Source organism: Planosporangium spinosum, from assembly GCF_049999945.1.
GTDB classification, from domain to species: Bacteria; Actinomycetota; Actinomycetes; order Mycobacteriales; family Micromonosporaceae; genus Planosporangium; species Planosporangium spinosum.
The window spans coordinates 1-40,911 of sequence record NZ_JBLYUB010000044.1 but is presented as its reverse complement, the minus strand read 5'-3'; the positions used below and the strand labels follow the sequence as shown (position 1 = coordinate 40,911).

39 protein-coding genes, 2 pseudogenes and 3 riboswitches are annotated in these 40,911 nt (G+C 69.5%); of the genes and pseudogenes, 21 read left to right on the top strand and 20 right to left on the bottom strand.

The window, feature by feature from the left end; all coding sequences use genetic code 11:
• Positions 1 to 153: 153 nt before the first annotated feature.
• Complete coding sequence (locus ACNTMW_RS32855) at positions 154 to 501, bottom strand: hypothetical protein (RefSeq protein WP_426637951.1); 348 nt, start codon at positions 499 to 501, stop codon at positions 154 to 156.
• Positions 502 to 771: 270 nt separating this feature from the next.
• Between ACNTMW_RS32855 and ACNTMW_RS32850 the strand changes: the two genes are divergently transcribed.
• The 5 genes from ACNTMW_RS32850 to ACNTMW_RS32830 all read left to right on the top strand — a co-directional run bounded on the left by ACNTMW_RS32850 (position 772) and on the right by ACNTMW_RS32830 (position 5,955).
• A complete protein-coding gene (locus ACNTMW_RS32850) occupies positions 772 to 1,857 on the top strand; it encodes a potassium channel family protein (protein ID WP_426637950.1) in 1,086 nt (361 codons plus the stop codon).
• 68 nt (positions 1,858 to 1,925) lie between these two features.
• Positions 1,926 to 2,117 carry a hypothetical protein gene (locus ACNTMW_RS32845; protein ID WP_426637949.1) on the top strand — a complete coding sequence of 64 codons (192 nt, stop codon included), beginning with the start codon at positions 1,926 to 1,928 and terminating at the stop codon, positions 2,115 to 2,117.
• A 127-nt stretch (positions 2,118 to 2,244) separates the two neighbouring features.
• Positions 2,245 to 3,840 carry a benzoylformate decarboxylase gene (gene mdlC / locus ACNTMW_RS32840; RefSeq protein WP_426637948.1) on the top strand — a complete coding sequence of 532 codons (1,596 nt, stop codon included), beginning with the start codon at positions 2,245 to 2,247 and terminating at the stop codon, positions 3,838 to 3,840.
• Between the two features lie 287 nt (positions 3,841 to 4,127).
• On the top strand, positions 4,128 to 5,846 hold the full coding sequence (locus tag ACNTMW_RS32835; protein ID WP_426637947.1) for a right-handed parallel beta-helix repeat-containing protein: 1,719 nt from the start codon (positions 4,128 to 4,130) through the stop codon (positions 5,844 to 5,846).
• Positions 5,833 to 5,955, top strand: coding sequence for a hypothetical protein (locus tag ACNTMW_RS32830; RefSeq protein ID WP_426637946.1), 123 nt, complete (start codon positions 5,833 to 5,835; stop codon positions 5,953 to 5,955). The genes ACNTMW_RS32835 and ACNTMW_RS32830 overlap by 14 nt, the downstream gene beginning before the upstream one ends.
• A gap of 157 nt (positions 5,956 to 6,112) precedes the next feature.
• Here ACNTMW_RS32830 and ACNTMW_RS32825 read toward each other — a convergent pair whose 3' ends face one another.
• The 5 genes from ACNTMW_RS32825 to ACNTMW_RS32805 all read right to left on the bottom strand — a co-directional run bounded on the left by ACNTMW_RS32825 (position 6,113) and on the right by ACNTMW_RS32805 (position 10,603).
• Positions 6,113 to 7,306 carry an NAD(P)/FAD-dependent oxidoreductase gene (locus ACNTMW_RS32825; protein ID WP_426637945.1) on the bottom strand — a complete coding sequence of 398 codons (1,194 nt, stop codon included), beginning with the start codon at positions 7,304 to 7,306 and terminating at the stop codon, positions 6,113 to 6,115.
• Between the two features lie 84 nt (positions 7,307 to 7,390).
• Positions 7,391 to 8,389: an MFS transporter gene (locus tag ACNTMW_RS32820; RefSeq protein WP_426637944.1), complete on the bottom strand. Its 999-nt coding sequence runs from the start codon at positions 8,387 to 8,389 to the stop codon at positions 7,391 to 7,393.
• Positions 8,390 to 8,394: 5 nt separating this feature from the next.
• The gene (locus ACNTMW_RS32815; RefSeq protein ID WP_426637943.1) at positions 8,395 to 8,550 is read right to left on the bottom strand and encodes a hypothetical protein; all 156 of its coding nucleotides are present in this window, start codon (positions 8,548 to 8,550) and stop codon (positions 8,395 to 8,397) included.
• Between the two features lie 237 nt (positions 8,551 to 8,787).
• Positions 8,788 to 9,408 (bottom strand): aminotransferase class IV, encoded by a 621-nt coding sequence (locus ACNTMW_RS32810; protein WP_426637942.1) that lies wholly within the window; start codon positions 9,406 to 9,408, stop codon positions 8,788 to 8,790.
• 181 nt (positions 9,409 to 9,589) lie between these two features.
• Positions 9,590 to 10,603 (bottom strand): LacI family DNA-binding transcriptional regulator, encoded by a 1,014-nt coding sequence (locus tag ACNTMW_RS32805; RefSeq protein WP_426637941.1) that lies wholly within the window; start codon positions 10,601 to 10,603, stop codon positions 9,590 to 9,592.
• 258 nt (positions 10,604 to 10,861) lie between these two features.
• Between ACNTMW_RS32805 and ACNTMW_RS32800 the strand changes: the two genes are divergently transcribed.
• The 4 genes from ACNTMW_RS32800 (at position 10,862) to ACNTMW_RS32785 (ending at position 15,455) form a co-directional block, all read left to right on the top strand.
• Positions 10,862 to 12,133 (top strand): ABC transporter substrate-binding protein, encoded by a 1,272-nt coding sequence (locus ACNTMW_RS32800; protein ID WP_426637940.1) that lies wholly within the window; start codon positions 10,862 to 10,864, stop codon positions 12,131 to 12,133.
• 64 nt (positions 12,134 to 12,197) lie between these two features.
• A complete protein-coding gene (locus tag ACNTMW_RS32795) occupies positions 12,198 to 13,130 on the top strand; it encodes a carbohydrate ABC transporter permease (RefSeq protein ID WP_426637939.1) in 933 nt (310 codons plus the stop codon).
• Between the two features lie 10 nt (positions 13,131 to 13,140).
• Positions 13,141 to 14,037 carry a carbohydrate ABC transporter permease gene (locus ACNTMW_RS32790; protein ID WP_426637938.1) on the top strand — a complete coding sequence of 299 codons (897 nt, stop codon included), beginning with the start codon at positions 13,141 to 13,143 and terminating at the stop codon, positions 14,035 to 14,037.
• Positions 14,034 to 15,455 (top strand): GH1 family beta-glucosidase, encoded by a 1,422-nt coding sequence (locus tag ACNTMW_RS32785; protein WP_426637937.1) that lies wholly within the window; start codon positions 14,034 to 14,036, stop codon positions 15,453 to 15,455. The genes ACNTMW_RS32790 and ACNTMW_RS32785 overlap by 4 nt, the downstream gene beginning before the upstream one ends.
• A gap of 356 nt (positions 15,456 to 15,811) precedes the next feature.
• On the opposite strand, the gene ACNTMW_RS32780 is transcribed toward ACNTMW_RS32785, so the two are convergent.
• Both ACNTMW_RS32780 and ACNTMW_RS32775 read right to left on the bottom strand, forming a co-directional pair.
• A complete protein-coding gene (locus ACNTMW_RS32780; protein ID WP_426637954.1) occupies positions 15,812 to 16,501 on the bottom strand; it encodes an IS6 family transposase in 690 nt (229 codons plus the stop codon).
• Between the two features lie 1,130 nt (positions 16,502 to 17,631).
• Positions 17,632 to 18,468 (bottom strand): integrase core domain-containing protein, encoded by an 837-nt coding sequence (locus ACNTMW_RS32775; RefSeq protein WP_426637936.1) that lies wholly within the window; start codon positions 18,466 to 18,468, stop codon positions 17,632 to 17,634.
• Between ACNTMW_RS32775 and ACNTMW_RS32770 the strand changes: the two genes are divergently transcribed.
• Complete coding sequence (locus tag ACNTMW_RS32770; protein ID WP_426637935.1) at positions 18,462 to 18,758, top strand: hypothetical protein; 297 nt, start codon at positions 18,462 to 18,464, stop codon at positions 18,756 to 18,758. The genes ACNTMW_RS32775 and ACNTMW_RS32770 overlap by 7 nt on opposite strands.
• 354 nt (positions 18,759 to 19,112) lie before the next feature.
• Here ACNTMW_RS32770 and ACNTMW_RS32765 read toward each other — a convergent pair whose 3' ends face one another.
• Together ACNTMW_RS32765 and ACNTMW_RS32760 are read right to left on the bottom strand one after the other, a co-directional pair.
• A complete protein-coding gene (locus tag ACNTMW_RS32765) occupies positions 19,113 to 19,850 on the bottom strand; it encodes a CbtA family protein (protein WP_426637934.1) in 738 nt (245 codons plus the stop codon).
• A gap of 19 nt (positions 19,851 to 19,869) precedes the next feature.
• Positions 19,870 to 20,091: a CbtB domain-containing protein gene (locus tag ACNTMW_RS32760; RefSeq protein WP_426637933.1), complete on the bottom strand. Its 222-nt coding sequence runs from the start codon at positions 20,089 to 20,091 to the stop codon at positions 19,870 to 19,872.
• Positions 20,092 to 20,121: 30 nt separating this feature from the next.
• Positions 20,122 to 20,260: riboswitch (cobalamin riboswitch) on the bottom strand.
• Between the two features lie 363 nt (positions 20,261 to 20,623).
• On the opposite strand from ACNTMW_RS32760, the gene ACNTMW_RS32755 reads away from it, so the two are divergent.
• From ACNTMW_RS32755 to ACNTMW_RS32745, 3 genes are all read left to right on the top strand, one after another.
• On the top strand, positions 20,624 to 20,785 hold the full coding sequence (locus ACNTMW_RS32755; protein WP_426637932.1) for a hypothetical protein: 162 nt from the start codon (positions 20,624 to 20,626) through the stop codon (positions 20,783 to 20,785).
• 9 nt (positions 20,786 to 20,794) lie between these two features.
• Positions 20,795 to 21,922 carry an FxsB family cyclophane-forming radical SAM/SPASM peptide maturase gene (locus ACNTMW_RS32750; protein WP_426637931.1) on the top strand — a complete coding sequence of 376 codons (1,128 nt, stop codon included), beginning with the start codon at positions 20,795 to 20,797 and terminating at the stop codon, positions 21,920 to 21,922.
• Positions 21,923 to 21,978: 56 nt separating this feature from the next.
• A riboswitch (cobalamin riboswitch) is annotated at positions 21,979 to 22,157 on the top strand.
• Positions 22,158 to 22,196: 39 nt separating this feature from the next.
• Positions 22,197 to 22,631 carry a hypothetical protein gene (locus ACNTMW_RS32745; protein WP_426637930.1) on the top strand — a complete coding sequence of 145 codons (435 nt, stop codon included), beginning with the start codon at positions 22,197 to 22,199 and terminating at the stop codon, positions 22,629 to 22,631.
• On the opposite strand, the gene ACNTMW_RS32740 is transcribed toward ACNTMW_RS32745, so the two are convergent.
• The gene (locus tag ACNTMW_RS32740; protein WP_426637929.1) at positions 22,628 to 23,197 is read right to left on the bottom strand and encodes a histidine phosphatase family protein; all 570 of its coding nucleotides are present in this window, start codon (positions 23,195 to 23,197) and stop codon (positions 22,628 to 22,630) included. The genes ACNTMW_RS32745 and ACNTMW_RS32740 overlap by 4 nt on opposite strands.
• A 666-nt stretch (positions 23,198 to 23,863) precedes the next feature.
• Positions 23,864 to 24,076: riboswitch (cobalamin riboswitch) on the top strand.
• Between the two features lie 128 nt (positions 24,077 to 24,204).
• Here ACNTMW_RS32740 and ACNTMW_RS32735 point away from each other — a divergent pair.
• The 5 genes and pseudogenes from ACNTMW_RS32735 to fecE form a co-directional block, all read left to right on the top strand.
• A complete protein-coding gene (locus ACNTMW_RS32735) occupies positions 24,205 to 26,565 on the top strand; it encodes a ribonucleoside-diphosphate reductase subunit alpha (protein ID WP_426637928.1) in 2,361 nt (786 codons plus the stop codon).
• 44 nt (positions 26,566 to 26,609) lie between these two features.
• Entirely contained in the window at positions 26,610 to 27,605 is a 996-nt protein-coding gene (locus ACNTMW_RS32730) for a ribonucleotide-diphosphate reductase subunit beta (RefSeq protein WP_426637953.1), read from the top strand.
• A 25-nt stretch (positions 27,606 to 27,630) separates the two neighbouring features.
• The gene (locus ACNTMW_RS32725; RefSeq protein WP_426637927.1) at positions 27,631 to 27,939 is read left to right on the top strand and encodes a hypothetical protein; all 309 of its coding nucleotides are present in this window, start codon (positions 27,631 to 27,633) and stop codon (positions 27,937 to 27,939) included.
• A gap of 41 nt (positions 27,940 to 27,980) precedes the next feature.
• Positions 27,981 to 28,190, top strand: a pseudogene (locus ACNTMW_RS32720) (transposase); the annotation flags it as partial.
• Positions 28,191 to 28,672: 482 nt separating this feature from the next.
• Positions 28,673 to 28,951, top strand: a pseudogene (fecE, locus tag ACNTMW_RS32715) (Fe(3+) dicitrate ABC transporter ATP-binding protein FecE); the annotation flags it as partial.
• A gap of 87 nt (positions 28,952 to 29,038) precedes the next feature.
• Here fecE and ACNTMW_RS32710 read toward each other — a convergent pair.
• Positions 29,039 to 31,303, bottom strand: coding sequence for a catalase (locus ACNTMW_RS32710; RefSeq protein WP_426637926.1), 2,265 nt, complete (start codon positions 31,301 to 31,303; stop codon positions 29,039 to 29,041).
• Between the two features lie 178 nt (positions 31,304 to 31,481).
• Here ACNTMW_RS32710 and ACNTMW_RS32705 point away from each other — a divergent pair, with 178 nt between their 5' ends.
• Positions 31,482 to 32,054, top strand: coding sequence for a Dps family protein (locus ACNTMW_RS32705; RefSeq protein ID WP_426637925.1), 573 nt, complete (start codon positions 31,482 to 31,484; stop codon positions 32,052 to 32,054).
• A gap of 168 nt (positions 32,055 to 32,222) precedes the next feature.
• Here ACNTMW_RS32705 and ACNTMW_RS32700 read toward each other — a convergent pair whose 3' ends face one another.
• The 4 genes from ACNTMW_RS32700 to ACNTMW_RS32685 all read right to left on the bottom strand — a co-directional run bounded on the left by ACNTMW_RS32700 (position 32,223) and on the right by ACNTMW_RS32685 (position 34,981).
• Positions 32,223 to 32,762, bottom strand: a complete 540-nt coding sequence (locus ACNTMW_RS32700) for a hypothetical protein (protein WP_426637924.1) — start codon at positions 32,760 to 32,762, stop codon at positions 32,223 to 32,225.
• 45 nt (positions 32,763 to 32,807) lie between these two features.
• Positions 32,808 to 32,987 (bottom strand): hypothetical protein, encoded by a 180-nt coding sequence (locus tag ACNTMW_RS32695; RefSeq protein WP_426637923.1) that lies wholly within the window; start codon positions 32,985 to 32,987, stop codon positions 32,808 to 32,810.
• A 299-nt stretch (positions 32,988 to 33,286) separates the two neighbouring features.
• Entirely contained in the window at positions 33,287 to 34,138 is an 852-nt protein-coding gene (locus ACNTMW_RS32690) for a maleylpyruvate isomerase N-terminal domain-containing protein (protein ID WP_426637922.1), read from the bottom strand.
• A gap of 153 nt (positions 34,139 to 34,291) precedes the next feature.
• Positions 34,292 to 34,981: an IS6 family transposase gene (locus ACNTMW_RS32685; protein WP_426637952.1), complete on the bottom strand. Its 690-nt coding sequence runs from the start codon at positions 34,979 to 34,981 to the stop codon at positions 34,292 to 34,294.
• Positions 34,982 to 35,376: 395 nt separating this feature from the next.
• Here ACNTMW_RS32685 and ACNTMW_RS32680 point away from each other — a divergent pair, with 395 nt between their 5' ends.
• The gene (locus ACNTMW_RS32680; protein WP_426637921.1) at positions 35,377 to 36,414 is read left to right on the top strand and encodes an IS110 family RNA-guided transposase; all 1,038 of its coding nucleotides are present in this window, start codon (positions 35,377 to 35,379) and stop codon (positions 36,412 to 36,414) included.
• Between the two features lie 703 nt (positions 36,415 to 37,117).
• Here the strand turns inward: ACNTMW_RS32680 and ACNTMW_RS32675 are convergent.
• From ACNTMW_RS32675 to ACNTMW_RS32660, 4 genes are read right to left on the bottom strand one after another with little or no spacing between them, the layout of a single operon-like run.
• Positions 37,118 to 37,960, bottom strand: a complete 843-nt coding sequence (locus ACNTMW_RS32675) for an MBL fold metallo-hydrolase (RefSeq protein ID WP_426637920.1) — start codon at positions 37,958 to 37,960, stop codon at positions 37,118 to 37,120.
• A 35-nt stretch (positions 37,961 to 37,995) separates the two neighbouring features.
• A complete protein-coding gene (locus ACNTMW_RS32670) occupies positions 37,996 to 38,889 on the bottom strand; it encodes an alpha/beta fold hydrolase (protein WP_426637919.1) in 894 nt (297 codons plus the stop codon).
• Positions 38,890 to 38,937: 48 nt separating this feature from the next.
• A complete protein-coding gene (locus ACNTMW_RS32665) occupies positions 38,938 to 39,558 on the bottom strand; it encodes a heavy-metal-associated domain-containing protein (RefSeq protein WP_426637918.1) in 621 nt (206 codons plus the stop codon).
• A gap of 29 nt (positions 39,559 to 39,587) precedes the next feature.
• Entirely contained in the window at positions 39,588 to 40,325 is a 738-nt protein-coding gene (locus ACNTMW_RS32660; protein WP_426637917.1) for a DJ-1/PfpI family protein, read from the bottom strand.
• Between the two features lie 183 nt (positions 40,326 to 40,508).
• On the opposite strand from ACNTMW_RS32660, the gene ACNTMW_RS32655 reads away from it, so the two are divergent.
• Entirely contained in the window at positions 40,509 to 40,706 is a 198-nt protein-coding gene (locus tag ACNTMW_RS32655; RefSeq protein ID WP_426637916.1) for a heavy-metal-associated domain-containing protein, read from the top strand.
• Positions 40,707 to 40,911: the final 205 nt, after the last annotated feature.

Below are 40,911 nucleotides of genomic sequence, written 5' to 3'. Positions count from 1 at the left end.
GACCGTGCGTTCCTCCTCCACGTCGCTCGGAGGACGCGCGTACAGCAACTTCGGCATGAAAGACCGCCTCCCCACCAGCATCCCACCGGCAGAAGCGATCTACACCTGCAAAGAGGAACCGAGCACTAACCCGCCGCGAAGCCATCCGCTGCGTCAAACGGTATATCGCCCGCGAGATCTACCACCTGATCCAACACCTCGACCTCGTGACCCAGACCCCTGCAACGGCTTGACAAACATAGGGGCATCAGCGCCGTTCCAGCACCGCGGGCCGGCGACAAGGCAGGTTTCAAAATCATCTCGACCGGGATGCGCCAGTGCCAGGCGGCGCGGGAGCGTGGTGAGCAGCCACCGTTGAGCGAGGATCAGCTGGAGAAGCTGTTCATGGCCCTGTCCTTCCCCGGGGGGTTCAAACAGCTGCATCCCGGTTCCGGCGCCGACGACGCCCTCCGCGACGGGCCCGCTCGCCGCCGCGTCGAGGGCCGCGGACACGTCCTCCACGGTGAGGGTGAAGGCGCGGTTGTCGTTGAGGAAGCCGTCATCACGCTCCGTGATGACGGGAAATCAATGCCCCCGGTCATTGCCAGCCGGAAGTAGATCTTCTGACCGCCGGGGTGTAGACAGCACGGGCTGTCCGGTGCGGAAAGCCCCCGCCGGTTCATGACAGGACGAGCGGGTACGACTGCGGCATGCCGATCCGCTCTCCCCGCTCTCGCCGGCCTGACCGACGCGGGGTCAGGGAACGCGGTTACCCCCTGGTGCCTGACCGGCATGGACTGGCTTCTCCGCTCGGTCGGCGCGCTCATCCTGCTCGCGGCCGCCCAGGACATCTTCGTCACCGTGCTGTTTCCGGCCAGTGGCCACGGCCTCATCCGCCGGCCGACCTCCCGCGCCACGTGGCACGTATTCCGGCTGATCGGGAAGATGACGCACGGCCAGCGACGGCGCAACCTGCTCGCCTACGGCGGCCCGGTCCAGGTGGCGGTCACCCTGACGGCCTGGGTCGTCCTGCTGGTGGCCGGCTGGGCACTGATCTACAAACCGGCCCTCGGGACGGACATCCGCTCCACCTCCGGGCCCACCGACACGAGCTGGGCATCCGCGTTCTACTTCAGCGGATACGCGCTGACCACGCTGGGCACCGGGGACATCGCGCCGAAGAGCGGGCTCTACCGGCTTCTCACCGTCACAGAGGCCATGATGGGGTGCGCCACGATCAGCATGGTGATCACGTACTTCCTGACGGTGTACACCAACCTCACCAGCCGCAACGCCTTCGCCGGCTTCCTGCATCACCGCACCCGTGGCACCGGCGACGCCGCCGTTCTGTTCGCCGGGCTCGCGGACGGGCCGGACCTGTTCGAAGCCCGAGGCTTCTTCTCCTCGCTCACGCGCTTCATCCTCGACGTGTACGAGACGCACCGCTTCTTTCCGGTGCTGCGCTACTTCCACTACCGCTACCCCTACTACTCCCTGCCCCGGATCGTGCTGATTGCTCTCGACTCGGCGACGCTGACCCGGACGGCTCTGGACGGGGACCGCTATCGCGCGCTGATCAAATCGATCGGTGCGCAAGGACTGACCGAGGCGGCCCTGCAGCTGGTGTGCATGCTCGTCCCCGACGCGTCCGCGCATCAGCCCTCCAGACAGCTGGCCGACGCCTGGCGCGAGCGGTACCGGCGCGCGGTCGTCCGGCTCCGCGAGGCCGGGCTCCGGGTGAACCCCGATCCCGCCGCCGGCGCGGACGACTACGTCCGGCTGCGCGGCCGGTGGGACGCTCAGGTGCGCGCACTCGCCAGCGCGATGCTCTACGAATGGGACGAGATCGAACCCTCCCTGCCGCGCCCGCCAGCCTGACAGCTGGCGGGCGTTTCGCGCCTGACCGAGCGGGTAGCCGACCCATTGATCGATCAGGGAGCGCCACGATGAACAAGCCCGACGACGAACAGCTCAACCCCCCGCCCCAGATCCGCCGTGCGTATCTTCACCTGAAGAAGGCGGAAGGCGAGCCGTTCGTCGTGCCCGAGGCCGAGGCCCGGCCGGAGCCGGACGCCACCCCGCCCGACTACCACCCGGCCCGCGCGGTGCCCAAGGAGCCCCTGCCACCGCAGGACTGATCATCTCCCGCGCGATGCGGCGGTCACCCGCGAGTGAACCGGCCGGATCCGGAGTGAGGAGCCTCCTTCGGGTCATAGGAACGGGTGAGGCACCACCGGCCTCGTCCGGCGACCCAGGGGGTTCGACATGACCACCGTGCACGACGCGACCTACGACCTGCTCCGCGATCTCGGGATGACCACGGTCTTCGGCAATCCCGGCTCCACCGAGGAGCCGTTTCTCGCCCGGTTCCCGTCCGACTTCACCTACGTGCTGGCGCTGCAGGAGGCCTCGGCGGTCGGGATGGCCGACGGGTACGCGCAGGTGACCGGCGAACCCGCGCACGTGAACCTGCACACCACGCCGGGGGTCGGCAACGGGATGGGCAACCTCGCCACCGCCTGGCACAACCGGACGCCGCTGATCGTGTCGTCGGGCCAGCAGCACCGCGACATGCTGCGACTGGAGCCGCTGCTGACCAACCGGTACGCGCAGCTGCTGCCTATGCCGTACGTGAAGTGGAGCTACGAGCCGGCGCGCGCCCAGGACGTGCCGGCGGCGTTCATGCAGGGGTACGCGCTGGCGCAGGAGCCGCCCGCCGGCCCGGTCTACCTGTCGATCCCGATGGACGACTGGGAGCAGCCGGCCGACGGCGCGCCGCCGGTGCGCCGGGTCAGCACCCGGATCGCGGCCGAACCCGACCGGCTGCGCGAGTTCGCCGGCGCGCTCGCCGGCGCCCGCAACCCCGCGCTGGTGTACGGCGGCGGCGTCGACCGCAGCGGCGGCTGGGACGCGGCGGTGGCCCTGGCGGAGAAGCTGCGTGCGCCGGTATGGGAGGCGCCCTGGGCGCAGCGGGTCGGTTTCCCCGAGGACCACCCGCAGTACCAGGGGGTGCTGCCGCCCGCCATCGGACCCGTGGCGGAGACCCTGCGCGGCCACGACGTGGTGCTGGTGGTCGGCGCCCCGGTGTTCCGCTACTACCCGTACGTGCCCGGTCCGTACCTGCCCGAGGGCACCCGCCTGCTGCACGTCACCGACGACCCGGACGAGGCGTCCCGCGCGCCGGTGGGCGACAGCATCCTCGCCGACGCCGCCCTGGCCTGCGCGGCCCTCGCCGAGCAGGTGCCGGCCACCGACCGGCCGGCCCCGTCGCCGCAGGCACCGCCGGAGCCCGCCCGGCCGGGCACCCCGCTATCGCCGGACACCCTGTTCGCGACCCTGGCCCGCGAGTGGCCCGAAGACGGGATCCTGGTCGAGGAGAGCCCGTCGAACATGAAGACGCTCAAGCAGTACGTGCGCGTCAAGCGGCCGGCGTCGTTCTTCACCGCCTCCAGCGCCGGCCTGGGCTACGCGCTGCCCGCGTCGGTCGGCATCGCCCTCGGCGAGCGGCACACCGGTCGCCGCCGCCCGGTCATCGCGGTGATTGGCGAGGGCTCGTTCCAGTACTCGATCCAGGCGCTGTACACGGCCGCCCAGCACCGCCTGCCGGTCGTCTACGTGGTGCCGGTCAACGAGGAGTACGGCATCCTCAAGGCGTACGCCGCGTTCGAGCACACCCCGGACGTGCCCGGGCTGGACCTGCCCGGCCTGGACGTCCCGACCATCGCGCGGGGGTACGGCTGCCAGGCCCAGCGGGTGGAGTCGGCCGACGCGATCCCGGACGCCCTTCGCGCGGCGACGACCGCCGACGGCCCGACCGTGCTGGCGGTACCGATCACCAAGAAGGTTCCCGCGCTGATCTGAGCCGGACGCCGCTGATGATCAGGGAGAGCCCCGGCCGTGACGGGCGCGGCTCCACTCCCTGATCATGCGGCCCGGTGTTTCCCCCTTCCCGATCAGGGAAGCCGATGACAAAGAGCCACTGACCAGACGAAATGCTTCTCCGACGACGCGCCACCGGTGACGGAACGCACACGTTCCGGTCGCCGCTCGTGGGACCGCGATCCGTTCTCGTCGGAAGCTTCGGCATTCGCGCCGATGTGGAAGGCGCTGCCGCTGGCGACAGTCGGCTGCGCAGACAGGAGAGCCTGATGTGCCCGTCTGAAGGCACCCGCCCAACCGCCCGCACGGAGGGCGCGACCACCGCGACGATCCCCGCCGAGGCCATCGGGGGGAACGCTTTCGTCTACAACGCCCGCGAGCACGGCATGAGAGGTGACGGGAGCACCAACGACCAGCCGGCGCTGCAGCGTCTGGTCGACGAACTCGGTGACGCCTTCCTCCACGACGGTCAGCCCCGCGCCATCTACTGCCCGTCCGGGGTGTACTCGATCCAGGACAAGGGCACCGTATGGCGCAGTGGCGTGTCCCTGCTCGGCGACGGCCCGGCCGCGACCCGGTTCGCCCTGTCCAATCGGGGAGACCGGACCTCGCCGACGCCGCTGGCCTACTTCACCGCGCTGCAGCACGGCGCCAGCCCCGACAACTTCATCGCCGACTGCACCATGGCACACTTCGAGATCGACGGCTCCGGGGTGTGGCTGCCCGCGTACGACTTTCTCGCCAAGGGCCTGGGCATGCAGTACGTGCTGCGGGGCCGGTTCCGTGACCTGTTCATCCACGACACACCGGCCACCGGCTTCGGCTGTGACTTCCTTCAGGACACGTTCCTGGACAACCTGCTGATCGTGCACTGCGGCCGGCTGGAGAACGGCCTGTGGATGGGCGGCGCCGGCATCGGCATCGGCACCGGCGGCTGGGGCGCCACCGAGCGGCTGACCATCACCGCCTGCACCACCGTCCGCAACGGCACCAACGGAATCTTCATGGAGCTGCAGGCCAGGGAATGGACCCCGCCCCGCGGTATCCGCATCATCGGCTGTCACTCCGAAGGCAACCGGTTCGGCATCTCCGACTGGGGCACCGACGGCATGGTCGTCTCCGGCTGCACCATGATGGCCAACCACCAGGCCGGCTACGACGTCTCGTCGCTGGGCACCACCCACATCGCCGGGCGCGGCGGCATCGTGACCGGCTGCGTCATCGAGGACAACGTCTGGGACGGAATCGCGATCGGCAACACCCCGGGCCCGTACACCATCGAAGGTAACCGCATCAGCCGTAACGGCCGCTACGGGTACTGGCAGCACAACCTGGCCGGCGGCGCCGAGGTGCCCGCCGCAGATATGATCATCGACACCAACGAGTTCTGGGACAACGCCCTCGACGGCATCCTCGCCGACTCCGCCCTGTCCGACCCGGCCATCGACGGCAACCGTATCCGGAACAACGGCCGACGCTGCGAACCCGGCTCGTCCGGCCGCGGGGACACCGTCTCCTACACCGAACGGTCGCTGACCGACACCGCCGCCCACTGGATACCCGACGGGCACCGCGGCAAATGGATCATCGCCGACGGGCAACAGGTCATCGTCATGGGAAACACTCCCACCAAACTCGACCTGGCGCCACGCCGTCCCGGCGCGCTCACCGCCTGGCCGGACCGCACTCCGCCGCCGGGTGCGCCGTACGAGATACCCGGCTCCCCCACCACCAGGGCCGGCATCACCCTGGCCGCCGCCACGTTCCGCCCGACCATCCACAACAACCGGGCCTGGGACAGCCAGCCGGACCAGACCCAGACCCACGGCCTGCAGATCACCCATGCCGGCAGCTGCGAATCAGGATGGGTCCACGACAACCAGTTCGAGGGCAACGCCGCCGCGGCCACCCACTTCGACACCGCACCCGCCGGGGGCTGCTGGTATCACAACCTCGGCATCGACCAGTGCCCCGATGGACGACGGTGAGCTACCCGGCTCCCCGGCGGCGCCCGGCAGCGCAGCGCCCCGCACCGCACCCGCCCTCAACGCCTTCGAGATCGCCTTCGACGGACGCCTGTCCGCAGGCCGCAAGTAGTCCTCAACAACCCTGGACACACCGTTCGTTTGACAGTCCCCTCCCCCGACCAGATCCTTGTCACCGCCGCGCCGTGGAGCTCACCCTGGCTCCCTGACGGTTACGGACAAGACTTCTGGCCAGCCGCTTAGTGCCGGCCCTACCCTGCGCTGGCTGGTCAGGCCGTGCTGTAGATGTCCCGGTACAGACGCAGCGCGCTGGCGACCAGGTCGTCACCGCTCTGCCCGGTGAATCGGTCAGGCCGAAGAGAGTCGAGGCCCTCGATGACCGGCGTCGCGCCGGTCATGAGCCGAGCCAGGCAGTGCGCGGCGCCAGCGGCATGGGTCACCCACAACGCCTCAGCCATCCACAGTCCAGCGATGTCCTCGACGGGGCCGACCAACGGCTGATTATCCGCCGTCATGGAAAACACTCCGTTGAGCCGATGATCCACGGTAAACCGTTGCGCCGCGGGTAGCAGATCGAGTGCCCGTGCCACGGCTGGATTGAACAGCTCGGCCGGCCACGGCCGCTCGGCGTCCATACCCAGATCGTCGACGTCCACCGACAGCGGGACGTGGTTGTAGGTACCCAGACCGAGCCGATCGCCGTGATCCCGGGCATAGACGTGGTGCTCCGGCCACCGCACGAACGGCGGGCTCACCGAACCGGCCGGCCGCCGCGGGCCATAGACGTAGGGATGGCTCACCGGAGTCAGCGGCAACCGCACACCGGCGAGCGCGGCGACGGCCGGCCCCCAGATCCCGCACGCAATCACCACGTCGTCGGCGAGGAACCGCTGGCCGAGAACGCGCACCGCTCGTACCCGCGCGCCCGCGACCTCAATGGCGTTCACCGGGGCGTCGTAGACGAAACGCGCTCCGCCGTCGATGGCACGGCCCTTCAAGGCGGCGGTGACCACGCCGGCGCGGGCTGTCCCGTCCTCGGTGAAGAGCAGACCGCCGACACAGTGGTGCGGGTGGACAAGGTCAGGGGCGCAGGCCGCGGCCTGTCCAGGGTCCAGCAGGCGCGCCGCCAGCCCGGTGCCGGCGGCCAGCGCCGCTCGGCGCGCAAGGTGGCGCATCCCGCTAGCGGTGGTGGCCACTTCGAGCCCACCGACCCGGTCAAAGCCGTTCTGCCCCCGGTAGGACAGCCGCTCGTACCGGCGTGCGCTGATGCGGGCGAGTTCGATGAGCACCGGCGCCTCATTGAAGAGCCCGACGAATCCCGGTGCGTGTCCGGTAGATCCCAGCAGGCGCTCACGAGGGCCACGTTCGACCACCGTCACGGCTACGTCGCGGCCGTCAACCAACTCCGCGGCTAGAGCCGCACCCGCCACCCCCGCACCGACGATGACCACATGCCTTGCCATGGACCCATCTAATGGGACGGTTGGAGAGCTGGCAACCGCTCGTACTCGGCGGACCTTGCGCCCGCCCGACAGCGGGTAGGTTCGTCAACCCACCGTGGCCGGTTTCTCGTCGCTGCCCGACGACTCGTCTTGCCCGCCCCGCACCGCCGGCTGGCCACCGCCGTGCGGCAGGAAGACGACAGCCAGCACCACCGCGGCGGTGGCGGTACCGGCACAGACCCAGAGCATCACGTCGAGGCCGTCGACAAAGGCGGCGCGGACGGCGGCCAGCGCCGACCCCGAGTGCAGGTCCTCGGCTGCCGCCACACCGGCCGCCACGCTGCGGCGTGCCTGCTGCTCAACGGATTGGGGCAGATCAGCGGCGGCCAACTGCCCCCGGTAGACGGTGTTGAGCACGGTACCGAGCACCGCGACGCCCAGCGTGGCGCCGACCTGCCGCAACGCGCTGACGACCGCGGCGCCCACGCCGCTGCGTTCGGGGGCCAGCGCGCCGAGCGCCACGTTCATTGCGGCCGGTACGGCCAGTCCGAAGCCGACGCCGGCCAGCAGGAGCCAGACCCCGGACACCAGGTCGGGGGTGTTCACTGTGGTGAAAGCGCCGATGTACAGGCCGACCGCCATCAGAGCGAGACCGGCCGCCACATTGGTCTTGGCGCTGCCCCACCACACGCGGCCGACCGCCGCGCGGGCCGCCTTCGCACTGCGCTCCCCTATGAACATGCCGACCACCAGACCGCTGACCAGTGGCAGCAGCCGCAGGCCGGTACCCAACGCGTCGGCGCCGTGGACTTCCTGGAAGTACAGCGGGGTCGCGAACAGGATGCCGAATATCGCGAAGGACACGAAGGTCGCCAGGATCGTGGCCCAGGTGAAGCTGGCGGAGCGGAAGAGGGACAGGTCGATCAACGGCTGCGTGCCGGCCCTCCGGCCGCCGGCGAAGCGCCGTTCCCAGTACCCGAAGCCGACCAGTACCAGCGCGCCGGCGACCAGGGCGGTCATTGCGCCGGGGTCGGCCCAGCCGTTCTGCCCGGCCTCCACCATGCCGTAGGTGACGCCGACCAGGCCGGCGCTGGAGATCAGCATGCCGATCAGGTCGGGGCGGTGTCGCGGCCCCCCGCCGGGTCAATGCCGAGGCGGTCGAAGAACTCCGGTGGGAAGCGCAGGTGCTTGTGGACGTATGCCTGCACCCACAGGTGGATGGCCACGCCGAGGAACGCGTCCAGCGCGCACCCGGCGCCTCCCATTTGGAGACCGTGCGGTCGCTGACCCCGAGGTGGGCGGCGAACTCCCGCAGGCTCATCCGCTTCGCCTCGCGCAGCGCCCGAGTTTCGCGTCCAGTCCACGTTCCGACGGTCACCACCACGCGGTTCCTTCGATCATCGCGGTCGCCGGTCCAGCGACCATCGATCGATACAGGTACCACATGACCATCGCTGGTAGTGGCCCGTCAACAGTGTGGACCGTCGTGTGACGAGGAGTGACTACAGCGGGTCTCCTTCGATGGAGTCGTACTCCTTACGAAGCGCCTCTATGAAGGCCGTCGCCTCAGCCAGCTCGGTACCGTCGATGCTGTGGACCGGCCGCAGCCCGACCGCGACGTTGGTGATGAAGGCGGCGCACGACGCACGCAGGTCGTTGATGGCGATAGGGGCCGTGCGGACCTCGATCCCGAGGCGGCCCATTGCGGCGTTCATCAGTCGCATGGTGACCCCAGGCAGGCATTCGGCTTCCGGCCAGATCACCCGCCCGTCCTCAACGAACGCGATGTTCCAGGTCGCACCTTCGGATACGAGGTGGTCGGGCCCGACGAACAGGACATCGTCGAAGCCTTCGTTCTGGGCTGCGCGACGGTGATACACGGTGCCGAACAACCCGGCGTGCTTCACCCGGGGCAGGTCACGGGTATAGAAGATCGACTTCAGGCGGATCGGCGGTGGCACGTCGACGGTGGCGGGTCGCAGGGTGACCAGGATCCGCGGATGCGTCTGCCCGGCCGGATGTCCGAGACCGAGATCCGGGTCGAACACCGTGATACGCATGATCGCGGGTGTCTCGGCGGCCTCGGCGACGCGCCGGGCGAGCGTGCGGACCCACTCGGGCACTGCACGATCTTCGGTGGTCGGCACAAGCCATCGATGATCACGCGATGGTCGCGCTTCACTTGCGGCCCTGGGCCGCCAAAGGCATCGAACGACTCGACACCAAATCAGCGTGTCACCAGCTGCACGAAGCGCGATCCATCGGTCTGATCCCCCTGACCACGGCGAGCGGGAACAGTTGGAGTCAGGCGGAGCCGCGCACCACCAGCGTTGTCGGCAGCACGGTGGGGCCGGGCGGGTCGTCGCCGCTGTGCAGCATGGCGAAGAGTGCCTCGGCGGCGACCGTCCCGAAGCCGGCCTTGTCCTGGGCGACGGTGGTGAGTCCGGGCGGGATCAGCGCGGCCACCTCGATGTCGTCGAAGCCGACGATCGCGATGTCGTCGGGGATCCGCAGACCGGCCTCGTGGGCGGCCCGCATCGCGCCGACGGCCATCTCGTCGCCCGCGACGAACACCGCGGTGGGGCGGTCGTCGAGGTCGAGCAGCCGCCGCATCGCGGCGTGGCCGCCGTCGAGGTAGAAGTCTCCCTCGATGACGTGGCTGGCGGCGAGCGGCAGGCCGGCTCCGGCCAGTGCGGCTCGGAAGCCGAGCAGTCGTTCGGCTCCCGGCCAGGTGCGCAGCGGGCCGGTGATGGTGGCGATGCGCCGGTGGCCGTGTTCGACGAGGTGGCGCACGGCGAGTGCCGCGCCGCCGGCGTTGTCGGAGGTGACGTAGGTGGACGTCGGGCCCTCGACCCGCAGGTCGAGGGCGACGCACGGCACTTGGGCGTCGACGAGGGCGAGCACGGCCGGGTCGCGGGTGCCGTTGTCGATGATGACTGCGCCGTCGAGGTTGTGCTGACGTACCGCGCGTACGTATCGCTGCGCGTCGTCGGGCCCCGTCGCGTCGTGGGTGGCGAGCATGAGCAGGTTCAGCCCGTGAACGCTCAGTGCGGTCTTGAGCGCGACGAGGATCTCCTGCAGGAACGGGTGGCGCCATCCGGGCCGGCGATGATCGGTGTCCCACACCAGGCCGACCATGTTGGACTTCTTCGTGGCGAGCGTGCGCGCCGACTCGTTCGGCAAGTAGCCGATCTCGGCGGCCAGCTCCAGGACGCGTTGGCGGGTCTGCTGGCTGACGACCTCGGGGGTGTTGAAGACGCGGGACACGGTAGCGACGGACACGCCGGACCGCCGCGCCAGCTCCCTGATTGTGATCAATGTTGGTGCTCTCTGTGTAACCGGTTTCAGAACCGTAGCCGCAGCGCCGCTCGCCAGTCAAGGCACATCCGCCGTTATCGTTTTGACGCTTGACATCACACGGTCCGGCCCGGCAACACTCCTCCTGGAAGCGCCTACCGCCGTTGGTTGCCGTCCGTGCCCGTACACCCCCGTAATCCGCTCATCCTCATCACCGTATACGGCAGTGTAACCGGTTTCATGTAACCGGTTACATGAACGCTGAAAGGACTCGCCGGCATGCGCCGAAACCGACTATTGCGAGTGACGATGGCCGCCCTGGCCGCCGGAGTGCTGCTGACCGCGTGTGGCAGCGGTACCGATGGAGGCTCCGGCAGCAGCAACGAGAAGATCACCCTGACCGTCAACCTGTTCGGCAACTTCGGGTACAAAGCCCTGTACACGGAGTACCAGAACCTGCACCCGAACATCACGATCCAGGAGAAGACGGCCGCCTACAACGACCATCATCGTGACCTGATCACCCACCTCGCCGCCGGCTCGGGCACGGGCGACATCGAGGGCGTCGACACCGGCTTCATCGCTCAGATGCGCGAGCGGGGCAACTTCTTCGTCGACTTGGGCAAGGAGCGCCAGTCCGAATACCTCGAATGGAAGTGGAAGGCGTCGCTGACCAAGGACGGCAAGCAGATCGGGTACGGCACGGACGTCGGCGGGCTGGCCATCTGCTACCGGCGTGACCTGTTCGAGAAGGCCGGCGTGCCGTTCGAGCGCGATCAGGTGTCGGCCGCCTGGGCCGGCGGCTGGGACAAGTACATCGAGTTCGGCAAGCGGTACGCGGAGAAGGCCCCGGCCGGCAGCGCCTTCTTCGACGGGGGCGGGCAGCTGTTCAACGGCATCATCGGCCAGGCCCCGGTGGGGTACTACAACGAGGACAACACCATCGTCGTGGGCAGCAACCCCGAGGTGCGCAAGGCTTGGGACCTGACCGTGCAGGCGATCCAGAGCAACCTCTCGGCCAAGCTGATCGGCAGCTCGCAGGAGTGGAACAACGGCTTCGCGAAGGACCAGTTCGCCACCATCGCGTGCCCGGCCTGGATGATGACCAAGATCAAGGACCAGGCGAAGCACGCCGCCGGCAAGTGGGACGTGGCGGCCGTCCCGGGTGGCGGCGGCAACTGGGGCGGCTCGTACCTCACCGTCCCCAAGCAGGGCAAGCACGTCGATGAGGCCAAGAAGCTCGCCGCGTGGCTGAGCGCCCCGGAGCAGCAGGCCAAGGTGTTCACCGCGCAGGGCAACCTGCCGTCCATCCCGGCGCTGTACGACAAGCCCGAGATCGCCCAGTACAAGGACCCCTTCTTCAACAACGCCCCGGTCGGCCAGCTCTTCACCACGGCGGCCAAGAAACTCAAGCCGCAGTACCAGGGCCCGCGGGCCGGTGACGTGCAGACCACCATCCGGGACGCCCTCGTGCGCATCGAGCAGGGCAAGCAGAGCTCCGACGAGTCGTGGAAGCAGATGGTCGGCGACGTCGAGCGTCTCGCCAAGTAACTCGACCCGCGCCGCCGGCGGTCGTCCCTGACCGCCGGCGGCCCCCGGCGACGAAGGATCGACGATGGCCACCTACCTCCACCAAGCCCGGCGGGCCGGCCTGAGCCGGCTCGACACCAAGGGCTCGCCCTACCTCTACATCCTGCCGTTCTTCCTGCTGTTCGGCGGGTTCGGGCTGTTCCCGCTGCTGTACACGGCGTACGTCTCGTTCAACGACTGGGACCTGCTCGACTCCGAGTCGCACCGCTGGGTCGGCCTCGCGAACTACCGCGAAATGGTGCAGGACCCGTACTTCTGGAACGCCCTGGGCAACACGCTGAGCATCTGGGTGCTGTCCACCGTGCCGCAGCTGCTCGCCGCGCTCTGGATCGCCCACCTGCTCAACCACCGGCTGCGCTCCCGCACCGCCCTGCGGATGGGCGTGCTGCTGCCCAACGTCACCTCGATCGTGGCGGTGACGATCGTCTTCACCCAGCTGTTCGGCCGCGACTTCGGCATGGTCAACTGGGCGCTCGGCCTCGTCGGTGTCGGCCCGATCGACTGGCAGGCCAACACCTGGAGCTCCCACCTGGCGATCTCGACCATCGTCGCCTGGCGGTGGACCGGCTACAACGCCCTCATCTTTCTCGCCTCGATGCAGGCGATCCCGCACCACCTGTACGAGGCCGCCGACCTCGACGGCGCGTCACAGCGCCAGCAGTTCTGGCGGATCACCGTGCCGATGCTGCGACCGACGATCATCTTCACCACGGTGATCTCGACGATCGGCGGTCTGCAGATCATGGCCGAACCGTTGCTGTTCGCCAGCTCCCAGACGCCCACCGGCGGCTCCGACCGGCAGTTCCAGACCGTCGCACTGTTCATGTACGAGCAGGGGTTCCGGGAGTTCCGCTTCGGCTACGCCTCGGCGGTCGCCTGGACGCTGTGCCTGGTCATCGCCATCTTCGCGATCATCAACTTCCTGCTGACCCGGCGCATCGCCAAGGACGAGGACTGAGGAGAACGCCGTGACCACCCTCGCGGACCCCGTACAGACCGGCACCACGCCCGCGCCGCCGCGCCCGCCCCGCCGGCGCCGAAGCTTCGGGTACCCACGGAAGGCCTCGGTCTGGACCTACGGCGCCCTCCTGGCGGTCGTGGCCGGGTCGGTCTTCCCGCTCTACTGGTCCTTCGTCGTGTCCTCGCAGTCCAGCGACGCCGTCACGAAGGTGCCACCGGCCCTCGTGCCCGGCGGGCACCTGTTCGACAACATCGCGCGGGTGTTCGACACGACCGACTTCGGCCGGGCACTGCTGAACTCCTTCATCGTCAGCAGCTCGATCACCGTCTCCGTGGTGTTCTTCTCGACCCTGGCCGGCTTCGCCTTCGCCAAACTGCGGTTCCGGGGCCGCAAGTCGCTGCTCGTCGTGGCCATCGCGACCTCGATGGTGCCACACCAGCTCGGCATCATCCCGCTTTACATCCTGATGGCCGACCTCGGCTGGACCGGGCAGCTCGCCGCCGTGATCGTGCCAGGGCTGGTGACCGCGTTCGGTGTCTTCTTCATGACCCAGTACCTCGGCCGCGCCGTGCCCGACGAACTGCTCGAGGCCGGCCGTGTCGACGGGTCCAGCACGTTCGGCCTGTACTGGCACATCGTCCTGCCCGCAGCCCGCCCCGCGGCGGCGGTGCTCGGGCTGTTCACCTTCATGCAGGCCTGGAACGACTTCTTCTGGCCGCTGGTCGTCCTGCAGAACAACGCGACGGTGCAGGTGGCGCTGTCGGCACTGGCCAGCGGCTACACCACCGACTACACGCTGACGCTGACCGGCACACTGCTGGCCACCCTGCCGATCCTCGTCGTGTTCCTGCTCCTCGGCCGGCAGATCGTCGGCGGCATCATGCAGGGTGCGGTGAAGGGATGACCACTACGTCCGACGACACCACCGCGGCCACCGCGGCAGACCTGCCCGACCTGCCGGCAGGCTTCATCTGGGGCACGGCCACCGCGGCGTACCAGATCGAGGGGGCGGTCGACGTGGACGGCCGTGGGCCGTCGATCTGGGACACCTTCTGCCGCCGCCCGGGTGCCATCGCCGACGGCACCTCCGGCGCGGTCGCCTGTGACAGCTACCACCGCTGGCGCGACGACGTGGACCTGCTGGCCGGTCTCGGCGTGGACGCCTACCGTTTCTCGGTCGCCTGGCCGCGGGTCATGCCGGCCGGGCAGGGGCCGGTGAACCGACCCGGCCTCGACTACTACGACCGGCTCGTCGACGCCCTGTGCGAGCAGGGCATCCGGCCGTTCATCACGCTCTACCACTGGGACCTGCCGCAGGCCCTCGAGGACGAGGGCGGCTGGCGGACACGGGACACCGCCGAGCGATTCGCCGACTACGCCGCCGTGGTGGCCGGCGCCCTCGGCGACCGGGTGCACGACTGGATCACGCTGAACGAGCCGTACTGCTCGTCGATGGTCGGCTACGCGGAGGGCCGGCACGCACCCGGAGCCACCGAGGGGCACACCGCCCTGGCCGCCGCCCACCACCTGTTGCTCGGCCACGGCAAGGCCGTCGCCGCCGTCCGGTCCGCCGTCGGCCCGCGCTCGCGGGTCGGCATCACGCTCAACCTCTCCCCGGCCGTCCCGTTCGGCGACACCGCGGCCGACCGGGCGGCGGCGGACCGGCAGGATCTCATGCTCAACCGGCAGTTCACGGATCCGGTACTGGGCGGCGCCTACCCGGCCGGGTTCGAGCGGCTCTACGCCGGGGTGAGCGACCTGTCGTTCCGCCGGGACGGCGACCTGGCGGTGATCTCGGCACCGCTGGACTTCCTCGGTGTCAACTACTACTACCGCGTGCACGTCGCCGACGCCCCGTACGAGCAGCCCGACCCGGCGCTGCGCAGCGCGTTCGACATCGGCGTGGCGCACCTGCGGCCGGACGGGCTGCCCACCACCGACCTCGGCTGGCCCGTCGAGCCGCAAGGCCTGTTCGACACCCTGACCGGGCTCGCTGACCGCTACCCGGGGCTGCCGGCGGTGTACGTGACCGAGAACGGCTGCGCCGACCTGCGCGGCGGACCCGAGCCGGACCCGGACCGGATCGCGTTCATGGCTGCGCACCTGGCGGCGGCGGCTCGCGCGGCCGCCACCGACGATCGGCTCGATCTGCGCGGGTACTTCTACTGGTCACTCATCGACAACTTCGAGTGGGCTCGCGGCTACGGGGCCCGCTTCGGGCTGGCCCACGTCGACTACACCACTGGGGTCCGCACGCCGAAGGTCAGCTACCACTGGCTGCGCGACCGGGTGCGGGCGTGGCGGGAGCGCACCGGCACGTGAGGCTTCGGGTAGCGGCGGCCCAGCAGGAGGCCACAACGCCCGCGGTCGACGAGCGTGCGGCCGGCATGCAAGCGCCGGCGATCGGACAGGGCTGTCGGACAGGGCTGTCGGTCACTGTCCGAGAGTGCGGTAGCGGAGGTGCACGACGCCGTTTCGGAATCGGCGCTCATCGAGGAGTTCAAGGTCGGCGCGCATGCCGGTCGGCAGCCCTGGCTTGCCCCCGCCGACGGCCACGGGCCAACGAGCAGCTGGCACTCGTCGACCAGCCCGGCCTGGAAAGCCTGCGTCGCGAGGTTCGCGGGCGCCGTTGCATTGTGGAACAGGCGGACGTGGCGAACCCCGTGTCCGGTCCACGGTCAGATCGCTTGGGCGAGTTCAGTAAACGCAGCGGCGACTCGCGTCATCGGCGGGACGTCGACGGCGAGTTCGTTATGGCCGCGTCGAAGGTTCTGGATGAAGGTGTGCCCGGCGATGATCACTTGTGCTGTCTTGTTCGTTCGTAGCCCGCGCATCGGTCTCAGCCGGTGCTTCAGTTGACTGTGACTGGCCTCGATCGGATTGTTGGCGTACTGCTCGACGTGGTGCCACGCCTGCGGGACCAGTTCGTCGAGGACGGTGGGGTAGACCGCGGCGGCGTCGGTAACCACCTCGCTGGGCTTGACTTTCAGTGTGGACAGCGCGCGGCGAAAGAACCTCCGTGCCGCGCCGGCGTCGCGGCGCGCCGACACCAGCACGTCGATGACCTGCCCGTACTGGTCGACCGCCCGGTAGACGTAGCGCCAGATTCCGTTGACCTTCACGTAGGTCTCGTCGACGAACCAGCGATCGCCCGGCGAGCGCCGGCAGAACCGGGCGGCGTCAGCCAACAGCGGGGTGAACCGCTGCACCCATCGGTAAACGGTGACGTGGTCGACCTCGACCCCGCGCTCGACCAATAGTTCTTCGACGTCGCGGTAGGACAAATTGAACCGCAGGTACCAGCGGATCGCGACGACGATCGCCTCCTGTGGGAACCGGCATCCGGCGAACGCAGATTCCGGCGGCAGCCACGGGCGAGGACGGCTCGACGACTTCACGGTCCAAGTCTGTCTCGATCTTGTCAACGCTCAACGCAACGGACCCCGGCCATCTTGACGATAGGCACCCAGTAGGTGCCGTCGCCGTCGGCGTTGGCGTTGTCGGCGACCCTGACCAGCCTGTGGGTGTCATAAAGTCGCCCACCCTCGGTGAGCTGGAAGTTCTGCTGTGTCCTCGTTGCCGCCGGAATTGAGGTAACTGAGGCTCCGTTCGAACGCTCCCCTTGCCGGGCACACCCGACCGCCCGCGTCGCCAGCACGGTTCTATAGGTGGGGAGCAGATGGGGAGCAGGCAGCCACCGTGAACGGCGCTGAACTACGCTGAACGGCGTCGAGCTGCTGCGAACGGATGCCGCCGACCTGCACCGCCTCGCGTTTGTCCTGGTCACAGCAGTGCAGCGTCCACGTTCACACCTAAGTGGTCACCAGCAGCTCGCAACCCATGATGCGAACCTGTATCAGCAGCTCACGACGGCGCAGGGCCTACCGTGACCGCCCGGGATATGACAACCTGGGGAGCAAATGGGGACCAGGAGATTGACCTCTTCGGGCTTTCCGAAGAGCTCAAGTCGACTGATCCGGGATGTGCGCCTGTTCGCAATGGTGGCGCCATCACCACGAACCCGAACCGTCGGACACCCGCGCAACCGAGCCACCCGGCGAGTTCAAAACAAGCTACCAAGCCGTGGGCCACTCCCCTACGAGCCGAACCGCGTAGGCATCGGGTAAGTGTCGCCCCTCGGACACCAGTCAATCTCCTGGTCAGAGGTGGTAGACCGCCTCCCGGGGTGCAACCGGGGTTGCAGTACCCGCGTACTGCACTCAAGCAAAGAGCTGAGCGACCGTCTCCGTCGCGTCTCTTTGGATCTTCGCTCCGACGTGGCTGTAGATGTTGGCGGTTACGTGATAGCTCGCGTGGCCGAGCTGCTCCTGCACCACCTTGAGCGGAACACCACCTCCAGGGCCAGCGTCGCCCAGCCGTGACGCATGTCGTGCAGCCGGATCACTGGTAGCCCAAGAGCAGCAGCCTTGCGTTTGAAACGCTCGGTCACCTTGTCGCCGTTCAACGGTGTACCTGCCGAGAATTCCGTCCGTGCAGTTCAGGCAGCATGCTCGTACTCGTGAAGGATGCCGCCGAGGCGGTCACGTCGGTGGATGTTCAGCCGGGCGAGTTGATTCGGGTCGGTGATTGGTTCGGGTAGCGGCTGCAGCGGCCGGATGTTCGCGATGCCTTGATGTGGTCGGTGAAGATTGTAGAACCGCTCATACTCCCGCAGGACATACAGCAGCTGCCGCTGGTTCCAGATCAGCGTGCGGTCCAGCAACTCGTGGCGGCAGGTCCGTACCCACCGTTCCATGATCGCGTTCATCCGGGGCACCTGGACACCGCTGCGCACGACCTTGATCCCCGCGTCGGCCAGAATGGTGTCGAACAGCGCCGGGTACTTCCCATCGCGGTCTCGGATCAGGTACCGGACGTTCGGCCCGGCGTCCTGTAGGCCCATGACGAGGTTGCGGGCGGCCCGGGCGACCCACGCCGTAGTTGGGTGGGCGGTGGCGCCGATGATGCGGATGCGGCGGGTGACGTGCTCGATGACGGCAAGGATGTACATGCGCGCCCCGGTCAGCGCCACGGTCTCGATGAAGTCCGCGGCGAGCAGCGCTTCGGCTTGGGAGCGCAGGAAGTCTGCCCAGGTGGTGGCGGCTCGGTTAGGTGCGGGATCGATTCCGGCCTCGCGCAAGATCTCCCAGACGGTGGACGGGGCAATCGTGATCCCGAGCGTGAGCAGTTCGCCGTGCACCCGCCGATATCCCCAGCTGCTGTTCTCCCTCGCCAGACGCAGCACCAGGGTGCGGATTGACCGCAGCGTGCGGGGTCGGCCGCGGCGGCGGGGCCGGGACGCTGCGGCGTGGCGGCGGGCAGGTCGCGGTGCCACTTGAGGACCGTGTCGGGCCGGACCAGCAGCCGCAGACCCCGCAGGGTCGGCCGTGGCAGCGGGTGCAAAAGCGCGGCCAGCCGCGCCCGATCGGCCGGTTCGAACCGGACCTGCTGCCCGCCGAGTTGGCGCTGCAACACTGCGAGCTGATGACGCAACGACAGGACCTCAACGTCCTTGTCGCGATCGCCGCCTGGCAGCAGTCGCAGCAACGCGAACAGGTTCGTGACGCCCAGGTACGCCAGTCGAAGGAGCACGAGTCGGCATCATCGCGCAGTCACCGACGATGATGGACGAGGAGGACGCCGACGACCTGACCAAGATCCAAGCTGCAGGACGAAGTCGCTTCCTACCAGCACTGACGCATTATTCGGCACGCACAAGGTCGGGCGGTCCCACTCCCAACCGGCCATGGACGTCGACAGCACAAACTCAGACCAGACCCGACCGTCCGGGTCTAGTCCGCGCGACGGTACGCCGGCTGTCGGTTGGCACCGAGGTGGGCCGGGCATGGGTGGCGTGTGTTGCGGTTAGTGGCGTTGCGGGCGGGGCCGACGCGGATGCCGGCAGCGGGTTGGTGCGGCCCCGCGTGGCGGCGTCCGCGCCGGCCACTGGGGCAGGGTCGGCCGGTGAGCGGGGCGGACTCAGGCCACGGCGACGGGCTCCGGGGTGCGGGCACGGCGGCGTTGGCTGCGGTCCGTGAGCGCGCCGAACAGCAGCCCGAGAGTGGCCCACAACACCAGCTGGGTACCCAACGAGGCCAGCCGGAAGTGCCACAGCACGGTCGCGGGGAAGTCTGCGGGTACCTCGTTGACCGCGGGCAGGAGTGCGGCGGCGACCGCGACGAGGGCGACGAACACGCCGACGGCGACGAGCACGGCGTTCCAGGCGCCGAGCCGGGCTGTCAAATTGCGGCCAAGCAGGGTCGCGCCGATCGCGGCGGCGACGGTGATGCCGATCATGGTGAAATACAGCGCGGTACGCCGGCCGATGGTCTCCTCGGCGCCGACCGCGGGCGGGTTGGCCGGGTATTTCAGGAACGGCACCAGTTCGACGGCGACGAACCCGGCCGCGGCGACCAGCAGCGCGGTGGCGCGGGCCGGCAGCCGGCCGAGCCGCCCGTAGGCGACCGCGAACGCGAGGGCGAAGATGCCGCCGAGCGCGGCGCCGTAGACCACGACCGCGGTGGCCAGTCCGATCGTGGACTGGATGGTGCGGCTGACCAGTTCGTGGTCGTGGTCGCCGGGTGGGGTGTGCGCGGCCTCGAACGCGATCGCGGAGTCGACCGGAGGCTCACCGAAGGCGGTGGCGAACAGGTAGGCGAGCAGCCCGCCGGCGATGCCGACGAGCATGCCGCGCACCAGCAGGGTACGTGCGCTCATGGTTGAGGACCGCCTGCCGTCAGTGGCAGGGGAAGCCGAGCAGGTGCCGGCCGTCGTGGGTGAACTCGTGCACCCAGTGGCCGCCGATCAGGGAGGTGGCGCCCTGTTCGGCGCCGACGAAGTAGATCGCGAGCGCGGCCAGCAGCAGCCCGAAGACCGCCCAGGGCAGCAGCTGCCGCAGGGGGATCGGCGCCGGGACCGGTGTCGCGGCGGGGGTGGGTAGAGCGGTGGCCTCGGCCATGACGAACCTCCTTGGGATCACGCGTCCCGCTTGGTGGTGTCGACGACGGCTCGGGGTCTGACTCCCGGTGCACCTCGCAAGGCGGACCGGCCACAGTGGCGCGACCGCGCCGGATTCTCACCGGCTTCCCGCACCGTCACAACGGTTGACTGTCGACGCTACGGGCCGTAGCCAGCTGCCGTCAACTGTCGTACACGTCACCGGCGCGGCGGCCGAGGACAGCGCCCGTGCGCCGGTGCGCCGGTGCGATGGAAATCCGCAAGGCCGAACAGCCATGGCCGAGGCCGATGCCCCGCCCGGTGGCCGCCGTCGGCGAACGCCCGCGGCGCTTACCGATGTCGCACCGCAGCCGCGCGCACAGCGAGTGATCCGCGCGGACAACACCCGAGCGGCGTCACGTGCGACCTGAGCCAGGGTGGACCTTGTCCGGATGGAGGGATATGTCGGTACGCGCAACCGTGACGACAACGCACCGTGTCCGACCATAAACTCACAGCACTCGCGCCGATGCGGAAGTGAGGTAGCCGTTCCGATGGATACAACTCGACGCCTCGACCAGCCCGCGAACCCCTTCGACAGTGTGGTCCTCACCGAGGCCATGCGCCGCGCCCGGCGACGCCTCGCGACCGAACGCGCCGCCGACGGCGGACCCGGCTCGTACGCCTCGCGTCCGGACCACTGCACCGCGCCGTAGCCGGTCACGATGGCCGTCGCGCTGACCACGTTCATTCTCAAGGTGGCCAGCCGCTGCAATCTTGACTGCGACTACTGCTACGTCTACCACCACGCCGACCAGTCCTGGCGCCACCAGCCCCGGTTCATGCCGCTGCCGGTGGCGCAGGCGGCGGCCCGGCGCGTCGCCGAGCACGCCGATGCCCACGGCGTCGGGCATGTGCTGGTGGTGCTGCACGGAGGTGAGCCGACCCTGGCCGGGCGTGAGCGCATCGACGCGTACTGCACGCTGATCCGCCGCACGATCCCCGAGCCCATCCGGGTCGACTTCGCCATGCAGTCCAACGGCAGCCTGCTCACCTCGGACTGGCTGCCGGTCCTGCAGCAGCACCGGATCAGGGTCGGGATCAGCCTGGACGGGCCCCGCGCGGTCAACGACCGGCACCGCCGGGATGTCGCCGGCCGGTCCAGCTACGACGCCACCGTCGCGGGCATCGAGCTGCTGCGTGAGCACGCCCCGGATTGCTACGGCGGCCTGCTGTGCGTGGTCGACCTCGCCGCCGACCCGGTCGCCGTCTACCAGCACCTCGCCTCGTTCGACCCGCCGATGATCGATTTCAACCTGCCCGACGCGCACTGGGACAACCCGCCACCCCGCCCGCCCGGCGACACCGCCGGCTACGGGCGGTGGCTGGTCGGAGTGTTCGAGGCGTGGGCCGCCGGCGCGGCGTACCGGCACTCGATCCGGTTCTTCGACGACGTCATCGGCCTGTCACTGGGCGCGACCAAGTCCACCGAGGCCCTCGGCCTGGCCCCGGTGACCCTGGTCGTCATCGAGTCCAACGGCGCGCTCCAGGGCGTGGACACCCTCAAGACCACCTTCGCCGGCGCACCCGACCTCGGCCTGACCGTCACCGACGACGCCCTCGACCGGGCGCTGGCCGCTGCGCAGGTCGCCGACCGGCAACAGGGCGTCGCCGCACTGAGCCCGACCTGCCGGCGCTGCGACCTGGTGGGCGTGTGCGGCGGCGGCTACCTGCCCCACCGGTACGCCGGCCGTAACGGCTTCGCCAACCCCTCGGTCTACTGCGCCGACCTGCAGGTGGTCATCCGGCACATCCAGCGCCGGTGCGGCCTGAGCGCCGCGCCCCTCCGGTAGCAGGTTCGCGCCGCTGGGTGGCGCGGTAGTCGGGCTGCGCGTCGCGCCGGCCGCCGTTACAGTGCAGGAGTCGCGGTGATCGGGAAGCCGGTGCGAGTCCGGCGCGGTCCTCGCCACTGTGACCGGGGAGCCAACCCTGCTGTTCGTGCGCCACTGGGCCGTCACCGGCCTGGGAAGGCGTGGGGTTGCGCGACGATCCGGGAGCCAGGAGACCGGCCGCGACACCCATGTGCCCGATCGACCCCACGAGCGATGGGGGAAGGAGCCGCGCCCTGTGCTGCCAACCGCCGACGATTCGTCCACTTTGACGCCGACCGCTGCCCTCCCGGCCGCTGATTTCCAGGCCGGGATCGTGGTCTGCCGGGGCTGCTGCTGCGGCAGCGCCGCCAAGAACCCCGACGTCGACCACGCCGCCCGACTGACCCGGTTGGAGCGGTTCGCGACGCGACATCCGGCAGCCGCGACGGTACGCACCAGCGAGTGCCTGGGCCCGTGCGAGCACGCCGACGTGGTCGTGGTCCGGCCCTCACCCGCCGGCCGCGCATGCGGCGGCCGGCCGGTCTGGTTCGGCCTGGTCGACGAGTACGCGCTCGACCGGCTGCAGGCGTGGATCCTCGACGGCGGCCCGGGCCGCGTACCCGTCCCCGACGAGCTGCTGCTCCAGCAGATCGGCCGGCCGCGCACCCGGCCCGCCCCCGTCCGGACCTAGCCGATCGGCAGGCCCGTCGCGCGCAGCGTCCAGCGTCCCGGTCCGCCGGTCAGCACGGTCTGGCGCAGCGGCACCACGTCGACGCGCCAGAACGAGGCCGGGGGCGACGCGAGTACGCCGACGACGGCCGCGCGGATGACGCTCGGGTGGGTGACCGCGACGATCGTGCCGGTTACGGCCGGCAGCTCGTCCAGCCACTCGCGCGCCCGGGTGAGCAGTTCGACGACCGACTCCCCGCCGTGCGGAGCGGCGACGGGGTCGGTCAGCCACGCGGCGACCGCGTCCGGCGCGGCCGCCTCGACCTCGGCGAGGGTACGACCCGCCCACCGGCCCACGTCACCGTCGCGCAGCGCCGCAACGATCTCCGGTTCCAGACCGAGCGCGGCGGCGGTCTGCACGCAGCGGCGCGCCGGAGAGCTGTAGGCGGCCGCCACCCGCCGGAACACCCCGGTCGCCGCGGACGCGCCGGCCAGACCGCGCTCGTCGAGCGGCTCGTCGTCGGGAAATGCCGCCGCCCGCGTCGCCGCGGTCGGCGCGTGACTGACCAGCACCAGCCGGGTACCCACGTCCCGCCCTCCCTCCCACACCATGGACGTCTACCGCCACCAACGACGCGACCCACTCACTCCATGGGTAGCCACGACACAGCTCGAACGGCGGCGCACACCAACCACGGTGGACGTGACGAACGCGGCGCACCCGCGACCAAGCCGCAGCCTAGTCACACAGGTACGCCACTGGCCCACCCAACAGGACGATCTTGCCTGGGAATCGATTGGTTCTCGAACAAGATCAAACCAGGAACGTCCGGAGGGTCGGCACCGTCCAGCCAACCTGGCCAGCAACTCGGCGTGTCCAAAGACACGACCACGGACCTTGGGGCGCCGTGATCGCCACCCCCGCACCCGTCGAGAACGACCTGGTCGCCCCAACCACGCTCGTCCGCGCGCTCGTCGGCTGCGGCCGAGTGTCCACTTGCAAGCAGAACCCACTGACGGCACGCGGCCCGATCGGCGGCCGACTGCACGAGGTGCTCCTTCGACAAATCGTCCGGCACGAACGCCGACCGGCCCGAGCCGGCCCCCGCATGTTCGGATGCGCGCGGCCCCGTGACACGCAGGTCATGGTGTCGCTGGATCGACTCGGCCGTGAATCGGGTTCTTCGAGGCGGGGCCGCACGGACGACACGCCGATACGAGATGTTGTGTGTGACTTCGCGAGCGCACCCATATATGGTGTCGTCCGCAGCTGGTTCGGCCGTCCGTCAAGGCGGCCGTGGCAACAGGGAACCCGGTGGAAATCCGGGACTGCCCCGCAGCGGTGAGTGGGAACGACCGCCGTCAACGAAGCACTGGACCACACGGTCTGGGAAGCGACGGCCAGTAGGCGACCCTTCAGTGGTCACGCCCGCGAGTCCGAAGACCTGCCAGCGCGCCGCACGCCGACCGGTGTGCGGCGGTCGGCGGCCGCGCGGGACGGCCGACGCCACAGCCGGACCACGCGTGTCGCCGCGGGACCGGTGGCGTCCCCTCGCGCGCCCGACGACCGTCGGTGAGTGCCCGAGGAGGGGGACATGACGGTCACGCAAGACCAGACCACCGCGCCGGAGCGCCGGCACGTGATGCAGGTCCGCAAACGCAACGGCGACACCGAGCCGGTCGACGTCGGCAAGATCGTCCGAGCGGTCGAGCGGTGGGTCGCCGACCTGGACGAGGTGGACCCGCTGCGGGTCGCGACGAAGACGATCAGCGGCCTGTACGACGGGGCGAGCACCGCCGAGCTGGACAAGCTGTCGATCCAGACCGCCGCCGAGCTGATCGGCGAGGAACCGCAGTACTCGAAGCTGGCCGCCCGGCTGCTCGCCGCGTACGTCGACAAGGAGGTCCGCAACCAGGGTGTAGCGAGCTTCAGCCAGTCCATCCGGTACGCCCACGATCAGGGACTGATCGGTGACGAGACGGCCGCGTTCGTGGCGGGCAACGCCCGCAAGCTCGACGACGCGGTCGATCCGGCCGGGGATCTGCGCTTCGAGTACTTCGGTCTGCGCACGGTCACCGACCGGTACCTGCTGCACCATCCCGAGTCGCGGCTGGTGGTGGAGACGCCGCAGTACTGGCTGCTGCGGGTGGCGTGCGGTCTGTCGGCCGATCCCGGCGAGGCGATCGGCTTCTACCGGCTGATGTCGTCGGTGGCCTACCTGCCCAGCTCGCCGACGCTGTTCAACTCCGGCACCCGGCACACCCAGATGTCGTCGTGCTTTCTGGTCGACTCGCCGCGCGACGAGCTCGACTCCATCTACGAGCGGTACCACCAGGTGGCGCGGCTGTCGAAGTTCTCCGGCGGCATCGGCATCTCCTGGTCGCGGGTGCGCGGCCGCGGCGCGCTGATCCGCGGCACGAACGGCCGCTCGAACGGGATCGTGCCGTTCCTCAAGACCCTCGACGCCGGCGTGGCCGCGGTCAACCAGGGCGGCCGGCGCAAGGGCGCCGCCTGCGTCTACCTGGAGCCCTGGCACCCCGATGTCGAGGAGTTCCTGGAACTGCGCGACAACACCGGGGAGGAGTCCCGCCGCACGCACAACCTGAACCTGGCCCATTGGATCCCGGACGAGTTCATGCGCCGGGTCGAGGCCGACGCCGACTGGTCGCTGATCGACCCGTCCGACGCCCCCGACCTGCCCGATCTGTACGGCGAGGCGTTCGACGCCGCCTACCGGGTCGCGGAGAAGAAGGCCGTGCGCACCGTGAAGGCCCGGGACCTGTACGGGCGGATGATGCGCACCCTCGCGCAGACCGGCAACGGCTGGATGACGTTCAAGGACCCGTCCAACCGGCTGTCCAACCAGACCGGCGCCCCGGGCAACACCATCCACCTGTCCAACTTGTGCACCGAGATCCTCGAGGTCAACTCCGACGACGAGACCGCCGTGTGCAACCTCGGCTCGATCAACCTGGGCGCGCACGTCACCGCCGACGGCGTCGACTGGGAAAAACTAAGGGCAACGGTGCGCACCGCGGTCGTGTTCCTGGACCGGGTGATCGACATCAACTACTACCCGTCCGCGCAGGCCGCCGCATCGAACCCGCGCTGGCGGCCGGTCGGACTGGGCGTGATGGGGCTGCAGGACGTGTTCTTCACGCTGCGCCTGCCGTTCGACTCGGCCGAGGCGCGGGAGCTGTCCACCCGGGTGCAGGAGGAGATCTTCCTGACCGCGCTGGAGACCTCGGCCGGCCTGGCCGAGCGGTTCGGCCCACACCCGGCGTACCCGCAGACCCGCGCCGCGCAGGGTGTCCTGCACCCCGACCTGTGGGGCGCGCAGCCCGTCCAGACCGGACGCTGGGCCGCACTGCGCGCCCGGATCGCCGAGCACGGCCTGCGTAACTCGCTGCTGGTCGCCATCGCCCCCACGGCGACGATCGCCTCGATCGCCGGCTGCTACGAGTGCATCGAGCCGCAGGTGTCCAACCTGTTCAAGCGCGAGACCATGTCCGGGGAGTTCCTGCAGGTCAACAACTACCTGGTCCGCGAGCTGAAGGCGCGGGGACTGTGGACCGCGCAGGTCCGCGAGCAGATCAAACGCGCCGAGGGCTCCGTGCAGGGGATCGCCGACCTGCCCGAAGACGTGCGGAAGCTGTTCCGCACCGCCTGGGAGCTGCCGCAGCGGGCGCTGATCGACCTGGCCGCCGCCCGCGCGCCCTACGTCGACCAGTCCCAGTCGCTGAACCTGTTCCTGAGCGCGCCGACCATCGGCAAGCTCTCCTCGATGTACCTGCACGCCTGGAAGGCCGGGCTGAAGACCACCTACTACCTGCGGTCGCGCCCCGCGACCCGCATCCAGCAGGCCACCGTCGCGATCACCCCGGTCGCAGCCGCCGACACCGACGCGGTCGCCTGCTCCCTGGAAAACCCCGAGACCTGCGAGGCCTGCCAGTGAACACCGTTGCCGATCCCCGCACCGCCGAGTCCGCCACCCGACACATGCTGCTCGACCCCGGCATGGACCTGACCTTGCGGCCGATGCGCTACCCGCACTTCTTCGACCGGTACAAGGACGCGATCAAAAACACCTGGACGGTCGAGGAGGTCGACCTGCACTCCGACCTGCCCGACCTGGCCAGGCTCTCCCCCGCGGAGCGGCACCTGGTGTCCCGGCTAGTGGCGTTCTTCGCCACCGGCGACACCATTGTCGCCAACAACCTGGTACTCAACCTCTACCAGCACGTCAACTCCCCGGAGGGCCGGCTCTACCTGTCCCGGCAGCTGTTCGAGGAGGCCGTCCACGTCCAGTTCTACCTCAACCTGCTCGACACCTACGTCCCGGACGAGGCCGAGCGGTTCGCGGCGTTCGCCGCGGTGGAGAACATCCCGTCGATCGCCCGCAAGGCCGAGTTCTGTTTCCGCTGGATCGACTCCATCTTCGACCTGCGCGAGCTGCGCAGCCGCGACGACCGGCGGGCGTTCCTGCTCAACCTGATCTGCTTCGCCGCGTGCATCGAAGGCCTGTTCTTCTATGGCGCCTTCGCCTACGTGTACTTCCTGCGCTCCCGTGGGCTGCTGCACGGCCTCGCGTCCGGCACCAACTGGGTGTTCCGCGACGAGAGCATGCACATGGCGTTCGCGTTCGACGTGGTCGATGCCGTACGCGCCGAGGAACCGGACCTGTTCGACGAGCAGATGCAGCGGCAGGTCAAGGAGATGCTCGCCGAGGCGGTGGAGTGCGAGGTCCAGTTCGCCGCCGACCTGCTCGACCAGGGCATCTCCGGAATGTCGCTGGCCGACATGCGCGAATACCTGCAGCACGTCGCCGACCGCAGGCTCGCCATGCTCGGCATCCAACCCATGTACGGTAGCCGCAACCCGTTCGCGTTCATGGAACTACAGGACGTCCAGGAGCTGTCCAACTTCTTCGAACGCCGCGTCTCGGCATACCAGGTCGGGGTCACCGGCACCGTCAGCTTCGACGACGACTTCTGACTGGCCGGCGCTGCCGCCCGCCAGCGTGGGCGGCAGCGCCGGGTCCGCCCCGGCCGCACGGACGGGACGCCACATCAAGGGCATGCTCACCGGCCCGGTCACCATCCTGGCCTGGTCGTTCGTGCGCACCGACCAGGCCCTGTCTGACACCGCCGACCAGGTCGCGCTCGCCCTGCGCGACGAGTGCCACGACCTGGAGGCGACCGGGCTGCGCGTCATCCAGGTCGACGAACCGGCCCTGCGCGAGACGCTCCCGCTGCGCCGCGCCGACCAGGCCGTGTCTCGAAGTACGTTCGGCGTGTCGGTGATCGATAGAAGGCGAGGTCTCCGGTAGAGGGTTCATCGACTAAGAAGAACCTGAACACCGGAGACCTCGTGGCCACCATAGCGGTGACGAGGCGGTTCGGCCTCACCGACGCGCAGTGGGCGCGGTTGGAGCCGTTGCTGCCCGCGGGCAAGCGACCCGGTCGGCCGCCGCAATGGACAAGGCGGCAACTCATCGACGGCATCCGGTGGCGGGTGCGGGTGGATGCGCCGTGGCGGGACGTGCCGGCGTGTTACGGCTCCTGGCAGGCGGTGTACGGGCCGACCACCTGCCTTCGACCCCGAGACCTACAAGCGGCGTCATGCCGTGGAGTGCGGCATCAACCAGCTCAAACGCCACCGCGCCGTGGCCACCAGGTTCGACAAACTCGCCGTCCGCTACGAAGCCACCCTCCACGTCACCGCCATCAACGAATGGCTACACGCACGTCGAGATACGGCCTAGGGCCACGCCCCAACGGGACACCCCTTTGTCTGGATCAGAGATCCAGACAAAGGGGTGTCCATATCTCGGGGAAAGCCCAGGCTGCGGATCTCGGCACGGATCGGCGGTCGACCGCGCCGGCTCGGGTACCTCCACCGCCGGCGCACCAAATCCCGATGCCAGCGCAGCAGCGTTGCCGGCCACACGAACAACCCGCCCGCAACCGCGCCAGACCGGCCGGTACCGCCCGGTAGGCCCAATCAACCCACGGCGGCGCCACCTGCCGCCGCAGCACCGCCACCTCGTGCCGCAGCACCAGCAGTTCGACATCCTCGACCTGTGCGCCCGGCTGCACGCGGAGCAGGGCCGCACCCTGGTCGCCGTGCTGCACGACCTCAACCACGCGGCGCGGTACGCCACCCACCTGATCGCGATGCGCAGCGGGCGGGTGGTGGCCGAGGGCCCGCCCGCCGAGGTCGTCACGGCGGACTTGATCGAAGCGGTCTTCGGCCTGGCGTGCCGGGTGATCGACGACCCGGACACCGGCACTCCCCTGGTCGTGCCGGCGGCGAGGACCACCACCGGGGCAACCACGTGAGGGTCCACCACCTGGGCCTCCTACGGAATGTCGCGGGCTGCCCTCCGCCTGAAGCGGAGGGCAGCCCGGTGTCGGTTTGGGGTGCGCTCAGGCGACTGTCGCGGGGAACCGCTCCCAGACGCGGTGGGCGGCCATCAGCTTCTGTACGTCGGTGAAGACCTCCATCGCGGAGTCACCGGTGACGACGCCGGGCGTGCCGACGACCCCGGCCTGCGTCAGCACGGAGACGCCCGCGCCCCAGGCGCCGATCGCCTTGGCGTGCCGCCAGCACTCGTCGACAAGGAGCGCAACGCGCGGGTCCACGGTGGTGGCCGGGTCACCCGCGCCGGCTTTGGCGTCGCGGGCGGGAAGCGCGTCCGGTGCGGGTACCGGTGCGCAGGCCAGCAGCAGCGCGTCGAACTCGATCGACCGGCCGGTGGCGAAGGTCCGCTGCACCGGAAGGTCTCCCAGCATGCCGCCATGAGGAGCAATCAACAGGGGCACCATCCCGGCGGCGAACACCGCCTGGCGCAGCTCCCGGACACCGTCGAGGTCGGCCGCATGGTCGACGACGATGCCGACCATGCGGCCGTCGGCCGGCCATTGCCTGCCCACCTGGGACAGCGCGGGACTGGGCGCGACGTCCGCGAGCGGGACGGTCGGCTCCGGCGCGGGAAGCCCGAGCCCGGTAGCCACCTCCCGGCTCAGCACCGGGTCGATGTTGGCCAGGCACCGCAGCTGCCGCTCCTTGATCGCCTGCTCGTAGCACTTGCCCAGCTCGAAGGTGTACGCGCGAATGATGTGCTCCTGCTCAGAAGGCGACATGCTCAGCCAGAACAGGCGGGCCTGGCCGTAGTGGTCGTCGAAGGAGACCGGGTTCGCCCGAATCTTGGTCGCCTCGGCCACCGTCACGGGCACGTCGACGAACGCGCTCTCGCCGTCGCCGGCAACGAACGGGTTGCCGCCGTCGAGCGAGTTCGGCTTGTACGGCGCGACCCCGGCGTGGACGGCGTGCTGGTGGAAGCCGTCGCGCAGCATGTCGTTGACCGGAGCATGCGGGCGGTTGATCGGAATCTGCGCGAAGTTCGGCCCGCCCAGCCGCGTGATCTGGGTGTCGAGGTAGGAGAACAGCCGGGCCTGCAGCAGCGGGTCGTTGGTGACGTCGATACCCGGCGGCAGGTGGCCGGGGTGGAAGGCCACCTGCTCGACCTCGGCGAAGAAGTTCGTCGGCGTCCGGTTGAGCGTCATCGTCCCAACCGTCTGTACCGGCGCCAGCTCCTCCGGCACGATCTTCGTGGGGTCGAGCAGGTCGATGCCTTCGAAGGTCTCGTCCGGGGTGTCGGGGAAGACCTGGATTCCCAGCTCCCACTCGGGGAAGGCACCGGCCTCGATCGCGTCGTACAGGTCGCGGCGGTGGAAGTCGGGGTCCATACCGCCGAGCAGCTGCGCCTCCTCCCACGTCAGGGAGTGCACGCCGAGCTTGGGCTTCCAGTGGAACTTGGCCAGCACCGTCTCCCCGGCCTCGTTGACCAGCCGGAAGGTATGGATACCGAAGCCCTCCATCATCCGGTACGAGCGCGGGATGCCCCGGTCGGACATGTTCCACATCGTGTGGTGCTGCGCCTCGGTGTGCAGCGAGACGAAGTCCCAGAACGTGTCGTGCGCGCTCTGGGCCTGCGGGATCTCCCGGTCCGGGTGCGGCTTCCCGGCGTGGATGATGTCGGGGAACTTGATGCCGTCCTGGATGAAGAAGACCGGGATGTTGTTGCCGACGAGGTCGAAGGTGCCCTCGTCGGTGTAGAACTTCGTCGCGAAGCCGCGGGTGTCGCGGACCGTGTCGGCCGACCCGCGCGAGCCGAGGACGGTGGAGAACCGGACGAAGACGTCGGTCTTCTTCCCCTTCTTGAGGAAGCCGGCCTTGGTGACCCCCTCGGCCGTGCCGTAGGCCTCGAACACGCCGTGCGCTCCGGCGCCACGCGCGTGCACGACCCGCTCCGGGATCCGCTCGTGGTCGAAGTGCATGATCTTTTCGCGAAAGTGGTGGTCCTGCAGCAGGATCGGGCCGCGCGGCCCGGCCTTCAGCGAGTGGTCGGTGTCCCGCAGCCGCGCTCCCTGCGCGGTCGTGAGGTACGCACCCTGCTGCCCCTTCGCCGTGCTGGGCACGCCGGTGTCCGCGCCGGTCGGCGTGACGGTCGCGGGCGTGCCCTGCTCCTTCTTCGGCGGCAACGGGTCGTGCGGCGTCGTCGGCTCCTCCACCGTTGCCGGGGCGCTGCCCGGCGCACCGGGAACGTCCGGGGTCAGGACGTCGGCCACCTTCTCGGCGGCGGCCGCCACGACGTCCTTAACCGCCTTGGCGGGCTTGCTGGCATCCATCTCGACGAGTCCTCCACACCTCGGGTACAGCAGGTCTTCGCCGTACCCGAGGCGATAAACGGTGAAACGTCCAACTGTCTCGCTGAGCCTGACACTGCAGATCTTCGATGCGCGAGCATCCGTCATGCCGAGTACGGGAACGGGATTCCGGGGCCGAGGCCACGTCGACGGCTCACCGATGGCCACGCCGACCGGTCGGTCTTGGCACGGCATTTTGGTTATGCGGACCGCCGCCGGGAAGTCTTGCCAGCGCGGCAGATCCGACGCTGAAGGAGACCTCGCGATGTCGACAGTGAAGAGCCCTCTCTCGGAAGACGCGCGCAAGGCGACCGGCACCGCGTTGCAGGGGTCGCTGGTCGACCTCATCGATCTGCACCTGCTCGCCAAGCAGGCGCACTGGAACCTCCAGGGTCGAAATTTCCGATCGATCCACCTGCAGCTCGACGAGGTCGTGGACCTGGCGCGCGGGCATGCGGACACGGTCGCCGAGCGGGCCGTGGCGATCGGGGTCAACCCCGACGGCCGAGCGCGCACGGTGGCTGACAGCACAAAGGTCCGCCAGCTGGACGCCGGCTACCTGCATGACGACAAGGTGGTCGCCGCGATCACCGAGATTCTGGCCGAGATGAGCAAGCGTTTCCGTGAGCGTATCGAGACCACGGGTGAGACCGATCTGGTGACCCAGGACCTGTTGACCACGGTGGCGCAGGACCTGGAGAAACAGCACTGGATGTTCGAAGCCCAGCGCTGAACCGGGCGTGATCGCGTCGACCTTGGTCAGATGTGCCGGACGAACGATCACATTTATCTGAGCATGAACGCTCTTACTCGTTGTCGTGTCTGGCCTCACGCAGCCTGTCGCGTACTCGATCGGCCACCGCCAGCGCCGGCCCGAACGGGATGTTGGCGGCCGGTGTCATCAATGACGGATGCGGCCGGGTCGGCGCCAGTGCCTCCGCGGCGCGCACCACACCGGCGAGGGCTCGCATTCGCTCCTCGCCGACCGTCTGGCGCAGGCGGCCGAACTCGCAGCGCTCCTCCTGCGAGCGTGCGTGAGTACGGTCAACCGAAACCGGTTCACCTCGTGGTCGAACGAGGCGTCCATGCCGGTTGCGTCGGCTAAGTTGACCAAACCCGCGAGCATCTGCTCGGCCTCACGCTTGCCGTCGCCCGTCGCTGTCAGCACGGCACGGAACAGGTCCTCGATGCGGGCGTGCTGCTCCAGCAGCAGGTCGATCACGTCCGCCTCGAGCGGTTCGTCGCGCCGGGGGCTCTGCTCAGCCACTGCGCACCTCCGCCGGCTCGCGCAGCTCGCGTACCGGGTGCGGGCCTCGGTCTCGATCCGGTACTCCCGGCCGAACTCGGCGCGGTGAGAGTCAATGACCCTCTCGCTGGGCGGCTTCTCGCCGCCGTGGATCCGGTTCTGGAACTCCTGGAACCGCTCATGCGCCTCCCGCACGTACCCCGCCCCAGCGTCGTCAGATCGATCTGCGTGGCCAGCAGTTCACGCAGGTACTCCTTGTTCGGCTCGAACGTAGACCTGCAGGTAACCCACGATGCCAGGGTTTTGACACCGCACAAGCAGCTCGGCCTGCTGGCGGCGTTGCTCGAGGAGCATCGACGCGAGCCGGTCGGCGCCGATGTGGCGGCCCAGCACGACGAACAGCAACAGCGGCATCCGCATGGTGGCACTGTCGGGCCCGCCGGCGGCCCAGTCGGAGAACGCCTGCCGTCCGGCATCCGTGATCGTGTACGGCCGGGCGTCGCGCCGCCCCCACGGGTCCGGGCGCGACCAGGCCGTGCTCAGTCATGTAGGACAGCTCCCGATAGGCCTGGCTACGAGTCAGCGACCAGAATGGCCCGATGGTCTGCTCCGCTCGGGCAACCAGATCCCGGCCGGTCTGCGGGCCGTCGTGCAGGAAGCCCAGCAACGATTCAGCGGTTGAGTTGATGTTGACCTCGCTCACCGGAGCACCCGGCCGGTCACGGGTTCAGGAACAGGCTGCGAAACCGCAGCCCGAGCCAGGGCCGACGACCGTAGGAGATCACCTGGCCAGTGGTGAGCGCGCGCCACACCGACATCCGGTTGAATCCGATAAGCAGCGCAGCGCCCGCGGACAGGGATACCACACAGTCGACCTGGCGTTCGGTGGACGGGGCGGGCGCGCTGCGCGCGGCCCCGTCGGACATGTGCAGCACGAAGCTTCGCCCGCCACGGATACGAAGCTCGAACGTGGCGGTGAGCCCGCGGGTGGCCTCCGGGTCGACCAGCAACGGCAGCATCTCGGACATAACCGTCGGCGCGGCGCAGACGGCCGCGGCGTCCGGCACCCGGGGATCGCCGCCCAGAGCAAGAGCGAGGTCGCGGCCGTGCACGAGGGTTTCACTCACGCCGATCGCCCCAAGCGTGGCGACATAGCGCGTGACGCCAGGACCGTACCAGGGCGCGGGTCGGGCCACCTCCAAGTCCGGGCTCGCCGACAGCGCGTCGGCCAACTCCGACGCGCCCGCCGCAAGCGCGTAGGCCGCGTCCGACGGCTTGTCGAAGTTGACCTCTTCGACCATCCGCGCGTTCGTCGCGGCCAGCACTTCGGGCAGGGTGTCGCCGTCGCCGATCGCGCTTTCGAACTCGGGCCCGAACGGCTCCCCGCGCACCGTGCCGGCGAATGCTCGGTAGACCACGCACAGGTGCCCAGCGAGCTGGCCGGCGGTCCAGGCGAGCCCGGGCACCGCGGCGTTGAGCCGCTCGGCGCGCCGCACCATCGTGACGACCCGGCGGCTCTCGCGCCGCAAGGTGTCGACGAGCACGTCCCGATCCGGGGCCGCAGTCATCATGGCGAGCAGTCTGGCGGCACCGCGCGTCTGCCGCAAGACCTGTCTGCATGGATCGTCATGACCGAGCGCATAGGTATATGAGACTGCCCCGAGTTCAGTGGCGCCGTTGCGTTGTGGGATCGGCGGACGCATTGAACCCGGGTCGGTCCGAGGTCAGATCGCCAGCGCGAGTTCGGCAAACGCAGCGGCGACCCGCGTCATCGGCGGGGCGTCGACGGCGAGTTCGTAGTGGCCACGTCGAAGGTTCTGCATGAAGGCGTGTCCGGCGATGATCACTTGTGCTGTCTTATCGGTCCGTAGCCCGCGCATCGGTCTCAGTCGGTGTTTGAGCCGACCGTGGTCAGCCTCGATCGGATTGTTGGCGTACTGCTCCACGTGGTGCCACGCCGACGGGATCAACTCGTCCAGGACGCCGGGGTAGACCGCTGCTGCGTCGGTGACCACCTCACGGGGTGTCACCTTCAACGCCGATAGCGCTCGTCGGAAGAACCGCCGGGCCGCGTCGGCGTCCCAGCGCGCCGAGACCAGCACATCGATGACCTTCCCGTACTGGTCGACCGCCCGGTAGACGTAGCGCCAGACTCCGTTGACCTTCACGTAGGTCTCATCGACGTGCCACCTATCACCTGGCGAGTGGCGGGTGAAACGAGCGGCGTCGGCCAGCAGCGGGGTGAACCGCTGCACCCACCGGTAAACGGTGACGTGGTCGACCTCGACGCCGCGCTCGACCAGTAGCTCTTCAACGTCGCGATAGGACAGATTGAACCGCAGGTACCAGCGCACCGCGACGACGATCACCTCGGGTGGGAACCGGAAGCCGTCGAACGCCGACTTCGGCGGCAGCCACGGGCGAGGACGGGTCGACAGCTTCACCTGTCAAGCCTGCCTCGATCTTGTCAACGCTCAACGCAACTGTGAGTGTGGTCGATGCCTCTGCAAGGGTGGGGGCGTGCTCTCCCGGCGACGGTCTGACCCGCAACGCAACTGGCCTGGATGCCTTCGCTCCGACCTGTCGACCGCCGGCCGGGACAGTGCATGCTGCCGCCGGACCGGCGGGCGTGTCCCGATAGGGGCCTTGCCGCTACAAGGCACCATCACAGTTCTGACCGCCTCGCCCGGCCCGACGACGGCCATCCGTACCCGAGTCGGTCAGGAGACGAACAACCATGACCAGAATGCCGCAGACCAAGCCGGCACCGCAGCACCACCCCCACGTAGAACAGCCGGACGCCGAGCAGGTGGTCCTGGGCGTGGACAGCCATCAGGGCACCCATGTCGCCGCGGTGATCACCAACCTCGGTGCGCCGGTCGCCGAGCGAGCGTTCCCCGCGACCGCCGTCGGCTACCGGAAACTGCTGGCCTGGGCACGCGGATTCGGACGCCTGCGACGGGCCGGAGTGGAGGGCACCGGCTGTTACGGCGCGGCGCTGGCCCGCTACCTACGCACCCAGGGCATCACCATCATCGAGGTCAACCGGCCCGACCGGGCCGCCCGACGTCGACGCGGCAAGACCGATGCCATCGATGCGCAGGCCGCCGCCTACGCGGTGCTGTCCGGTCGGGCCACCACCATCGCCAAGACCGGCGACGGGCCGGTGGAGATGACCCGCATGTTCAAGCTGGCCAAGGCCTCCGCGGTCAAGTCCCGCACCCAGGCAATCAACCAGCTCAAAGCCGTCCTCGTGTCAGCCGACCCGCTGCTGCGGCAATCACTGTCAGGGCTCGGGCGTATGACCCTCATTCGCCGCTGCGTCACGCTGCCCACCGTCGAACCCGTTGACGCTGCCACCGCCGCCGTCTACACCCTGCGCCAGCTCGCCCAGCGCATCCTCAACCTCACCGACGAGATCCGCGATTTGGATCAACGCCTCACCGACGTCATTACCGCGCACGCCCCACAGCTGCTCCAACGCCACGGTGTCGGCCCCGACAGTGCCGCCGCCCTGCTCATCGCCGCCGGCGACAACCCCGACCGACTAGCCGGCGAAGCCTCGTTCGCCGCGCTGTGCGGGGTGAGCCCCATCGAGATGTCGTCGGGGAAGACCGAGCGCCACCGCCTCAACCGCGGCGGCGATCGGCACGCCAACGCCGCCCTCTACCGCATCGTGCTGACCCGGCTGCGCTGCGATCCCCGCACCCACGCCTACATCGAGCGGCGTACCGCCGAAGGAAAGACGCGCCGGGAGATCATCCGCTGCCTGAAACGCTACGTCGCCCGCGAGATTTACAACCTTCTGCAACCACCGGGCACAACGCCAGCCAGCTCACAGGCTTGACAAACATAGGGGCGTCGGAGCGGAATCAAAGTACCGAGGATGAACGCGATCATGAAACGCTGGGTGCGGACCTGCCGATCCGAACTCCTCGACCGAACCCTAATCGTCAACCGGGCCCACCTTCTCCGCGCTCCGCGAGTACGAAACGTTCTACAACGAACACCGGCCCCACCGGGCGCTCCACGCCGCGGCACCCCTACGCCCGCTGCCCCAACCGATCGCCAAACCAGGCCGAATCAACCACCTCGACGTCCGACGACGCGACCGCCTCGGCGGCATCCTCCACGAATACCAGCACGCCGCCTGACCTGCCCGGACGACATTTTCGGCACCTACAAGGTGCTGCAGCCGAGCGGGGTCGGCGACGAGTGATGGTTGCTGTTCCACGACGCCCATCACGTGTGGGGCGGCCTTGTCCTCAGGCGCGGCCCTGTTGCCGGCCCGTTCGACCCGGTCGACGCGGCGGTGTGACGGCACGCGTTCGGGCCGGGAGCGTCGGCGCGGAGGCTAGCGCGCGGGTGCGGACCCGCTCGGCGGGGGTGACACCGCGTGCCTGACGGCTGGACGCGGACGGGGGTAGCCGTCCTCATCGAACCGGGCCGGCCCGGCGATGTCGCCTCAGTCCTGTTCGGTGCCGCCCGTACCGACGTGCGGTCGTGGATGGCGCCGGGTGCGGGCGTGGCCCGAGGGCAGCGGGCTCGTCTCAGGTCCGCTCGGCGGTCCGGGTGTAGCGGGCCAGCTCGACCTCGTCGTGGGCGCAGAAGACCTCGACCCGGTCACCGTGCGCGGCGCGCAACTCGCGTAGCCGCGCCTGATTGGCCCGCCGCGCCCGGCCGTCGATCTGAACCATGGTCTGGAACAGCCCGAGGAACGGCGTCGACGCCGGCCGGACCGGGTCGGCCTCGCCGTGGAAGAAGTACGCATCGCCGGCGTGCAACAGCCACCGGTCACCGGTGTCGATGGCGACCCCGGTGTGCCCGCGGCTGTGCCCGGCGAGGGGTACCAGCAGGATCTCCGGCGGCAGTCCCCGCAGTTGGCGCACCGCGTCGAAGCCGAACCACTTCTCGCCGTCGGCGCTGGGGTACGTCGCCCAGTTGGGGCCGTGCGCCCAGTGGTTGGGGCGGTACCGGCGCTGCTCGCCGGCGCTCTCCCGGCGCAGCGCCGCCTCGTACTCGGTGGCGTGGACGTGCACCGTCGCCCACGGGAAGTCGCCGAGCCCGCCGGCGTGGTCGAGGTCGAGGTGGGTGAGCACGATGTGCCGCACGTCCTCCGGCCGGTAGCCGAGGGCGGCGACCTGGGCCACCGCGGTCTCGTTCATGTCCAGCCGCGGCCGGGTCGTACGGAGAAACCGCGCGCCGAGCGAGGCGGCCGGGTCCCGGACGTCGGCGGTGCCGAACCCGCTGTCGACCAGTACCAGACCGTCATCGGTCTCGACGAGCAGGCAGTGGCAGACCATGCGGCCGGCTTCGAACAGCCCGCCGGTGCCGTTGACCAGCCGCCGGCTGGGCGGGCACATCGTGGCGCAGTTGAGGTGGTGGATACGCATGGAAGGCTCCTCACACGATCGTGGACGCGGTCGTTTCAGGTGGAGACGAAATCCAGCACCTCGGCGACCACCGCTGGGTCGCGCAGGATTCGGCGATGACCCAGGCCGGAGGTTACCCGCAGCCGGGAGCCCGGCCAGGCGGCGGCGATCGCTTCGCCGTCGGCGACCGGCGTCGACGCATCGTCGCGATCGTGGACGACCAGCGTGGGCGGTACGGCGACCGTACGGCCGAGATCCGGCACGTCGAAGTGGTGCATGGGGGCGCCGATGCGGTGTCCGATCCGCACCTGTAGTCGCCGGAGGGTTCGCTCCCCGAAGCCGAGCACGTCGGCGAGCTGGCGTAGGTGCGCCACCGGGCTGGCCATGGGGGCGATCAGGGCGACTCGCCGCACCGGCAGTCCGTCGCGCAGGGCCGCCGCCGTAGCGGTGCCGCCCATGGAGTGCGCGATGACGGCGTGAGCCGGCCCGAAGGTCGCCGCGACCGCTGCCAGGGCCCCGGCGAACTCCGGGATCGACGACGATCGGGGGCCGAAGACCCCCGGAGCGGACCGGCCGTGGCTGGGCATGTCGAACGCCACGGCCCGGTACCCCAGGGAAACCAGCGCCGGGACGAACGCGGCGAGCTGTCCGGCGTACCCGCCCCAGCCGTGTACCAGGTAGACCGGTGGCCCTTCGCCCCAGGACTCACCGATCACCTGATGGCCGTCGACGGCGATGGTGAAGGGCTCCGGCGGCATCGGCGGAACGGCTCGCGGTGCGCGCTCCTGCTTCGGCCGGGGAAGCGTGGACCAGATCTGCTCGGCCCATCGCGCGCCCAGCCCGGGTGCGGTGTGTTCGAGGACCCGGAACGTGGCGCGTACCGGCCACGGCGCGGAGAACAAGCGAACGGTCGCGCCTTTGGACTGACGCACGTCGGTCGCGGCTGACATGACGGTGAGCCCTCTCTGACAGTCGGATTCGGTGACGCGGCCGCCGGCTCAGTGCGCGTGCCCGTGGTGGCCGGTGTACTCGTCGCGGCGCCACATCATCGCGACGGCCATCAACGGGAGCATCAGCACGTGGCCCCACATCATGACGCCGTGCCCGGACAGCAGGCCCGCCCAGTACGGGACGAACAGCACCAGGAACGGCACGTACATGGCAGCGCCCATCTCGGCGATGCTCGCCCAGCCGTGCTTGCGGTAGCGCATCCACAGCGACATCCCGAGCGTCATGGTGGTGGCCATCACCAGCGAGCTCACCTCGGTACCGTCGAACAGGTCCGGAACGCCGAGCAGCGACAGGGCCACGTTGACGGCGGCGCCGAACACGACCATCCCGACGACCATCGACACCATCATCTCCAGGTAGTGCCGCACGAACGGCCACCACGAGCCGCTCCGGGAGCGGGCCGGTTCGCCGAGGACGAAGCCGGCCCGCTGCACCGCGGCGTGCACCGCGCCTGCGTCGATGGGGCTGACGCTGGTGACGGTGACCCTGCCGGTGGCGGCGTCGGCCTGGACGCGGCTGACGCCCGGTAACCTGCCTACCTCCGCGCGGACGTGGTCGGCGCAGTCGGGGCTGGTCATGCCGTTGACGAGGTGGGTGGTGACGGGCATGTCGGGTTCCTTTCCGGAATACGCGGGGGTCAGGACAGGACCAGGGCCGGGTTGGCCCGGAGCATGGCGGCGATCTCGGCGGGGGCCGTGTCCGGGGAGCCGGCGGTGTAGGGCGGCTGCGGGTCGTACTCGATGCCCAGTTGAATCATCTGGGCCGTGGCGTCGCCGGCGATCCGCCCGGCGAGAGTGAGTGCCATGTCGATGCCGGAGGAGACGCCGGCGGCGGTGACGTACTTGCCGTCGAACACCACCCGGTCGCCGGTGGGCATCGCGCCCAGCGCCAGTAGCTGTTCGAGGGCGAGCCAGTGCGACGCGGCCCGCCGGCCGGTGAGCAGGCCCACTGCGGCCAGGATCAGCGAGCCGGTGCACACCGAGGTGGTCCAGGTCGTGGTCTTGTCCACGGCGCGCAGCCATTCGTGGATCGGGCCGTCGGCCATATGCGCCTGTTGGCCGGGTCCGCCGGGCACCACGACGATGTCCGGTCGGGTGACTTCGCCGAGGGTGGCCTGGGCCGGCAGCGCGAGGCTGCCGAGGTCGGTACGCACCGGGCCGACGCGCTCGCCGACGAAGACGGTTTCGGCACCGGGCAGGCGGGTGAGCACTTCGTTGGGGCCGATCGCGTCGAGCGCGGTGAACCGGTCGAAGAGCAGGATGGCGATCTGCACGGGGTTCACGTCCTTTCGGTTGATGAGCTGACGTCGGCGGGCGTCGACGGCGAAGGTGATGGTGATGACGCGACCACCGGGCGCGGGCTGCGGTGACGACAAGGTCCCAGCTGTGGCTGTCGGGCCGCTGCCTGTTCGCTGTCCGGGCCGTCGTCTGCGGCGCCAGCACGGACAGCGGGGCCGAATCCCGGGGACAGGCGGCGGACAGCGCGCCGGCGCAGGCTGCTGTCATCCGCGGCGAGCCGGATCTGGTGCGGCTCGCTATCACCGGCAAGGAGAAATCTGATGAACCAGCTCGTACTGTCCGTGCCGACCATCAGCTGCGGCCACTGCGCCAACGCCATCTCCAGTGAGGTCGGCGAGGTTCCCGGCGTCACTGGCGTGGACGTCGACATCGAAGCCAAGACCGTGACGGTGACCGGCGCCGCCGACCCGGCCGCCGTCCGGTCGGCCATCGCCGAAGCCGGCTACCAGGTCGCCTGATTCCGGACCCATGGAAGGAGGAGCCGAGCGATGAGCACGACACTCGACCCATTGGTCATCGGCAGCGGGCAGGCCGGGTGAGCTGTGTCAAGGATCTTGGACAGGTCCTCGTGGGTTTGCTGGTCAGGCGGCGATGCGGATCTGGTAGTCGGTGAGGGCTTCGGCTGGGGTGCGGTAGTCGAGCGCAGAGTGCAGCCGCTGCCGG

What these genes read in the sequence shown, in the direction of transcription:
- ACNTMW_RS32850 (WP_426637950.1), top strand. Translation starts at nt 772, where the DNA reads ATGGACTGGCTTCTCCGCTCGGTCGGCGCGCTCATCCTGCTCGCGGCC.
- ACNTMW_RS32845 (WP_426637949.1), top strand. Translation starts at nt 1,926, where the DNA reads ATGAACAAGCCCGACGACGAACAGCTCAACCCCCCGCCCCAGATCCGC.
- mdlC (WP_426637948.1), top strand. Translation starts at nt 2,245, where the DNA reads ATGACCACCGTGCACGACGCGACCTACGACCTGCTCCGCGATCTCGGG.
- ACNTMW_RS32835 (WP_426637947.1), top strand. Translation starts at nt 4,128, where the DNA reads ATGTGCCCGTCTGAAGGCACCCGCCCAACCGCCCGCACGGAGGGCGCG.
- ACNTMW_RS32830 (WP_426637946.1), top strand. Translation starts at nt 5,833, where the DNA reads ATGGACGACGGTGAGCTACCCGGCTCCCCGGCGGCGCCCGGCAGCGCA.
- ACNTMW_RS32825 (WP_426637945.1), bottom strand. Translation starts at nt 7,306, where the DNA reads ATGGCAAGGCATGTGGTCATCGTCGGTGCGGGGGTGGCGGGTGCGGCT.
- ACNTMW_RS32820 (WP_426637944.1), bottom strand. Translation starts at nt 8,389, where the DNA reads ATGCTGATCTCCAGCGCCGGCCTGGTCGGCGTCACCTACGGCATGGTG.
- ACNTMW_RS32815 (WP_426637943.1), bottom strand. Translation starts at nt 8,550, where the DNA reads ATGGGAGGCGCCGGGTGCGCGCTGGACGCGTTCCTCGGCGTGGCCATC.
- ACNTMW_RS32800 (WP_426637940.1), top strand. Translation starts at nt 10,862, where the DNA reads ATGCGCCGAAACCGACTATTGCGAGTGACGATGGCCGCCCTGGCCGCC.
- ACNTMW_RS32795 (WP_426637939.1), top strand. Translation starts at nt 12,198, where the DNA reads ATGGCCACCTACCTCCACCAAGCCCGGCGGGCCGGCCTGAGCCGGCTC.
- ACNTMW_RS32785 (WP_426637937.1), top strand. Translation starts at nt 14,034, where the DNA reads ATGACCACTACGTCCGACGACACCACCGCGGCCACCGCGGCAGACCTG.
- ACNTMW_RS32765 (WP_426637934.1), bottom strand. Translation starts at nt 19,850, where the DNA reads ATGAGCGCACGTACCCTGCTGGTGCGCGGCATGCTCGTCGGCATCGCC.
- ACNTMW_RS32760 (WP_426637933.1), bottom strand. Translation starts at nt 20,091, where the DNA reads ATGGCCGAGGCCACCGCTCTACCCACCCCCGCCGCGACACCGGTCCCG.
- ACNTMW_RS32755 (WP_426637932.1), top strand. Translation starts at nt 20,624, where the DNA reads ATGGATACAACTCGACGCCTCGACCAGCCCGCGAACCCCTTCGACAGT.
- ACNTMW_RS32750 (WP_426637931.1), top strand. Translation starts at nt 20,795, where the DNA reads ATGGCCGTCGCGCTGACCACGTTCATTCTCAAGGTGGCCAGCCGCTGC.
- ACNTMW_RS32735 (WP_426637928.1), top strand. Translation starts at nt 24,205, where the DNA reads ATGACGGTCACGCAAGACCAGACCACCGCGCCGGAGCGCCGGCACGTG.
- ACNTMW_RS32730 (WP_426637953.1), top strand. Translation starts at nt 26,610, where the DNA reads ATGCTGCTCGACCCCGGCATGGACCTGACCTTGCGGCCGATGCGCTAC.
- ACNTMW_RS32710 (WP_426637926.1), bottom strand. Translation starts at nt 31,303, where the DNA reads ATGGATGCCAGCAAGCCCGCCAAGGCGGTTAAGGACGTCGTGGCGGCC.
- ACNTMW_RS32705 (WP_426637925.1), top strand. Translation starts at nt 31,482, where the DNA reads ATGGCCACGCCGACCGGTCGGTCTTGGCACGGCATTTTGGTTATGCGG.
- ACNTMW_RS32695 (WP_426637923.1), bottom strand. Translation starts at nt 32,987, where the DNA reads ATGCGGATGCCGCTGTTGCTGTTCGTCGTGCTGGGCCGCCACATCGGC.
- ACNTMW_RS32690 (WP_426637922.1), bottom strand. Translation starts at nt 34,138, where the DNA reads ATGATGACTGCGGCCCCGGATCGGGACGTGCTCGTCGACACCTTGCGG.
- ACNTMW_RS32675 (WP_426637920.1), bottom strand. Translation starts at nt 37,960, where the DNA reads ATGCGTATCCACCACCTCAACTGCGCCACGATGTGCCCGCCCAGCCGG.
- ACNTMW_RS32670 (WP_426637919.1), bottom strand. Translation starts at nt 38,889, where the DNA reads ATGTCAGCCGCGACCGACGTGCGTCAGTCCAAAGGCGCGACCGTTCGC.
- ACNTMW_RS32665 (WP_426637918.1), bottom strand. Translation starts at nt 39,558, where the DNA reads ATGCCCGTCACCACCCACCTCGTCAACGGCATGACCAGCCCCGACTGC.
- ACNTMW_RS32655 (WP_426637916.1), top strand. Translation starts at nt 40,509, where the DNA reads ATGAACCAGCTCGTACTGTCCGTGCCGACCATCAGCTGCGGCCACTGC.